The 56,522-nt window shown below is 56.3% G+C and carries 59 protein-coding genes and 3 tRNA genes (2 of these 62 cut by a window edge); 13 read left to right on the forward strand and 49 right to left on the reverse strand.

Annotated elements, in window-relative coordinates; genetic code table 11:
- Positions 1-1,231, reverse strand: the 5' portion of a protein-coding gene (thrS, locus tag ACWWD9_RS10555; protein ID WP_455866993.1) for a threonine--tRNA ligase. It extends 692 nt beyond the left edge of the window; only the first 1,231 of its 1,923 coding nucleotides appear in the window; its start codon is at positions 1,229-1,231; its stop codon lies off the left edge, out of view.
- Positions 1,232-1,561: 330 nt separating this feature from the next.
- On the opposite strand from thrS, the gene ACWWD9_RS10560 reads away from it, so the two are divergent.
- The 3 genes from ACWWD9_RS10560 (at position 1,562) to ACWWD9_RS10570 (ending at position 2,835) form a co-directional block, all read left to right on the forward strand.
- Positions 1,562-2,146 carry a DNA-3-methyladenine glycosylase family protein gene (locus ACWWD9_RS10560; RefSeq protein ID WP_455868154.1) on the forward strand — a complete coding sequence of 195 codons (585 nt, stop codon included), beginning with the start codon at positions 1,562-1,564 and terminating at the stop codon, positions 2,144-2,146.
- Entirely contained in the window at positions 2,143-2,400 is a 258-nt protein-coding gene (locus ACWWD9_RS10565; protein WP_455866994.1) for a hypothetical protein, read from the forward strand. The genes ACWWD9_RS10560 and ACWWD9_RS10565 overlap by 4 nt, the downstream gene beginning before the upstream one ends.
- A 120-nt stretch (positions 2,401-2,520) precedes the next feature.
- Positions 2,521-2,835: a hypothetical protein gene (locus ACWWD9_RS10570; protein ID WP_238525339.1), complete on the forward strand. Its 315-nt coding sequence runs from the start codon at positions 2,521-2,523 to the stop codon at positions 2,833-2,835.
- Between the two features lie 59 nt (positions 2,836-2,894).
- Here ACWWD9_RS10570 and ACWWD9_RS10575 read toward each other — a convergent pair whose 3' ends face one another.
- The 20 genes from ACWWD9_RS10575 to ACWWD9_RS10670 all read right to left on the reverse strand — a co-directional run bounded on the left by ACWWD9_RS10575 (position 2,895) and on the right by ACWWD9_RS10670 (position 24,281).
- On the reverse strand, positions 2,895-3,155 hold the full coding sequence (locus tag ACWWD9_RS10575) for a DUF2789 domain-containing protein (protein ID WP_013441545.1): 261 nt from the start codon (positions 3,153-3,155) through the stop codon (positions 2,895-2,897).
- Between the two features lie 62 nt (positions 3,156-3,217).
- Positions 3,218-5,575, reverse strand: a complete 2,358-nt coding sequence (locus ACWWD9_RS10580) for a protein kinase domain-containing protein (RefSeq protein WP_455866995.1) — start codon at positions 5,573-5,575, stop codon at positions 3,218-3,220.
- Between the two features lie 125 nt (positions 5,576-5,700).
- Positions 5,701-6,645 carry a response regulator transcription factor gene (locus ACWWD9_RS10585; RefSeq protein ID WP_013441543.1) on the reverse strand — a complete coding sequence of 315 codons (945 nt, stop codon included), beginning with the start codon at positions 6,643-6,645 and terminating at the stop codon, positions 5,701-5,703.
- Positions 6,629-10,084, reverse strand: coding sequence for a hybrid sensor histidine kinase/response regulator (locus tag ACWWD9_RS10590; protein WP_015829553.1), 3,456 nt, complete (start codon positions 10,082-10,084; stop codon positions 6,629-6,631). The genes ACWWD9_RS10585 and ACWWD9_RS10590 overlap by 17 nt, the downstream gene beginning before the upstream one ends.
- A gap of 321 nt (positions 10,085-10,405) precedes the next feature.
- On the reverse strand, positions 10,406-10,984 hold the full coding sequence (locus ACWWD9_RS10595) for a HupE/UreJ family protein (protein WP_015829552.1): 579 nt from the start codon (positions 10,982-10,984) through the stop codon (positions 10,406-10,408).
- Positions 10,985-11,023: 39 nt separating this feature from the next.
- Complete coding sequence (gene ureG, locus ACWWD9_RS10600; protein ID WP_015829551.1) at positions 11,024-11,650, reverse strand: urease accessory protein UreG; 627 nt, start codon at positions 11,648-11,650, stop codon at positions 11,024-11,026.
- A 54-nt stretch (positions 11,651-11,704) separates the two neighbouring features.
- Entirely contained in the window at positions 11,705-12,391 is a 687-nt protein-coding gene (locus tag ACWWD9_RS10605; RefSeq protein WP_455866996.1) for an urease accessory protein UreF, read from the reverse strand.
- Positions 12,381-12,878 (reverse strand): urease accessory protein UreE, encoded by a 498-nt coding sequence (gene ureE, locus ACWWD9_RS10610; protein WP_013441538.1) that lies wholly within the window; start codon positions 12,876-12,878, stop codon positions 12,381-12,383. The genes ACWWD9_RS10605 and ureE overlap by 11 nt, the downstream gene beginning before the upstream one ends.
- A gap of 57 nt (positions 12,879-12,935) precedes the next feature.
- On the reverse strand, positions 12,936-14,639 hold the full coding sequence (ureC, locus tag ACWWD9_RS10615) for an urease subunit alpha (protein ID WP_455866997.1): 1,704 nt from the start codon (positions 14,637-14,639) through the stop codon (positions 12,936-12,938).
- Positions 14,636-14,944, reverse strand: a complete 309-nt coding sequence (locus ACWWD9_RS10620) for an urease subunit beta (protein WP_455866998.1) — start codon at positions 14,942-14,944, stop codon at positions 14,636-14,638. The genes ureC and ACWWD9_RS10620 overlap by 4 nt, the downstream gene beginning before the upstream one ends.
- Before the next feature lie 38 nt (positions 14,945-14,982).
- The gene (gene ureA, locus ACWWD9_RS10625) at positions 14,983-15,285 is read right to left on the reverse strand and encodes an urease subunit gamma (protein ID WP_013441535.1); all 303 of its coding nucleotides are present in this window, start codon (positions 15,283-15,285) and stop codon (positions 14,983-14,985) included.
- Positions 15,286-15,423: 138 nt separating this feature from the next.
- Positions 15,424-16,293: an urease accessory protein UreD gene (locus tag ACWWD9_RS10630; RefSeq protein WP_455866999.1), complete on the reverse strand. Its 870-nt coding sequence runs from the start codon at positions 16,291-16,293 to the stop codon at positions 15,424-15,426.
- A 96-nt stretch (positions 16,294-16,389) separates the two neighbouring features.
- Positions 16,390-17,079 carry an urea ABC transporter ATP-binding subunit UrtE gene (gene urtE / locus ACWWD9_RS10635; RefSeq protein ID WP_013441533.1) on the reverse strand — a complete coding sequence of 230 codons (690 nt, stop codon included), beginning with the start codon at positions 17,077-17,079 and terminating at the stop codon, positions 16,390-16,392.
- Positions 17,080-17,111: 32 nt separating this feature from the next.
- The gene (urtD, locus tag ACWWD9_RS10640) at positions 17,112-17,855 is read right to left on the reverse strand and encodes an urea ABC transporter ATP-binding protein UrtD (protein ID WP_013441532.1); all 744 of its coding nucleotides are present in this window, start codon (positions 17,853-17,855) and stop codon (positions 17,112-17,114) included.
- Positions 17,852-19,018 (reverse strand): urea ABC transporter permease subunit UrtC, encoded by a 1,167-nt coding sequence (gene urtC / locus ACWWD9_RS10645; protein ID WP_013441531.1) that lies wholly within the window; start codon positions 19,016-19,018, stop codon positions 17,852-17,854. Before urtC ends, urtD begins: the two co-directional genes overlap by 4 nt.
- A gap of 11 nt (positions 19,019-19,029) precedes the next feature.
- Complete coding sequence (urtB, locus tag ACWWD9_RS10650; RefSeq protein WP_013441530.1) at positions 19,030-19,947, reverse strand: urea ABC transporter permease subunit UrtB; 918 nt, start codon at positions 19,945-19,947, stop codon at positions 19,030-19,032.
- 131 nt (positions 19,948-20,078) lie between these two features.
- A complete protein-coding gene (urtA, locus tag ACWWD9_RS10655) occupies positions 20,079-21,329 on the reverse strand; it encodes an urea ABC transporter substrate-binding protein (RefSeq protein WP_455867000.1) in 1,251 nt (416 codons plus the stop codon).
- A gap of 80 nt (positions 21,330-21,409) precedes the next feature.
- Entirely contained in the window at positions 21,410-21,754 is a 345-nt protein-coding gene (locus ACWWD9_RS10660) for an FmdB family zinc ribbon protein (RefSeq protein WP_455867001.1), read from the reverse strand.
- Between the two features lie 41 nt (positions 21,755-21,795).
- Positions 21,796-23,019, reverse strand: a complete 1,224-nt coding sequence (gene fmdA, locus ACWWD9_RS10665) for a formamidase (RefSeq protein WP_015829545.1) — start codon at positions 23,017-23,019, stop codon at positions 21,796-21,798.
- 116 nt (positions 23,020-23,135) lie between these two features.
- The gene (locus tag ACWWD9_RS10670) at positions 23,136-24,281 is read right to left on the reverse strand and encodes a porin (RefSeq protein WP_455867002.1); all 1,146 of its coding nucleotides are present in this window, start codon (positions 24,279-24,281) and stop codon (positions 23,136-23,138) included.
- Positions 24,282-24,459: 178 nt separating this feature from the next.
- On the opposite strand from ACWWD9_RS10670, the gene ACWWD9_RS10675 reads away from it, so the two are divergent.
- A complete protein-coding gene (locus ACWWD9_RS10675; RefSeq protein ID WP_455867003.1) occupies positions 24,460-25,071 on the forward strand; it encodes a hypothetical protein in 612 nt (203 codons plus the stop codon).
- A 61-nt stretch (positions 25,072-25,132) separates the two neighbouring features.
- On the opposite strand, the gene ACWWD9_RS10680 is transcribed toward ACWWD9_RS10675, so the two are convergent.
- Positions 25,133-25,209 (reverse strand) — tRNA-Val (locus ACWWD9_RS10680).
- 186 nt (positions 25,210-25,395) lie between these two features.
- Between ACWWD9_RS10680 and ACWWD9_RS10685 the strand changes: the two genes are divergently transcribed.
- Genes ACWWD9_RS10685 through ACWWD9_RS10695 form a run of 3 tightly spaced genes read left to right on the forward strand, consistent with a single transcriptional unit; the run spans position 25,396 to position 27,929 of the window.
- Positions 25,396-25,782, forward strand: coding sequence for a hypothetical protein (locus ACWWD9_RS10685; protein ID WP_455867004.1), 387 nt, complete (start codon positions 25,396-25,398; stop codon positions 25,780-25,782).
- A 57-nt stretch (positions 25,783-25,839) separates the two neighbouring features.
- Positions 25,840-26,463, forward strand: coding sequence for a 2OG-Fe(II) oxygenase (locus ACWWD9_RS10690; RefSeq protein WP_455867005.1), 624 nt, complete (start codon positions 25,840-25,842; stop codon positions 26,461-26,463).
- Positions 26,463-27,929, forward strand: coding sequence for a pyridoxal phosphate-dependent decarboxylase family protein (locus ACWWD9_RS10695; RefSeq protein WP_455867006.1), 1,467 nt, complete (start codon positions 26,463-26,465; stop codon positions 27,927-27,929). Before ACWWD9_RS10690 ends, ACWWD9_RS10695 begins: the two co-directional genes overlap by 1 nt.
- Before the next feature lie 159 nt (positions 27,930-28,088).
- Here ACWWD9_RS10695 and ACWWD9_RS10700 read toward each other — a convergent pair whose 3' ends face one another.
- The 25 genes from ACWWD9_RS10700 to ACWWD9_RS10820 form a co-directional block, all read right to left on the reverse strand.
- Complete coding sequence (locus ACWWD9_RS10700; protein WP_455867007.1) at positions 28,089-28,943, reverse strand: SDR family oxidoreductase; 855 nt, start codon at positions 28,941-28,943, stop codon at positions 28,089-28,091.
- 1 nt (position 28,944) lies between these two features.
- Entirely contained in the window at positions 28,945-29,520 is a 576-nt protein-coding gene (locus ACWWD9_RS10705; RefSeq protein WP_015829537.1) for an NUDIX domain-containing protein, read from the reverse strand.
- 152 nt (positions 29,521-29,672) lie between these two features.
- Positions 29,673-29,798, reverse strand: coding sequence for a hypothetical protein (locus ACWWD9_RS10710; RefSeq protein WP_455867008.1), 126 nt, complete (start codon positions 29,796-29,798; stop codon positions 29,673-29,675).
- A 12-nt stretch (positions 29,799-29,810) separates the two neighbouring features.
- Positions 29,811-30,134, reverse strand: a complete 324-nt coding sequence (locus tag ACWWD9_RS10715; protein WP_455867009.1) for a hypothetical protein — start codon at positions 30,132-30,134, stop codon at positions 29,811-29,813.
- Between the two features lie 223 nt (positions 30,135-30,357).
- Positions 30,358-30,434: transfer RNA gene (locus ACWWD9_RS10720), tRNA-Pro, on the reverse strand.
- 108 nt (positions 30,435-30,542) lie between these two features.
- A complete protein-coding gene (locus tag ACWWD9_RS10725) occupies positions 30,543-30,839 on the reverse strand; it encodes a DUF2818 family protein (protein WP_013441519.1) in 297 nt (98 codons plus the stop codon).
- Positions 30,840-30,848: 9 nt separating this feature from the next.
- Complete coding sequence (gene nuoN / locus ACWWD9_RS10730; RefSeq protein WP_015829534.1) at positions 30,849-32,300, reverse strand: NADH-quinone oxidoreductase subunit NuoN; 1,452 nt, start codon at positions 32,298-32,300, stop codon at positions 30,849-30,851.
- A gap of 29 nt (positions 32,301-32,329) precedes the next feature.
- Positions 32,330-33,808 carry an NADH-quinone oxidoreductase subunit M gene (locus ACWWD9_RS10735; RefSeq protein ID WP_015829533.1) on the reverse strand — a complete coding sequence of 493 codons (1,479 nt, stop codon included), beginning with the start codon at positions 33,806-33,808 and terminating at the stop codon, positions 32,330-32,332.
- Positions 33,809-33,811: 3 nt separating this feature from the next.
- Positions 33,812-35,848, reverse strand: a complete 2,037-nt coding sequence (gene nuoL, locus ACWWD9_RS10740) for an NADH-quinone oxidoreductase subunit L (protein WP_013441516.1) — start codon at positions 35,846-35,848, stop codon at positions 33,812-33,814.
- Positions 35,849-35,862: 14 nt separating this feature from the next.
- On the reverse strand, positions 35,863-36,168 hold the full coding sequence (nuoK, locus tag ACWWD9_RS10745; protein WP_013441515.1) for an NADH-quinone oxidoreductase subunit NuoK: 306 nt from the start codon (positions 36,166-36,168) through the stop codon (positions 35,863-35,865).
- Complete coding sequence (locus ACWWD9_RS10750) at positions 36,168-36,809, reverse strand: NADH-quinone oxidoreductase subunit J (protein ID WP_455867010.1); 642 nt, start codon at positions 36,807-36,809, stop codon at positions 36,168-36,170. Before ACWWD9_RS10750 ends, nuoK begins: the two co-directional genes overlap by 1 nt.
- Before the next feature lie 70 nt (positions 36,810-36,879).
- Positions 36,880-37,371 carry an NADH-quinone oxidoreductase subunit NuoI gene (gene nuoI, locus ACWWD9_RS10755; protein ID WP_455867011.1) on the reverse strand — a complete coding sequence of 164 codons (492 nt, stop codon included), beginning with the start codon at positions 37,369-37,371 and terminating at the stop codon, positions 36,880-36,882.
- Between the two features lie 7 nt (positions 37,372-37,378).
- Positions 37,379-38,410 carry an NADH-quinone oxidoreductase subunit NuoH gene (gene nuoH, locus ACWWD9_RS10760; RefSeq protein WP_455867012.1) on the reverse strand — a complete coding sequence of 344 codons (1,032 nt, stop codon included), beginning with the start codon at positions 38,408-38,410 and terminating at the stop codon, positions 37,379-37,381.
- On the reverse strand, positions 38,407-40,791 hold the full coding sequence (gene nuoG / locus ACWWD9_RS10765; protein ID WP_455867013.1) for an NADH-quinone oxidoreductase subunit NuoG: 2,385 nt from the start codon (positions 40,789-40,791) through the stop codon (positions 38,407-38,409). Before nuoG ends, nuoH begins: the two co-directional genes overlap by 4 nt.
- A gap of 118 nt (positions 40,792-40,909) precedes the next feature.
- A complete protein-coding gene (gene nuoF / locus ACWWD9_RS10770) occupies positions 40,910-42,229 on the reverse strand; it encodes an NADH-quinone oxidoreductase subunit NuoF (protein WP_013441509.1) in 1,320 nt (439 codons plus the stop codon).
- Entirely contained in the window at positions 42,229-42,702 is a 474-nt protein-coding gene (nuoE, locus tag ACWWD9_RS10775; RefSeq protein WP_013441508.1) for an NADH-quinone oxidoreductase subunit NuoE, read from the reverse strand. Before nuoE ends, nuoF begins: the two co-directional genes overlap by 1 nt.
- Positions 42,702-43,955 carry an NADH-quinone oxidoreductase subunit D gene (locus tag ACWWD9_RS10780; RefSeq protein ID WP_013441507.1) on the reverse strand — a complete coding sequence of 418 codons (1,254 nt, stop codon included), beginning with the start codon at positions 43,953-43,955 and terminating at the stop codon, positions 42,702-42,704. The genes nuoE and ACWWD9_RS10780 overlap by 1 nt, the downstream gene beginning before the upstream one ends.
- Positions 43,948-44,544 carry an NADH-quinone oxidoreductase subunit C gene (locus tag ACWWD9_RS10785; RefSeq protein ID WP_013441506.1) on the reverse strand — a complete coding sequence of 199 codons (597 nt, stop codon included), beginning with the start codon at positions 44,542-44,544 and terminating at the stop codon, positions 43,948-43,950. The genes ACWWD9_RS10780 and ACWWD9_RS10785 overlap by 8 nt, the downstream gene beginning before the upstream one ends.
- A gap of 4 nt (positions 44,545-44,548) precedes the next feature.
- A complete protein-coding gene (locus tag ACWWD9_RS10790; RefSeq protein ID WP_013441505.1) occupies positions 44,549-45,025 on the reverse strand; it encodes a NuoB/complex I 20 kDa subunit family protein in 477 nt (158 codons plus the stop codon).
- Between the two features lie 133 nt (positions 45,026-45,158).
- Positions 45,159-45,515: an NADH-quinone oxidoreductase subunit A gene (locus ACWWD9_RS10795; RefSeq protein WP_015829529.1), complete on the reverse strand. Its 357-nt coding sequence runs from the start codon at positions 45,513-45,515 to the stop codon at positions 45,159-45,161.
- 55 nt (positions 45,516-45,570) lie between these two features.
- Positions 45,571-45,655: transfer RNA gene (locus ACWWD9_RS10800), tRNA-Leu, on the reverse strand.
- 29 nt (positions 45,656-45,684) lie between these two features.
- Positions 45,685-46,035, reverse strand: a complete 351-nt coding sequence (secG, locus tag ACWWD9_RS10805; RefSeq protein WP_015829528.1) for a preprotein translocase subunit SecG — start codon at positions 46,033-46,035, stop codon at positions 45,685-45,687.
- Between the two features lie 50 nt (positions 46,036-46,085).
- The gene (gene tpiA / locus ACWWD9_RS10810) at positions 46,086-46,841 is read right to left on the reverse strand and encodes a triose-phosphate isomerase (protein ID WP_013441501.1); all 756 of its coding nucleotides are present in this window, start codon (positions 46,839-46,841) and stop codon (positions 46,086-46,088) included.
- Positions 46,842-46,890: 49 nt separating this feature from the next.
- Entirely contained in the window at positions 46,891-48,597 is a 1,707-nt protein-coding gene (recJ, locus tag ACWWD9_RS10815) for a single-stranded-DNA-specific exonuclease RecJ (protein ID WP_455867014.1), read from the reverse strand.
- Positions 48,590-49,555: a hypothetical protein gene (locus ACWWD9_RS10820; protein WP_455867015.1), complete on the reverse strand. Its 966-nt coding sequence runs from the start codon at positions 49,553-49,555 to the stop codon at positions 48,590-48,592. Before ACWWD9_RS10820 ends, recJ begins: the two co-directional genes overlap by 8 nt.
- Before the next feature lie 80 nt (positions 49,556-49,635).
- Between ACWWD9_RS10820 and ACWWD9_RS10825 the strand changes: the two genes are divergently transcribed.
- The 5 genes from ACWWD9_RS10825 (at position 49,636) to ACWWD9_RS10845 (ending at position 54,050) form a co-directional block, all read left to right on the forward strand.
- The gene (locus ACWWD9_RS10825) at positions 49,636-50,088 is read left to right on the forward strand and encodes a SixA phosphatase family protein (RefSeq protein WP_455867016.1); all 453 of its coding nucleotides are present in this window, start codon (positions 49,636-49,638) and stop codon (positions 50,086-50,088) included.
- Positions 50,089-50,256: 168 nt separating this feature from the next.
- Positions 50,257-50,889 carry a nucleotide-binding protein gene (locus tag ACWWD9_RS10830; RefSeq protein WP_455867017.1) on the forward strand — a complete coding sequence of 211 codons (633 nt, stop codon included), beginning with the start codon at positions 50,257-50,259 and terminating at the stop codon, positions 50,887-50,889.
- A complete protein-coding gene (locus ACWWD9_RS10835; RefSeq protein WP_455867018.1) occupies positions 50,882-51,889 on the forward strand; it encodes a CYTH domain-containing protein in 1,008 nt (335 codons plus the stop codon). The genes ACWWD9_RS10830 and ACWWD9_RS10835 overlap by 8 nt, the downstream gene beginning before the upstream one ends.
- A gap of 51 nt (positions 51,890-51,940) precedes the next feature.
- Positions 51,941-52,315: a DUF6394 family protein gene (locus tag ACWWD9_RS10840; protein WP_013441495.1), complete on the forward strand. Its 375-nt coding sequence runs from the start codon at positions 51,941-51,943 to the stop codon at positions 52,313-52,315.
- A 28-nt stretch (positions 52,316-52,343) separates the two neighbouring features.
- Positions 52,344-54,050 carry a potassium channel family protein gene (locus tag ACWWD9_RS10845; protein WP_013441494.1) on the forward strand — a complete coding sequence of 569 codons (1,707 nt, stop codon included), beginning with the start codon at positions 52,344-52,346 and terminating at the stop codon, positions 54,048-54,050.
- A gap of 9 nt (positions 54,051-54,059) precedes the next feature.
- On the opposite strand, the gene ACWWD9_RS10850 is transcribed toward ACWWD9_RS10845, so the two are convergent.
- Positions 54,060-54,731: a Crp/Fnr family transcriptional regulator gene (locus ACWWD9_RS10850; protein WP_015829521.1), complete on the reverse strand. Its 672-nt coding sequence runs from the start codon at positions 54,729-54,731 to the stop codon at positions 54,060-54,062.
- A 40-nt stretch (positions 54,732-54,771) separates the two neighbouring features.
- Positions 54,772-56,235 carry a M17 family metallopeptidase gene (locus tag ACWWD9_RS10855; RefSeq protein ID WP_455867019.1) on the reverse strand — a complete coding sequence of 488 codons (1,464 nt, stop codon included), beginning with the start codon at positions 56,233-56,235 and terminating at the stop codon, positions 54,772-54,774.
- A gap of 244 nt (positions 56,236-56,479) precedes the next feature.
- On the opposite strand from ACWWD9_RS10855, the gene aceE reads away from it, so the two are divergent.
- A protein-coding gene (gene aceE / locus ACWWD9_RS10860; protein ID WP_013441491.1) for a pyruvate dehydrogenase (acetyl-transferring), homodimeric type crosses the window boundary here: on the forward strand, positions 56,480-56,522 show its 5' portion. It continues 2,612 nt past the right edge of the window; only the first 43 of its 2,655 coding nucleotides appear in the window; the start codon lies at positions 56,480-56,482; the stop codon falls past the right edge of the window.

Consider the following 56,522-nt stretch of genomic DNA (forward strand, 5'->3'; position numbering starts at 1 on the left):
CCTGGTACAGCATGACAATAAAGTCCGCAACTTCCTGCTTTACTTGATCTTCAGTACAGAAAATGTGTGCGTCATCCTGGGTAAACCCACGCACGCGCATCAGACCATGCAATGCGCCAGAGGGCTCATTGCGGTGGCAGGAGCCAAACTCGGCCAGTCGCAGGGGCAGGTCACGATAGCTGTGCAAACCACTGTTGAATATCTGGATATGGCCAGGGCAATTCATCGGCTTCACCGCATAATCGCGGTTTTCCGAGGATGTGGTGAACATGTTTTCACGGTAATTTTGCCAGTGACCAGACTTCTCCCACAGGGAGCGGTCCATGATGGTCGGCGTTTTGACTTCCTGATAACCGTACTGACGGAACAGGCCGCGCATATACTGCTCCACTTCCTGCCACAAGTTCCAGCCTCGCGGATGCCAGAACACCATGCCAGGCGCTTCGTCCTGCATGTGAAAATAGTCCAACTGCTTGCCCAGCTTGCGGTGATCGCGCTTTTCCGCTTCTTCCAGCATGTGCAGATAGGCTTCCAGGTCTTCCTTTTTGGCCCAGGCAGTACCGTAAATGCGTTGCAGCATTTCATTGTTGGAATCGCCACGCCAGTAAGCGCCAGCCACCTTCATCAGCTTGAATGCCTTGAGCTTGCCAGTGGAGGGCACATGAGGACCACGACAGAGGTCAGTGAAATTGCCTTCGGTATAGAGCGACACATCCTGATCAGCCGGAATGGAGGCAATGATTTCGGCCTTGTAGGCCTCGCCTATGGACTGGAAATACGCCACGGCTTCATCGCGCGGCAACACCTTGCGGGTGACCTGCTCATCCTTTTTGGCAAGCTCGGCCATTTTCTTTTCAATGGCTTCCAGATCTTCCGGCGTAAATGGGCGCTTGTAGGAAAAGTCATAGTAGAAGCCGTTATCAATGACCGGGCCAATCGTTACCTGGGCTTCCGGGAACAGCTCTTTGACCGCATACGCCAGCAAGTGGGCAGTGGAGTGGCGAATGACTTCAAGGCCGTCCGCATCCTTGTCCGTAATGATGGCGAGGTCCACATCCTCGGCGATCTCGAAAGACGTATCCACCAGGCGAGGCTCCTGCCCCGGCAATGTGACTTTGCCTGCCAGTGCGGCACGAGCAAGGCCTGCGCCTATGCTTTGCGCAACCGCAGCAACGGTTAAGGGGGCGTCGAACTGTCGTTCAGAGCCGTCAGGCAAACGTATTACCGGCATAGTGATCTTTCAAGCTATTAAGGGGACTACAGATGTAAAAGTCGTTGATTTAACGGCTTTCCAGCGTATGGGGGAGGATGCCGCCCAACGGGAAATTATCGCACAAAGCGCAAAAACTGGACAACATCCCTGGCCAACTGAATCATGCTAGGCTATTTATGACCCATTTGCGGCAACGCAGGCGCCCAAACCCCCTCATGTTGAACACGCCTGCATGCCGCACATTCATGACGAGAGCCCATGCAAACAGCCCCACCTGACAATACAGACATCGCAGCCAGCCGCTTTCTGGCGGGATTGGATGCGGACTGGCAACGCCTGGTCACCTTAGTGGGGCCTTGCGCCATCCAGCGCCGCGAGCAGCGCGAACCCTATGAGGCCCTGGTACGCGCCGTCGCCCACCAGCAATTGCATGGCAACGCCGCTGCAGCCATATTGTCCAGACTGATGGCAAGCTTTCCGCATCATGGCTTCCCCAATCCTGAGCAGCTTGCAACCGCGGATGAAACACAGCTCAGAAGCTGCGGTCTATCCATGGCAAAAGTCAACGCCATCCGGGGCATTGCCGCAGCCACGCTGGCGGGCACCGTCCCCAGCGCCAGGCTCGCTGCGGGCATGAGCGAAGAAGAGCTGATTACCCGCCTCACCTCGCTGAAGGGCATAGGCCGGTGGACGGTAGAAATGCTGCTGATATTTAGCCTGGGACGCAATGACGTGCTGCCGGTGGATGATTTTGGCGTACGCGAAGGCTGGCGCCTGCTTAAAAACCTGCCTGAGCAGCCTAAGCCCAAAGCCCTGGCTGTGATTGGCGAACAATGGAAACCCTACCGCAGTATTGCTGCGTGGTATTTATGGCAAGCAGCCAACCTGGGTAAACGTGGCGCGCTGATGCCAGACAAGGAGCCAGTAGAATGAAGCCAGAAACAGCACGTGAAGAATTAACCCGAGCCACTCATCTGGCGATGGCTGGCCAATGGGATGCCGCCCACAACATTGCCCAGGCCTCGGGCCATCCCATCGCGCACTGGATTCACGCCGTGTTGCACAAGATAGAACCCGATGAGGGCAACAGCCGCTACTGGTATGCGAGGACTAGCCATCGCTATGAGGAATACGAGACGCCGGAAGAAGAGTGGCAAGCCATATTGGCTGAGCTTTCTGAGCCCTGAACAAAGCCCTGAAGCTCACCGCTCTGTGGACTTCAAACCCACTGGCAAGGCCACCGCAAGCCAGCCGCTGTTTCAATTGCTTTCATTTATTACATTTTTCTGTAACAAATGTCTGTCACAATGCAATCGTTGGTTTTACCCAAACCAACGATTTCTCAACATCAAAAATCCCAAAAGGACATTATGCTTATCAAGTTTTTCATTCTGTTTGCCATACCCTTTGTCTTTACCGCATTCAGCGCTGGTTTAGGCTGGTTTGCCAATGAAAGCGACGGCGCCATGCTGACCGGCACAACCGGCTTTGTGGTTTCGGCCGCGTGGGCTTTCTACAGCTGGGCGACATCGCCACTTCACCGTCGACAGCCCATCAGCCGCCAGAGCGCAAATCGCTCCCCGGCCGCCACGGTCAAAATAGCCCGTCTTAAGGCGTGCTAATACATAAAAAGGCAGCCTGAGCTGCCTTTTTTGTTAATTCCAACCAGCTTCCATCTTTCTCAAGCCTGGTCGCCACCCGCATCGCGCGCCGCATGCAGACTGGCATTCAATCTGTCCACCACTTCGGCCCAATCGGCATCGGCCTGGATGGCTTCACGCAGGAATGCCGCCTGCGATAGCGTCCAGAATGGGGCCTCGCTCAACGCCAGACCCGTGTGCAAATGGCCATGCGTGCTAATGAACTCCACTATCGATGCTTCATCCGAAGGCAATCCTAGCTGCTCAAACAATTGAGCCATTTCATGCGCAGGGCTTTCCATGCATTACCTCCCATTATTGACCTCACTACCAATGTGACCGCCATCACGCCATGGCGTTCGCGCTACATTTTCTGGCGGATGGCCAGCACGGCCTGATTGCGCAAGGTACGCAACAAGGACAACTGTCGCTGCGATATCTGCATGCTGTTGGCGGTAGGCATATCGGCATAAAACAGGGCTATGGGTTTTTCCTTGATGACGATAGGCAACAGCAGCAAGCTGCCCGTCGTCACCATGGCGCGATACCAGGCGGGAATTTTGTCGGCGATATTCGGTGCGTTGATATCGGCGATGGAAAGATCCGCTGCCTTGCTGAGCGCGATCTGAAACACATCGGGCGCCGTACTGATAGGAAAGCGAAACTTCGGCAGCATGGCTTCGGCATCTTTGCCAAAACCAAAGCGGGCCGCCATCACGTTGTGCTTGGCATCGCGCACGCAGATAATCGTGCGCTGAAACTCCATGCCGCGGTGCATGGTTTCCAGCACCATCTGCATGATGTCATTCAGCTGATGGTCTTCCACCAGCGTATTGGTCACGTCCTGAATGCCCGCCGACAGGATGGCATCGGCATCGTGCCGGTCAGCATCCCCATCCTCCACATCGGCAATATGCCCCATGTCCAGACGCGTGATACCGGCCATGCTATCCACTTCGGGAGGCGGCTGTTTGGCGACTGGCTCTTCCTCGCCGGCCCACTGCCGCATTTTTCTCATCAGGGCGCTTTGAGCGAGATTGATGCTGACGATACCGGCGCGTGCCGACATTTCAGCCAGGCTGGACTCTATCGCCGCACGCAACTGCGGCTCGGTAATCGCCACCGCATCCTTGTAGCGCTTCATGATCTTGCGTATGCCCTGAGTTTGCTGCTCCGCGTTGCCATGCGCGATCACCGCACAGAGCTCGTTGGCGAGATTGACCGTCACCGTCAGGGTTTCCAGCTCGCCATAGGGCTTGATCACCTCACCCACCAGCCTCTGCATGCCGGCCAGCAGACGGGGCGGGAAATTCCAGCTCTTGGCAACGCCCACGCCCAGCTCGCTATACCCTATTCCCAGCACCTTTACCGCTGCCTTTTCCTCGCCGTCGCCCTGTTCCACCAGCCGCGCGACTTCCTGGCTTTCTTCAAAGAAATAAAACGTCGCCAACAGCTTGCCCAGGTTACGAAACATGGAGCAGATCATGGCCTCCTCGGCATCGCGTATATTGCGCCCCGAAGAAAATTGCGCGGCCAGTATCCCGGCAAAATACGATGACAGCACATCATCCTTCAGCTGGGCGGCCTGCGCCTTGTTCTGGAGAAACTCAAACAGAATCAGCGTCATCGCCACATTGCGCACCGTCTCAAAACCCAGGATCACCACCGCCTTGGAAATGGTGTTGATCTTGCCGCCAAACTGCCCGTAGGTGACGGTATTCACCAGTCGCAGCAGCTTGTTGGTCAGGGCAAAGTCCTGCAGGATGGTCTTGGTGAGAATGTTGGTGCTGGCAGACTCGTCATCCACCACGCGATTGATCTCGCTCAGGGTAGACGACAAAATCGGGAAATCACTCTTGCTCTGCATGCGCCGCAGCAAAAACTCCAGCGTACTGTGCTTGCCGTCGTGCCCGGATTTTTCATCCTCGCGCGTCGGGTCAAGGTATTGCTGCAAAGCCTGATTCATGGCGGCAGCATTGGCATAACGGTCATCCGGATTTTTTGCCAGCGCTTTCAGGATAATGGCTTCCAGCTGGGCATCCACATGGATGTTGCGTTCAGACGGCGCGGTGGTGGCATCATGCAGCGTCTTGCGTAGCACCTCCTGCACATCATCGCCCTCCACCGCGGGCTGGCCCGTCACCAGCGCATACAACAGCATGCCTAGCGAATAAAGGTCGGCACGCGGCGTGATTGTTTTGCCGGTGACCATTTCGGGCGCCATGTAATGTGGCGAGCCTTCAATACGGCCCTGAGGTGGCTGGCTGATGCTGCGGGCAATCCCAAAATCCATGATCTGCGGCTGGCCGGTCGCGTTCAGCATGATATTGGCGGGCTTGATATCCAGATGCAGCACGTCCTGCGCATGCGCATAGGCAACGGCATCCAGCAGGCTGCTGACAATCTGCACGGCACGGGTCAGGGGCAGCCCGGGCTCCGCGTGCAGCAGCTGCGCCAGCGTCTGCCCTTGCACATAGGCATACACCAGATAGGGGGCGCCCTCGTGTTCTCCCGCATCAAACAGGGTCACGATATTGGCGTGCTGCAGCTTGCTGACGATACGCGCCTCCTGCAGCAGCGCGCCCATGCCATCTTGCGTGGCATGCAGGGTTTTGATCGCCACATCGCGCCCCAGATGGCTGTCACGCGCAAGGTAAACAATGCCTTGCGCGCCTTTGCCCAGCATGCGCACGATTTCAAAACGGCCGATCTTTGCCGCCATATGCTCTCCACCCATAGATGCGCCTTGCCGCTGACGGCATGCGCTGTGACTGTTATTGAACTGCTGGATTTATTATCCTGTGGTTCAACATAGCATATCCGGTCTTAAAGCCAAACGAGGAAACGCTAAATCTTGAGTTTGCTTCTTGCGAGCGCCGAAGCGGCGGTGCGGGTCTCTACCCCGAGCTTGGTGAACACGTGCTCGAGATGCTTGTTGATGGTACGCGGACTGGTACCCAGGATGTCGCCGATATCGCGATTGGTCTTGCCCTGCATGGCCCAGTACAGCACCTCGGACTCGCGGCGGGTAAGTTTGAATGTGGTCATCAGCGCGTCAATCTTGGCGGCATCCGACTCTTCGTGCAGCAGAATCACCCACTGGTCATCGTTATCGATTTCCACCAGGGTAAAGATCAGGCGGCCACTGCCTTGCGGAATGGTCAGTGTCGGCTTGTTGAGCCCAGCAATGCCGCCCTCGAACAGCTCTTTCAGCCAGCGCACCAGCTCCGGCGGCATGGTAGCGCTATATTCCGGCATGGTTTCTTCACCAAAATAACGCTCCATCCACTGCCGCGCCAATGGTGTCTGCCAGACGATCTTGCCAGTGCCCGGCGTCACTGCAATCGCGGCCTGGCCAAATGCATCAAGCACGCCACGAGTCTGGTGTACCAGACGGGATGTCTTCAAATGTGCGCTGATACGTGCCAGCACCTCTGCCGTGCGTATTGGCTTGGTCACATAATCGGTGCCGCCCGCCTCAAACCCCGCCACAATGTTTTCGGACTCGGTGAGGCCAGTCATGAAAATCACCGGAATATGTCGCGTCACCAGCTCCTGCTTCAGGCGACGGCATACCTCAAAGCCATCCAGCCCCGGCATGATGGCATCCAGCAGAATGACATCAGGCTGCGCCTGTGCCGCTGTCGCCAGGGCCGTTGCGCCATCCTGGGCAATCAGCACCATAAAGCCGGATTCATCCAGGGCATCATGCAATACCGCCAGGTTATCCAGCACATCGTCAACGATCAGAACAACCGTCTGCGCGCTACGGTCATCATTCGCTTTTTTCATGGAGACTCACTTCTTCCAGTATTTTTCGCATGGCATCGAGCTGAAATTCTTTCAGCAGCCGCTGCATCAAGGTCACAAAGGGGCCGTATTGTGGGCCCAGCAAGGCAATGACTTCCAGTTTTTCTGCTACACCACGCACAAAGCCGATTTTCAGGAACGACTGCAACTCATGCAGAAACTCCGGCGGCGGGAATAGCAAGGGCTCCTGCGGTGGTGGAGGTGGCTCCTCGGCAACGCTCTCGGCGCGTGTCACCCACTCCAGGCCCAGGCGGTTACCCATCCAGCCCAGCAGCTCAAACACATTCACCGGCTTGAGGATAATGTCTTCGGTCGGAATTCCGGCCGTGTTTTCCAGTCCCTTGTCGAAAGCATTGGCCGAAACAATCCCAATGCAGACATCGGATTGATGCACCTTGCGTATGATGTAGCTCGCTTCCCAGCCATCCATCACCGGCATCGCCAGATCCATCAAAATCAGATCGGGACGGAAATTGGGATATATCTCCAGACACTCGCGCCCATTGGCCGCCTGCGCCATTTCAAAGCCCAGCGGCTCCAGAATATTGATGATCAGCTCGCGGTCCACATGCTCGTTATCCACCACCAACACCCGGCGACGCGGGCCTTTGTAAGCCACAGGCTGCGCAATGATGACCGACTGCATCTCGTTGCTGCTGTGAATTTGCGGCAAAAAGAGACGTATCTGAAACACGGTGCCACTGCCCACCACACTGCGCACACTCAGCTCGCCGCCCATCAACTGCGTCAGCATCTTGCTGATGGTCAGCCCCAAGCCGGTACCTGCCACCGTGCTGTTATTAGCCGCACTGCCCCGGGCAAAAGGCTCAAAGATTTCATCCAGCTCCTCTTTCAGAATGCCAGGGCCGGTGTCCTCGATCTCGATGACAGCCAGCTCGCGCGCATAGCGCAGCCGGAATACCACGCCGCCCTGCCGGGTGAATTTCACAGCATTGCCCAGGATGTTGATCAGGATCTGGCTCAGGCGCTTCTGGTCGGCGCGCACCATGTCGGGCAGATCGCCAGTGAGTTGGTAGCTGAAGGTCAAGCCCTTGTTGCGGGCCTGCAGCTCAAACATATCGACCACCTGCTGGATAAACTCCGGCAGGCGCAAGGGCTTGATATCGAAGGTCAACTTGCCACTCTCGATACGGGCAATATCCAGCGTCCCTTCAATCAGCGATAGCAAATGCTCACCGCTACGCCGAATCACGCGGATGGCGGGCTGGCGGGCAGCGGGAATGGAAACATCGTTATCCAGCAGCTGGGCATAGCCAAGAATACTGTTGAGCGGCGTGCGCAACTCATGGCTGATGCCGGTGATATAGCGGCTCTTGGCCTGATTGGCTTGCTCGGCCACCTGGCGCGCCTGTTGCAGCTCAGCGTCGGTTTGCCGGTGCAGTTCGATTTCGCGCAGCAGCAATCCAGTCTGGCGATTGGATTCTTCCTGCGCCACACGGCGGCTTTCACTGGTGAGCACCAGCCACCAGGCGATCACCGCACTGGCAAACACCAGCGCTGCAAATACCTTGAGGAAGGCCAGCCGCAAGGGCCCCAGCAAAGCGGCGGCGGCACTTTTCTCCAGTATCAGCGTTTCGTGGAAGTAAATCAGCCCGAGCAGGGCGCCCAGGAAGGTCAGCGTGACCCCCATCAGCAGCAGATAGTTACTGAGACCGCTCTGCAAATAGGACCACAAGGCCTTGGGGAAGACGAACTTGAGCATGTCCTGCCACTGTTCGGAGAAACGCGCCTGCGGTTTGCAGGCATCATTACAGCGGGCGTCCAGGCAGCAGCACAGCGAGCAGATGAAGCCCTGGTAGGCCGGGCAGTTCGCCATGTCGTCAGTTTCGTAATCATTGCCACACACCGAGCATTTGGCGATGCGCATGGGGATGCTGGATTGCGGCAAGGTGAACTTGAACGGCTCACGCGCAATGTAATAACGGCCGCGCGTGGCCCAGGCAATCAGCGGCGATGCCAACAAGGCGGTAAACAAGGCAATAAAGGCCGAGAACGCCTGCGCCTGCTGGCCGAAGGTGCCAGAAAACGCCAGGATGGACAGGACGGATGACAACAGCATCGCGCCCACCCCTACCGGATTGATGTCAAACAGATAGGCGCGGCGGAATTCGATGCCCTTGGGACTCAAGCCCAGCGGTTTGTTGATCACCAGATCGGCCACCACAGCGGCAATCCAGGCAATCGCAATATTGGAGTAGAGCCCCAGCACCTGCTCCAGCGCCTGGAATACATCGAGTTCCATCAGCATGACGGCGATCAGCGCGTTGAACACCATCCACACCACACGTCCGGGGTGACTGTGCGTGAGCCGCGCGAAGAAGTTGGACCAGGCGAGCGAACCGGCATAAGCGTTAGTCATATTGACCTTGACCTGCGAGATCACCACAAACAAGGTCGTGACCCCCAGCACCACTTGCGGTGATGAGAAGACGTAATTGAACCCTGCCATGTACATATGCGTCGGGTTGATCGCCTGCTCATGGCTGACGCCCTGCTCAATCACCAGATACGCCAGCAGCACGCCACCCAGCATTTTGAGGATGCCGAGCAATATCCAGCCTGGCCCCGCCAGCAACACGCCCGCATGCCACTGCCATTTGTTCTTTTCGGTTTTTTCCGGCATGAAACGCAGGAAGTCGACCTGCTCGCCTATCTGCGGAATCAGGGCGATACCCACGGCAATGGCGGCCCCAAACATCAGAAGGTTGAACTCGCCATGCAGGCCGGAACTGCCGCTATAGGCATGCAGGCGATTGAGTATGTCCGGATCTTTATAGATCACAAAAATGAAAGGCAAGGCCAGCAGCACCAGCCATATCGGCTGGGTGATCATCTGGATGCGGCTCACCAGCGTCACCCCGTGCGTCACCAGCGGAATGACCACCAGCGCGCTCACCATATACCCTATCCATAAGGGCAAATGGAAACAGAGCTCCAGCGCATAGGCCATGATGGCGGCCTCCAGCGCAAACAGAATAAAAGTGAACGACGCGTAGATGAAGGAGGAAATGGTTGAGCCGATATAGCCAAAGCCGGCGCCACGGGTCAGCAGATCCATGTCCACGCCATACTTGGCAGCGTAATAACTGATGGGCAGCCCGGTCATGAATATGATGAGACCGACGGCCATGATGGCCCAGAAGGCATTGATAAACCCGTAGTTGACGGCGATGGTGCCGCCTATGGCCTCCAGCACCAGAAAGGAAATGGCGCCGAATGCGGTATTCGCCACGCGCAGCACCGACCATTTGCGGAAAGAGCGGGGAGTGAATCGGAGGGCGTAGTCTTCCAGGGTCTCATTGGCGACCCATGTGTTGTAGTCGCGACGTATCTTCACGATACGCTGCGTCGCCATGGATTCGCCGTTCAATTTCCCCTGATTGACTGTCCCGTCTGCCATTTCATTTCCGCCATATAGCGCAGCAATGCCCCCTGCTGCCTTGTTATTTGTTTGGCACAAACCTGCCCCACTTCATCCTACGCAAGCTCAAAACTTTTCGCACTGCGTCAAATGACGTATTTCAAAGAGATGCACCTTACCTGCCAGCTCTGCGCATAGTCAGTGTTTTATAACACCAAAATCATAAATATCGGGCGATACGCCCTGGTAAAGAAATGTGAATCGCTAAGCTGCCATGCAGAAATGGCAGATGACGGGAGGAAAAAAACAAACGCCCACCCAGTATGGGCAGGCGTTTTTCGAGTGACTGAGTAAAGCGTATCAGGCGAAGAGCATCCAGCCGCCCGCCAGCGCAATGGCACCACCGATGGCTTGCTGCAGGCGTGCGGACAAAGGCAGGCCGCGCGAGGCCAACAGCAAACCCGCCATATGCAGCAAGGCCGTGGCCGCCAGCATGGCAGGCAGCACCATCAGCGCTGAGTGGGTGACCAGCTCAGCACCGTGCGCCACACCGTGCAGCAGGGCAAACAGCGCGACCAGCGCCACCTGCCACAGGGGTTTCAATACCACATGCAAGGCGATCAAGAGGCCAATCGCCATAACGCTGGCAGCAATGCCGGTTTCCATCGCGGGCAGTGTAAGCCCGGCCATGCCGGCCAGTGCGCCCACCAGCATGACCAGTAAAAAGGTCAGCGGCAATTGCCAGCGGGCAGCGCCGCCAAGACGCCCAGCCCACAGTCCCACCGCCAGCATCACCAGCAAGTGATCCCAGCCGGTCAGCGGATGCATGAAGCCAGCCGCGGCGCTGTCGAGGCCATGGCCCGGGTGCGCCAGTGCCAGCGCTGGACTCAGCAGCAAGGCCATGGCTGCCAGGCCTGTGTGTGTATGTCGATTTTGCATAATGGACTCCTGTTGTGTAGCGGGTAACGGACCGTGCAATTACTGCATCAGCCCTTGTTTTTCGATAAAGCGGACAATATCTTCCAGGCCCTGGCCGGTCTTGAGATTGCTGAACAGGAATGGCCGCTCGCCGCGCATGCGTTTGGCGTCACGGTCCATGACCTCCAGCGATGCGCCTACCATGGGGGCGAGATCGATTTTGTTGATGACCAGCAAATCGGATTTGGTAATGCCAGGACCGCCCTTGCGTGGAATCTTCTCGCCCGCCGCCACATCAATCACGTAAATCGTCAGGTCTGACAGCTCGGGGCTGAAGGTGGCGGCGAGGTTATCGCCACCGCTCTCGACGAATACCACATCGAGCGGCGCAAAGCGCTGACTGAGCTGTGCCACCGCCTCAAGATTCATGGACGCATCCTCGCGAATGGCGGTATGCGGGCAGCCGCCGGTTTCCACGCCGATAATGCGCTCCGGGCTCAGGGCCTCGTTGCGCGTCAGGAACTCGGCGTCTTCCTTGGTGTAAATGTCGTTGGTCACCACGGCGATGTTGTAGACGTCGCGCAAACGCTTGCACAAGGCGAGTGTCAGCGCGGTCTTGCCGGAGCCGACCGGGCCGCCTATGCCGACACGCAGGGGTTCAGTCGTATGTTCTGTTGATGTGCTCATATCGTGTTCCTTGGCTTGATCTCACTGTTCATTGCGATGGTCATGGCTACCCCGTCAGGAGCGGAATAGCCGGGTATATTGTGTTTCATGGCGGCAGCCAGCAATGCTGAGACCGGGGCAGAAGTTGCTGATGTCCTCGTCCGGCAATGCCATGGCACTCGCCACCAGCGCGGGCAATCGCCCGCCCAGTTCCAGCAGTATTTTCTGCCCGGCCACCTGCCCCAGTGGCACCGCTTTCATGGCGGCAGAGGCCTGATTTTCCAGCCAGGACCAGGCATAAGCATGCAAGGCCTGCTCAGGTGAAATTTGCCACTGGTCGGCAATGCCAGCATATACCGTGATAAATGCCGGGGTTGGCATCGCTTGCAGGCGCGCCAGCCACTCGGCTGGCAGCGAGTCAAACTCGCTCAGCAAGCGCACCAGTGAATAACCCATCTGACGACTTTCGGCATGCGCCTCGACAGTATCGCGCCCGGCCTGGTAAATCGCATCCCACTCACTCACCGCGGACTGATCACCCGCCGCCCATGCCAGCATCAGGCGATGCAAGAGCGGTAACTCAAACTGTCCCTGATACATCGCCAGCACCGCCCCTATCCAGGCCTCGGCACTGGCTTTATCGGTGACATCGCCACACTCGATAGCCCACTCCAGACCTTGCGAATAACTATAGGCACCTACTGGCAACATCGGGCTTGCCAGCTGCAACAGGCGCGAAAGGGCCAGTGCCTTATCCGGCATGGCGCTTCAACCGCATGGGCGGACGCAGGTTGCCGCCGGTATCTTCATCATGATGATGGCGATGACCACCGCCATAAGCACCGGCTTCAGGTTCAAATGGCGCCTGCAGCTCATGCACCGTCACATTCAGCCCCAGCAGCATGTCTTTCAGCACGTGATCCTGTTCCAGCCGCAACCAGCCGTCGCCAACCTGCAAAGGCACATGCCGGTTACCCAGATGATAAGCAGCGCGGGTGAGTGTCGGCGCATCGGCGGCCGTCACATCCATCACCGGCTGCTCGGCCGCCAGCACTTCAATAATGCGGCCATCTTCCGCGCGCAGACAATCGCCGCCACGCAGAATAGTGCCGCGCTCCAGCAGCAAGGCGGCCTCCTGGCCAGACTGCAAGGTGACGCGCAACCGGCTTTTCTGGCGACGATCAAAAGGCAATGCCACCCGGTCATCAATGTGGTCGTGGCCAACGGCCCGTTCAAATATATTCAGCATTTCGCTCATTGAATCTGCGCTTCCCCCTGACTTGCGCTCGTCATGCAAGGCATGCCATTAAAACAGAAAATAGCGTTGCGCCATGGGTAGCACGGTAGCAGGCTCGCACACCAGCAGCATGCCATCGGCGCGCACGGCATAGGTTTCGGTATCCACATCTATCGTTGGCATCCAGCCGTTGTGGATCATGTCTTTTTTCTTGACATCGCGCGTGCCGCGCACGGCCACCAGCGGTTTTTGCAAGCCCAGTGCCGCCAGCTGCGGATTATGCAGCGCAGCTTGCGAGACAAAGGTCACCGACGTTTTAAGTCCGCCGCCGTAGGCGCCGAACATGGGGCGATAATGCACAGGTTGCGGCGTGGGAATGGACGCATTGGGATCGCCCATGGCCGCCGCGGCGATCATGCCCCCCTTGAGGATGGTGGAGGGTTTGACGCCAAAAAATGCCGGACGCCACAGCACCAGATCCGCCAGCTTGCCGACTTCGATAGAGCCCACTTCGTGCGCTATCCCGTGCGTCAGCGCAGGGTTGATGGTGTACTTGGCGATATAGCGTTTCACGCGGAAATTGTCATTGCGCGCCGTATCTTCGGTGAGGGCGCCGCGCTGCACTTTCATTTTGTGCGCGGTCTGCCAGGTCCGAATGATGACTTCGCCCACGCGGCCCATGGCCTGCGAATCGGACGACATCATGGAAAAAGCACCCAGGTCATGCAGGATATCTTCTGCGGCAATAGTCTCGCGGCGGATGCGGCTCTCGGCAAAGGCGATGTCTTCTGCAATGGCGGGATCAAGGTGATGGCACACCATCAACATATCCAGATGCTCATCGATGGTATTGACGGTGTAGGGCCGGGTCGGATTGGTGGAAGATGGCAGCACATTGGCAAAGCCTGCCGCCTTGATGATGTCCGGCGCATGGCCACCACCGGCGCCTTCGGTATGGAAGGTATGGATGGTGCGATCCTTGAAGGCAGCAATCGTGGTTTCGACAAAGCCCGATTCATTGAGGGTATCGGAGTGGATCGCCACCTGCACATCCATGTCCTCCGCCACGCTCAGGCAATTATCAATGGCGGCGGGCGTGGTGCCCCAGTCTTCGTGCAGCTTGAGGCCAATGGCGCCGGCTTCCACCTGCTCCACCAGCGGCTGCGGCACGCTGACATTGCCTTTGCCCAGGAAACCCAGGTTCATGGGGAAGGCATCGGCCGCCTGCAACATGCGATGAATATGCCAGGGGCCCGGGGTACAGGTGGTGGCAAAAGTCCCCGTTGCCGGGCCGGTACCGCCGCCTATCATGGTGGTGACGCCCGACATCAGCGCTTCTTCAATCTGTTGCGGGCAAATGAAATGGATATGGGTATCAATGCCGCCAGCGGTCACGATCATGCCTTCGCCGGCAATGACTTCGGTCGCGGCGCCAATGGCAATGGTGACACCAGGCTGGATATCAGGATTACCCGCCTTGCCAATCGCGGCGATACGGCCGGCCTTGATGGCAATATCGGCCTTGATGATGCCGGTGTAGTCCACAATCAGGGCATTGGTGATCACTGTGTCGGCTACCTCGGCCGCGACCCGCTGGCCCTGGCCCATGCCATCGCGTATCACCTTGCCGCCACCGAACTTCACCTCTTCGCCATACAGCGTGTAGTCTTTTTCCACCTCGATCCAGAGATCGGTATCGGCCAGTCGCAGGCGGTCGCCCACCGTGGGGCCAAACATTTCAGCATAGGCTTGCCGTGTAATCTTGACGCTCATTTCAGTGCTCCCATGACCTTGCCGGCAAATCCATACACCTGCCGGTCACCCGCCAGTGCTACCAGCTGCACGGTGCGTGTCTGCCCCGGCTCAAAACGGACTGCAGTGCCCGCGGCGATATCCAGCCGGAAGCCATAGGCAAGCTGGCGATCAAAATTCAAGGCTTCATTGGTCTCGTAAAAATGGTAATGCGAGCCTACCTGTATCGGCCGGTCGCCAGTGTTGGCAACAGCCAGCGTCACCGTGGCACGGCCATCGTTAAGGAGTATCTCGCCTGCTTCTACCTGCATTTCACCAGGAATCATGACATGTCTCTTTTCGTTAACTTTTGCGTGACAGACAATCAGGGTATGGGGTGATGGACGGTGACCAGCTTGGTGCCATCGGGGAATGTCGCTTCAATCTGGATTTCAGGAATCATTTCGGGCACGCCCTCCATCACATCGTCACGTGTCAGCAGCGTGGCGCCATAACCCATCAGCTCGGCCACAGTCTTGCCGTCGCGTGCGCCTTCCATGATGGCGGCTGAAATAAACGCCACCGATTCCGGGTAGTTCAGCTTGAGCCCGCGCGCCTTGCGACGCTCAGCCAGCAGCGCGGCTGTAAAAATCAGCAATTTGTCTTTTTCTCTTGGGCTTAATTCCATCGTTTGCCTCGTTTCATCCTCTTGGCATTTCGCCAACTCATCCTGTTATAGCAAGCCGTTTTCTACCACTTCACCGCCATGATCGCCAAGCCACGCAGACACAGTGAACAGCTGGTTACCCCGCTGCGGTGTCCCCTATCAGGTGTTCCAGATACGTGGCCGCACAGCCTGACGCGCACCGTACCAAGGGCGCAAGTGCTGCCACAAGGCCTCAAAATACTGCCGGGCTTCCGGGGCAGAATCCCCCAGATAGCGGGCCACCACGATCTCCGGCAAGGCGGTCACGCCGACGCGCGCGGCCGATGTCACCGTCATTGCCTGACAATCCGCCAGAATATCCTTGGGCACACTGCCCGCTGCCACCACAAAACTGCCATGGACCAGCGCGTGATGCAGACCGACGGGCGAACGCATGACCAGGGATTCTGGATGCCAGTGACCACGCTCCAGCCAGATATAGCGCCCATCACGACGGATGGTAAAGCGCTGGCGCACAGCTCCGTGCTGCCATTGCTCGCCGCGCGCCTGACGCCCAAAGCACTGAATATCCCATCCGGCAAAAACAGCCTGGCCGGTCAGGTGAATGTCGGCTTCGAAGTGCACATCAGCACCATCAAACAATATATTTTCCTGCGGCAGCCATTCCAGTTGCGCCTGGTCAGCCAGATGAAACTGCAGTGCCTGACTGGCGCGACGGCCACCGGATTTATACCACTTGCCCGCACCGGGCGTCGTCAGCAAGGCCTGCGATTGCGGCCCCAGCGTGGCTTGCAAGGTCAGCTGATCACCACCAGCCACTCCGCCGGGTGGATGCACGATAATGCCGTGGCAGACTTCAGGTCCTTCCGGATGCAGGCTTTTCTGTATGACCAGCGGCCCCTGATGGGCGCGGCGAACCAGCGTGCTGCGCTGGTGACTGACGGCAAACTCCAGCTCCAGCCTGGCTTGCCAGCCTGCGGCATATGCGCCGGATAATGCGGTAAGCGCCTCATGGGAAATCTGGTTCATACCGCATCATGACATAAAAAAATGGAAAAACGGACTGCGAAAAGGGCCGACTGGCAGTCTGAAAGGGCCTGCCAGTCGGGGGAAACTCCCGGTCGCTCACACCGAGAGGTAACTCTTGATCTTGGCCGCATCCACTTCTTCACGCTTGTTTTCGTGGATGAATTTACCCTTGTCGATCACGATGATGCGATCGGCAATTTCCATGGTAAAGCTGAGCACCTGCTCGGACACGATGATGGTGATCTCACGCATTTTGCGGATTTCATTCAACACCTTGGCAATGTCTTTGATGATGGAAGGCTGTATGCCTTCGGTGGGCTCATCCAGCAGCAATACCTTGGGGTTGGTCACCAGTGCGCGGGCAATCGCCAGCTGCTGCTGCTGACCACCGGAGAGATTGCCGCCCTTGCGGTTACGCATCTCAAACAGCACCGGGAACAAGGCATAGATATCCTCAGGGATTTCCCGCGTTTTGGATTTCTCCATGCCGGTCATGATGTTTTCCTGCACCGTCATGGTGGGGAATATCATCCGGCCCTGTGGCACATACGCCAGGCCCTTGGCCACGCGCTCGTGGCTTTCATTGCCATTGAGGTCTACGCCATCCACCGTTGCCTTGGCGGCCTTGCTGGGCAGTATGCCCATCAGCGATTTGAACAGCGTGGTCTTGCCCATGCCATTGCGGCCCATGATGGCCAGGGTTTCGTTGCGCTCAGCCTTGAAGCTGAGACCATGGATTACCTGGCTCTGGCCATAACTCACATTCAGGTCTTGAATTTCAAACATCGTCTGTCTCCCGTGACGTAATGGCTCAACTGCTAGTGGCCCAAATACACTTCAATGACCTTTTCATCGGCCTGCACCTTGTCCATGCTGCCTTCGGCCAGAATCTTGCCCTGATGCAGCACAGTCACCTTGTGCGCGATCTTCTTCACGAACTCCATGTCGTGCTCGATCACGATCACCGAACGGTTCTGGCAGATGCGATTCAACAAGTCGGCTGTCTGGTCTCGCTCCTTGGCGCTCATACCCGCCACTGGCTCGTCCAGCATCAAGAGTTCAGGCTCCTGCATCAACAGCATGCCGATCTCCAGCCATTGCTTCTGGCCGTGGCTCAGCAAAGCGGCTTCCATATCCAGCAGGTCTTTCAGCAGAATTTCTTCCGCCACCTTGTATACCCGTGTCATTACATCGTCCGAGCGCTTGAACAGCAGGCTGCCCCAGACGCTGCGGCCACGTGGATACGACACTTCCAGATTCTGGTACACGGTCAGGTTTTCATAGATGGAAGGCGTCTGGAACTTGCGCCCCACCCCGGCCCGCACGATTTCATGCTCGGCCAGTTTGGTCAGCTCCTTGTTCTTGAACTTGATCGAGCCCGAGGTGGATTTGGTTTTGCCGCAGATCAGATCGAGCACGGTGGTCTTGCCGGCGCCGTTAGGGCCAATCACCACGCGCAGCTCGTTCTTGTCGACGTACAGGTTCAGCTTGTCCACCGCCTTGAAACCGTCAAACGATACGGTCAGGTCTTCAATTGCCAGGATAAAGTCAGTATTACTCATGCTTCTGCTCCCAGTTTGGTGCCTACCTTGCCATGACTGGCATGGGCGTCAGTCTGCTTTTGTTTCTCCTCCGCCACCCAGCGCTTGAGGAAAGGAATCTTGCGGGCATGTTTCTGGTAAATGCCAGCCAGGCCATCCGGGAAGAACATCACCACGGCGATGAACAGGCCACCCATCAGGAACAGCCAGAGTTCCGGGTAGGTTTCCGAGAACACGGTCTTGCCATAGTTAACCAGCAAGGTGCCGTATACCGCGCCTATCAGCGACATGCGCCCACCCACAGCGGCGAAGATCACCATTTCAATCGACGGTACGATGCCGACAAACGAAGGTGACATGAAGCCCACTTGCAGGGTGAACATGGCGCCGCCGATGGCCGAGATCATCGCAGCCACACAGAAGGTGAAGATTTTGAAGTCAGACACATCGTAACCAGAGAAGCGCACGCGCTCTTCTTTATCGCGCATGGCCAGCAGCAGCATGCCGAATTTGCTGGTCAGGATGTAACGCGACAGGAAGATGCAGCCGAACAGCAGAATCGCATTCACATAGTAAAGAATGTACTTGGCGCTATCGGTACGGATATCCCAGCCCAGCATGGTCTTGAGGTCGGTAATGCCGTTCACACCACCGGTATAGCCTTGCTGACCCACAATCAGGATGCTCAGGATCAGCGCAATCGCCTGCGTGATGATGGCGAAGTACACACCCCCCACACGACGCTTGAACATGGCAAAGCCGATGATGTAGGCAAAGATGGTGGGTACGATCAGGATCGCCAGGATGGTGAATGGCAAGCTCTTGAACGGCTCCCAGAACCATGGCAAGGCCGTCAGCTGGTTCCAGTCCATGAAGTCAGGAATGCCTGGCGTGGTCTGGATCTTTGTGCTGATCGGGTCAGAGGCTTCCAGTTTCAGGAACATCGCCATGCAGTAACCGCCCAGGCCGAAGAACATGCCCTGCCCCAGACTAAGGATGCCGCCATTGCCCCACAGCAGCACCAGACTCAGTGCCACAAAGGCGTAAGTGAGGTATTTGCCCACCAGATTGAGCCGGAAGATATCCAGGCCCAGCGGCAGGATAACCAGGATCAGCAGCGCCAGCAGGGCAAGGCCCAAGACCCCCTGCTTGCCGCCCAATAACTTATCGGAGAGTGTTTTCATGAATGTTTCCTTTACTTACGCACTTTGGAAGCGAACAGACCTTCAGGACGCATCATCAGAATGCCGACGATGGTGAGCAGGGTGGCCACCTTACCCATGGAACTGGTCATGAAAAACTGCAGTATCGATTGCGCCTGGGCTATGCCGAAGGCAGAAGCAATGGTACCGAACAGACTTGCCGCACCGCCAAACACCACCACCATGAAGCTGTCGACGATGTAGAGCGTACCGGTGGTAGGACCGGTGGAGGCAATAGTGGTAAATGCAGCACCGGCAACCCCGGCAATGCCACAGCCCAGTGCGAACGTTACGCGGTCAACCTTTTTGGTATTGATACCAACAGCCCCTGCCATGACACGGTTTTGCACGGTAGCGCGGACACGCAGGCCCCATTGCGAACGGAACATGAAGAGGAACACACCGAAGGTGACGACGGCAGCAAGGCCCATCACGAATACCCCGTTAATCGGGATATCAATATCAGGTGTAGGCTGGAAAGAACCCAGCAGCCATTCTGGCAATTCAGCGCTCACTTCCTTGGCGCCGAAGCTGGAACGGAAAATCTGCTGCATGACCAGGCTTAAGCCCCAGGTCGCCAGCAAGGTATCCAGCGGTCGCTTGTAGAGATGCCGGATCAAAGTGAACTCAACCAGGTAGCCGATGGCGAAAGCCAGCACAAAGGCCACGATAATGGCGAAGATAAAGTAGTAATTAACAAAGCCGTAGGCGACGGCCAGTTTTGAGAGCATCACGGTGGTATATGCGCCTATGGTCATGAACTCGCCATGCGCCATGTTGATCACCCCCATTTGCCCGAAAATGATCGCGAGACCTAGCGCCATCAGTAACAGGACGCTGAACATGCTGAGGCCGGCGAAGCCCTGCATCACCATGATGTTTCCTATTTCCGCCATTGAATATCCGAACATGATTAGGCCTCCACTTGTATGACTTGCCTGAAAAATTCACTGCACAATTTCACAAAACTTCCCATTGCTTGAACTGTTTTTGTTACCGCTCACCAATACGGCCCCTAAGGGCCGTATGGTTTACGTGATGCTTATTGGTAACCCTTTGGGAACGGATCAGGTTTGATCAGCTCAGATTCGTACACCACATCAGCCTGGCCATCAGCGCGCCATTTACCGATGCGCAGCTTGCTCCAGAGGTGATGGTTAGGATCAACCTTGACGTAGCCTTCTGGCGCTGTCTTCAGCTCGTAGCCTGGCAATGCAACCACTGCCTTGTCCACATCGAAGCTGCCAGCACGTTCAACTGCAGCCTTCCACAGCCATGGGCCGAGGTAAGCAGCCTGGGTCACGTCACCGATAACGGCTTTCGGGCCCCACAATTTCTTGAAGTCAGCCACGAATTTTTCGTTGTTCGGGTTCTTCAAGGTTTGGAAGTACTTCATGGCAGAGTAGAAGCCAGCCAGGTTTTCACCACCGATACCCAGTACTTCATCTTCGGTTACCGAGATAGTCAGCATGGTTTGCTTGCTGGAGTTAAGACCAGCAGCGTTCAATTGCTTGAACCAGGCCACGTTACTGCCACCTACAACCGCTGCGTAGATCACATCAGGTTTCTTCAGCTTGATCTTGTTGATCACGGAACCAAACTGAGTATCGCCCAGCGCGATGTACTCTTCACCTACCACCTTGCCACCCAGATGCTGCTCAATGTGCTTGCGGGCAATCTTCATGGAAGTACGTGGCCAGATGTAGTCAGAGCCAATCAGGTAGAAGGTTTTTGCCTTCTTTTCCTTGGCGATCCAGTCCAGACCAGCAAGAATCTGCTGAGTCGCTTCCTGACCGGTGTAGAACACGTTCTTGGATTGCTCCAGGCCTTCGTAGAAGGTGGGGTAGAACAAGAGACCGTTGTCTTTTTCAAACACAGGCAAGGCGGCCTTGCGGGAAGCGGAAGTCCAGCAACCGAATACAGCGGCTACCTTGTCGTTTTCCAGCAGTTTCTTGGATTTTTCAGCAAAGGTCGGCCAGTCGCTGGCGCCGTCTTCCTGAATGATTTCAATCTTGCGGCCGAGCACGCCACCCATTTCATTGATCTGGGCAATCGCCAGCTTTTCAGCCTGGATGGAACCTGTTTCACTGATGGCCATGGTGCCGGTAGCCGAGTGCAGAATACCGACCTTGACGGTCTTGTCGGTCACGGCCAGCTTGGTGGTGTTCACCTTGGCAGTAGGAAAGTCCTCGGCAAAAGCGCTGCCCATGCCGGAAACCATGCTGACCGCCAGCAGTGCGCCGGTCAGGGCGCCCACTTTAGTCATGAATCGACGTCTATCATTGGTACTCATAAATTTCTCCTAGTTGAAAGTGAAGCTAACCTTATCTGCCCTACGAAAAACTGCTTGCAGCAAAGGCGGGGATAAAAGGGCTAGTGCCCCAGCATCCACGGCCTTGCCGTTTTTTTGGTTTGCATCTGCAAACCGTTGTTACCACCTGCTGATTTCTCTTTGGTGGCGCCGGATGGCTTGCAGGTATGAGAACCCGTGCACCCGCAACTGGAGCGACGGCGTACGCCTGGCTCGTGTGCGGACTTTTCATTGCGCTCGTGTGCGCTGCGCTGTGCCTTGCCAAGAATGGCCAGGTTGGGTGCTGACAGAATCCGCTCGCCCATGCCGCCACAGCTTTCGCAGACGGCTGGCTGGCTGGACTCGGACATCTTGCGCAGTGCAGAAAACACGCCACAACTTTCACAGTGATACTCATATACAGGCATACCGGCTTCCCCTTTATTTACGCTAGTCGACGACGTTCTGATCAGCTGGCTTTGGCCAGGTCAGGACCGCTGGCGACCATGATTTTCGGTCCATCGGCATTAGGCTTCAGGTCGAAGTCAAAGATCTCGGTCGGCAACCACAAGGTGGCGCACGCATTCGGGATATCCACCACGCCACTGATATGGCCTTCTACCGGCGCTGTGCCCAGAATCGACAAGGCCTGCGCACCGCTGTAACCAAACTTCTTGAGGTACTCGATGGCATTGAGGCAGGCCTGACGGTAAGCCACATGCACATCCAGGTAATGCTGCTTGCCCTGCTCATCCACCGAAATACCTTCAAAAATCAGGTAATCGCGATAGTTGGGGGTCAATGGGCTAGGCTGGAACACCGGATTCTTGATGCCGTATTTCTTGACGCCATCCTTGATCAGGCTGACCTTGATATCGAGGTAACCGGCCATTTCAATCGCGCCGCAGAAAGTGATTTCGCCGTCGCCCTGAGAGAAGTGCAGGTCGCCCATGGAGAGACCGCCATCCTTGACGTAGACCGGGAAAAACACCTTGGAACCCTTGGTCAGGTTCTTGATGTCACAGTTACCGCCGTGGTCGCGTGGCGGCACGGTACGCGCACCTTCCATCGCAGCCGCCTTGGCAGCTTCACCGGTCATCTTGCCCATCACGGCAGCTTGCGCATTTGGTGGCAGGCCCAGTGGTGGCACGCGCTCAGGATCAGTCGCAATCAGCTCGCCTTCGCGCTTGTTCCAGGTATCCAGCAACTCGCGGGATGGCAGGCAACCGATCAGACCAGGGTGCATGATGCCGGCGAACTTTACGTTGGGCACATGGCGCGAAGTGGTGTAAATGCCGTGGAAGTCCCAGATCGACTTGCGTGCTTCAGGATAATGATCGGTTAGGAAACCGCCGCCATTTTCCTTGGCAAACAAACCATTGAAACCCCACTGCGAATCTTCCAGCGTGCCAACATCCAGAATCTCCACCACCATCAAATCGCCCGGCTCGGCACCTTCGACGCCAATCGGGCCACTCAGGTAATGCACTTGCAACAGATCCACATCACGAATGTCGTTTGCACTGTCGTCGTTCTTGATCTGACCGCCAGTCCAATCCATGCACTCCACCCGGAATTCATCACCAGGCTTCACCATGGCAATCATCGGCAGATCGGGATGCCAGCGATTGTGAATCTGGCCGTCCTGTTCCCATGGCTTTTTATCAAGATCGAGTTTTACAAGGGTTTTCATAGCTATCCTCATGTTTTATTAATGCCCCTGCGGGGGCTCTTCCCGGTACGATCAGAGCAGCACTCGCATCGGTCCGTTGCGCACCGGTTTACCGGTGCGCATCCCCTTTAAACTGCCTAGAATTGCAATTGCAGACCGACAGTGAACTTGTTCACGGTGTCGAATGTTTCAGTCTTGTTGTTGGTGTAAACAGCGCTCAGACGAGCGTTATGAGCATCAATGATGTAGTTCAGGCCCAGGTCGTATTCCTTCACGTCCAGGCTGGCAGAGCCGTCACCATTGAATTTCTGATAGCGAACATACGGCTGGAACTTGCCCCAGCCCACAACGTCAGGGAACATCCAGGCAGCCAGGCCAAGGTAGGCTTTACCAGCCTTAACCAGAGATCCTCTAGAATCAGTTCCGGCAATCACAGCATCATTGCTGAAGTCATAGCGGTATGCCGCCCCTTCAAGATTCAGCACCCCTGCGGTGAATACTTTCTCGAGTACGCCATCGATGTTGTAGGCAACGTAGTCATCCTTGGTGGTGGCAGAGCCCACAGCATCTTTCTGATACATACCAACCAGCGCAACCGAAAGGACGTCTTTGCCGTAATAGGTGCTGCTGGTGTAGTAGGCAGGATCGAGGCCAGCGTCCCAGAAATCATATTGCACACGACCGGCATACATCAGGGAATCACTGCGGTTTGGATCAGTTGAATTGGTACCAGCTTGCCTGGATGCGTTGTTGCCCTCATATGCACCCACCGAGTACACCAGATGCTTGTCAAGCAACTTACCCCAGGCGGTCACACCGACGTCACGGCCGGTGTTCTTGTTCTGGTATTGCGAAACGACGCCTGGATAGCTCCAGGCAGTCAGGTAGTAAGGACCATCCAGATTGGCACGGTCGCTTGGTGGCAGCATCTGACCCGCCCACAGATTGAATTCAGGCATGAATTCGAACTGGGCAATGGCATCGATCATCTTGACCGTGTCATCGGCGTTCTTTTCCGTGTTGAAGGTACCTTTGATGTACTTGTTCAGCGAAGCGCTGGTGTAAAGACGGATGCTGTCCAGATTGAAGTCCTTGCTGCGGGAAGTACCGTTAGGTGCCGCATCTTCTTCACTGGTAAAACTGGTACGCAAACCCAGGCCGACGGTAATGGACTTGTCATCACCAAAATTGATAGTGCCACCTGCTTGCGCCTGCATGGCAGGAACAGAAATAGCCGTTGCCGCAGCCACTGCCAGCAAACACTTGTTAAGCTTGAATTTCATCGCGTAATCCCCTTTATGTTGATGAGCCGCACACTGTAAAAAAACCTGCACCCTGAAACGGGTTTCACGTCATCCATCGCAACAGCCGACTGACGTGCAACGTGGTGCTAGATTAGCGAGTGCAAAGGGGGGCTTAAATACGTCATATTGCGTAGTTGTTTTTACAGACGAGAGCGGTATGCTGTGTGAGCATTTGTCCTACAAGGAATTTGACGACGTGAATAAAGGCGAGGACATCCCGATGAAAAAAGTGCTACTACTGCCTTTGCTGGCCTGCCTGCTGTTAAGTGCCTGCGGCGAGTTTTCTTATAAGCGCGGGGCGACTGCCGCCGATCTTGAAAAGTCCCGAGACGCCTGCAAAGCCAACGGCATGAGCGACGCCGCAGTGAAAAAATGCCTGGAAGATCAAGGCTGGTTCGTACATGACTTGAGCGATATAGACCCGGTAGCGGTACTGATGCCAAATGAAGATAACCGCAGTAGTGGCAGCCAGGGGGATGTGGCGGCAGCAGCCGCAGCCACCATGGTGGAGTCCGGCACACCGGCTTCAACTGCCAGCACAACGCCAGCTGGCGCGCCAGCCGCGCCCGTTAAAAGCATGACAGACAAATTCAAGGTGACGTCATGGTGGAAACGCGGAGCAGGACGTACTGAGCTGGCAGACGCCACCAACCAGTGCGTTGCTGAACTCGGCGAAGAGCATCGTCCGGACCCGGTCACGCAATACACCACGCGCGGCTTGCTTATCTGCATGCGCAAGAGCGGCTGGTATGGATTGGCATCCAAGTAATCTTTGAACTGAATCTGACAATAAAAAAAGCCGCTCAACTGAGCGGCTTTTTTTATTTGTTTGGTAGTCGCGAATGGACTCGAACCATCGACCCCCACCATGTCAAGGTGGTGCTCTAACCAGCTGAGCTACGCGACTGCAGGCTTGAATTGATGCCTCAAGCTTCAAGAGGCACGCATTATAGCCGAACTCCCGGCGTGGAACAATCACCGTTACACACTCCAGATGACGCTTGATCTTCATGCGGGAGGGAATGATTTCAGCCGCTGGCGGTCTTTTGATCAGGTAAGCGGTTATTCAAGGGTCATTATTCAAAGGAAGATCATGCTCTGGTCTACATTATTCAAATTGATCCCGTGGGGGCAAGTGATTGATCACGCCCCCCAAGTGCTGGATGGCGCAAAAAGGCTGTATCAGCGCCTGAGAGCCGAAGGCCAGGCGGAAACCGACACGTATGGAACCGAGATTACGGTACTTCCTCCCGAACCGGAAGCCTTGGCGCAGGCCGTGCGTGAGCAGCGTCAGGCACTGGCGCGCTTGCATGATGAACTGGAGGAGTCGGGTCAGCTGATCAAGCGGCTGGCTGAACAGAATGCCGGGATGGTGGCGCAGATGGAATCTCTGCGGCGGCGTTTGCGTTTGCTGGGTTGGCTGGGGGTATTGCTTGCAGGAGGCCTGGCATACGCCTTGTATCATCTGCCCGCTGCATAAGCCCGGCCTGGGCGGGCTATAATGGGCGACTGCTCTTAGTCCGGGTTCTGCCCTCACATGAATTCACGTTCCAATGATTTACTGGTGGATGCTATTGCCAATGATGGCTATGCCATTACTCCTGACTTTCTGCCACCTGCCCTGATCAAGGCGTTGGCAGATGAGGCAAAGGCCCTGCATGCGCAAGGCGCACTGCAGGCGGCCACCACGGGGCTTTCCAGTCGCCGGTCGGCAGACAATATCGGGCTGCGGGGTGACTTCATTCACTGGCTTGAGGATGACCTCGCCAGCCCGGCACAGCAGGATTATCTGGCCGCCATGCGGCAGTTGCAGCAGGACTTCAACCAGGCCCTGTTCATGGGATTGTTTGAGCTGGAAACGCATCTGGCCGTTTATCCGCCCGGGGCCGTATATCGCAAACATCTGGATCAGTTTCAGGGGCGTGCTGAGCGTCAGGTCAGCTGCATTCTGTACCTGAATGAAGACTGGCAGCCGGAAGACGGCGGCACCTTGCGCATCTACCTGAATGGCAACGCCAGCGAACCCTATATTGACATCAGCCCGACCGGCGGTACGCTGGTCACCTTTCTCTCTGGCCGCTTCATGCATGAAGTCATGCCTTCACGCCGCGAACGCATCAGCCTGACTGGCTGGTTCAGAACACGCAGCACTGCCATTTGATGAACACACCACCAACCCCTTCGGCGGACATCGCCGCCATGTTTGCCCCGGAAAATTTCCGTGAACTAGGGCATAAGCTGATCGATTTGCTGGCGGATTACCTGGCTGGCAATCTGGCAGGGCAAGACCCGGTGATGCACTGGCAAGCCCCCGAGAAAGCCGACGCGCAATGGCAAATGCCCTTGCCGCAGGAGCCGCTGCTGGATGCTGGTGCGTTCCTCTCTCGGCTGAAACACGACATCCTCCCTGCCAGTCTGGCGATTCATCACCCTCACAACATGGGGCATCAGGTGGCCACGCCATTGCCTGTGGCCGCCCTTTGCGATCTGGTCGCCGCCCTCACCAACCAGGCCATGGCCGTCTATGAAACAGGCCCCAGCGCCACCATGCTGGAGCGGCAAGTCCTGCGCTGGCTGGGCGAGCTGATCGGCTGGCAGGATGCAGGTGGCATACTGACCTCGGGTGGCGCGCAAGCCAATCTCACCGCCCTGCTCGCTGCGCGCCAGCATGCGGCCGATGTATGGAAGCATGGGGTGGCCGACGTCAAACCGTTGCGCATTCTGGTATCCGAGCATGCGCATTACTCCATCAGTCGCGCGGCGGGCATCATGGGGCTGGGCACCGATGCCGTCGTTAGCATTCCCACCGATACCGAAGGCCGCATGCTGGTCAACGCGCTGGCTGTTGCGCATGCCGAAGCCCTGGCGAATGACACCACGGTGATGGCCGTGGTGGCTACCGCCGGCTGCACACCAACAGGCAGCATAGACCCGTTGCTGGAGATAGGCCGCTATTGCCAGGACCATGGACTGTGGCTGCATGTAGATGGCGCGCATGGCGCCTCAGCCTTGCTTTCCGAACAGCATCGCCCTGCGCTGCAAGGCATTGCCCTCGCCGACTCTGTAGTGTGGGATGGTCACAAACTGCTGTATATGCCCGCCGCTGTTTCCGCCGTGCTGTTTCGCAACACGGCCAGCAGCTTTGAAGCATTCAGCCAGGATGCGTCCTACCTTTTTCAGGGCGGCGAGCATATTGAGGAAATGTATAACGTCAGCTACCGCACGCTGGAATGCACCAAGCGCATGATGGGCTTGAAGCTGTGGGTGGCGTTTTCACTGTATGGCGTGCGCGGTATGGCGCAACTGCTGGACAGCGCCTTTGCCAAGGCGCGCTTGCTGGCTCAAAAACTGGATGCGCATGCGGACTTTGAGCTGCTCATGCAGCCGCAAACCAATATCGTGTGTTTCCGCCATCGGCCAACTGCGATGGAAGGCCCGGCGCTGGATGCGCATCAGAGCCGCCTGCGCGAGCAACTGGTGCAGAGCGGCCGCTTTCATTTAACGCGCGTGACGCTGGAAGGCCGCGTCTGGCTACGCACCACACTGATGAATCCCTACACACATGCAGAAGATATGGATGAACTGTTGCTCGCGCTGAATCAGCTGGCCCAGCAAGCCCAGGCCTGACGGCCAGGGATAGGCACTTTCTGTTTGATCGGCTCTATATTATCGAACCTGTATTGCCGGAATCGCCCGCCCATTCATATCCGCAAGGGTTGCGTGGGGATAAGGCCCCGATAGGAGTATGCCCGACAAACGGCGTTGCTGACTATCCTGGCAGAATAATCAAGATTCCAGGTTTTCCTGTTCCAAGAGCGCCGCATAACCTGCTTGATAATCCGGATAGCGCAACTGAAACCCCGTATGCCGCAGGCGCTGATTGCTCAGGCGCTTGTTGCCACTAATCGCAGGCGCATCCTGCGGAGCATCCGGCACGCCCATCTGCTGCGCCAGCCATTGCAGCACCTCGTATTGCGAGGCGGGCCGGTCATCCGTCACCACATACAGCGGCTCCACCGGCTTGCCTGCAAACAGCTGCTTGACCAGGTAAGCAATCGCGGCCGCCCCATCATCCCGGTGGATGCGGTTGGTCCAGCCATTTTGCGCGGGCCAGCGCGCAGGCTCACGCGCCAGGTCCAGCATACGGCGGCGGCCAGGGCCGTAGATGCCCGAGAAACGCAGAATCGTATGCGCGGCAGGATACTCACGCGCCAATAACTGCTCTGCCTGCAACATGCGTTCACCACTGAAACCATCCGGCACCGGTATCGTGGCTTCATCCAGCAGATCATCGCTCACCTGCCCGTACACGCCCGTGCTGGAAACAAAAAACACATGCTCAGGTGGCGCTTGCCGCAGGGCCGCCAGGGTATTGCGCAAACCATCCACATAATGCGCACGGTAACTGTCATCGCGATGCGCATCCGCCGCCACACAATAAATCACGATACGAGGCTTCAAGGCCGCCAACCCCTGCAAGGTTTCAGGCTGCGTCACGTCCGCCTGCAGCAGATGCACGCCAGCCGGCAAGTCCGTGGCGCTGCGCTTCAGCCCATACACCTCCAGCCCGGTATCCTGCAGCAGGCTTGCCACCGCCTGCCCCAGATCACCGCAGCCCACTACCAGTGCGCGATCTGTCATCTCAAGCCTGCGCTGGCATCGGCTGCCATTGGCCAGACAAATACTTCTCCGCCCACATCAACGCCACGATGGTTTTGCCATCGGTAATCTCGCCGCGCTGCACCATCGCCAGGCAATCCTGCAAGCTGGCATCGATAATATGCAAAGCCTCATCTTCATCGCGCTTGTGCTCACCGGCAGTAAGGCCACGTGCCAGATAGATATGAATCACCTCATTTGAGTAGCCGATGCAGGGGTGCTGCAAGCCCAGATACACCCACTCCTTGGCGGTGTAGCCAGTTTCCTCCAGCAACTCGCGCTGCCCGGTCAGCAGCGGCGCCTCACCCTGATCAATCTTGCCCGCAGGCAACTCAATAAACACCCGACGCAAAGGGTAGCGGAACTGCCGCTCCAGTATCAGATGGCCGTTATCCAGCAGTGCCACCATCACCACAGCCCCGGGGTGCAATACATACTCGCGCTGACTTTGCCCGCCATTAGGCAAGCGCACCTGGTCACGGCGTGCCGTCAGCATGCCGCCCGAGGCGATTACTTCAGAAGAGATGGGGGTTTCGATGAGGTCGTTGTCGTTGTGCATGGGGGGTAATCAATTGGTAGATGGCTAGACTTGAGTTTAAGCGATAGCGCGGCATTCGGCTATGCGCATGCGCTGGATTACTGCTTAGTATCGGCAAGCAGGCGCGTCCTCCACTACCGCCGTCATTCCTGACATCCCCTACCCGTTAGCCGTTACCGCGTGACCTTGTTGGCGACACTGCCGGGATTAAAGGCGGCGCTGTTGTAGCGGTAGTTGGGGCGCTCGATGCTGCCGGTGATTTCGTCACGGACCAGGATAGTGCCTTGCGCGTCGGTCACATGTTGAGCGGGTTATTTTCTACCCGCTAATCTAATACTTCTGAAGAGCTCCTTTGCATCTGCTAAAGCCATGATCCCTGCTCGCTCCTCGTTGGCTTCCAACGCAGCCCTTGCTTCATGAAGTTTTGCAATCACCTGTTCTATGATTTCCAATTTTTCAGGTACTTTAGTTTTAGCCTTTACACCTTCAACTCCATACAAAATATCCCCAAAAATCTCATCGTAAGTTAAATTTCTGCCGATAGGGCTACAGTAAAAATCCGGGGCTGTAAGGAATGCTGAAACGATTGTACCCAAAGTATCTCGATAACTTTGAGGAGCGAACTTAGTCACCATTTTTATTTACCTTGCTTAATAAGGTTCAAATACATATCTCTTGTTATCGCTTGCATAGGCATATCAGGTGTTTGAATTACAACATGGCTACCACCAAATTTAAAGAAATCTTGTAGCTGATTTCCGCAAAGCCAAATACAGTCTTTTTAAAAAAGTGCTTCCATAGAAGTTGTGAGCCAATGTTCGATATTACGAACATTGATAGACGATTTTTATGAGTGTTTGGTCGGGGTGAGAGGATTCGAACCTCCGGCCTCCGCGTCCCGAACGCGGCGCTCTACCAGGCTAAGCTACACCCCGGAAGCCATGCGGGTGATGGCGAAAGGAGGCTTTATTATCCAGTTGCTGAAAGCAAAATTCAACTGACAGGCCGCCCTCACTGAGTGCTGGCGGCTTGATAATGCAGGCTCAGGCGCGGTTGAGCCAGAAGTAGCGGTAGACGAAGCCGGGGAAGGCGAAGACGAGGAACAGGCTGCCGGTGGTGGCATAGAATTCCCAGCCTTGGGGGAATGCCTGACCCATGGTGGAGAGTTCGGCGTAGTGGGCGATGCCACCGGTGACGAAGTACATCACGATGAGTTCGAGCAAGCACCAGCCAGTGTGCTTGGTGCCGCCTTTAAGCGGGATCACGAAAAACAGGCGTTCGGAAAACCAGGGCATATTCGCCAGCACCAGGGCCAGCAACAGCAAAATCGTTTGTGTCATGTCAGCTACTTATTGAAAACTGTGGGTGATGGCGTAAGCGCAAATATCCATCAATCGTTGCGGGAACATGCCGAGCGCAAGCAACAGCAGCGCATTCAGGCTGAGCAGCACTTTCATGTCGATCGGGGCTTTGATCGGCGTGTTATCCAGTGGTTCATCAAAGTACATGAGTTTGACCACGCGCAGGTAGTAGAAACCACCAATCGCGGCCATGACCACGGCGAAGATGACGAGGCCAACAAAGCCAGCCTGTAGCGCGGCCTGCAGCACGGCAAACTTGGCGTAGAAGCCCAGCGTAGGTGGCACACCGGCCATGGAGAACATGATGATGAGCATGAGGAAGGCATACCATGGGCTGCGCTGGTTGAGGCCTTTCAGGTCTTCCAGGTTATCGGCCTCAAAGCCTTTCCGTGAGAGCAAGAGCATGATGCCGAAGCCGCCCAGGGTCATCAGCACATAGGCCATGATGTAAAACATGGCGGACACATAACCATTGGTGCCCGCACTCATAAAGCCATATAGCAGGTAGCCCACATGCGAGATGGTGGAATAGGCCAGCATGCGCTTGAGATTGGTTTGCGCTATGGCGGTGATATTGCCGATGAGGATGGACAACACAGCCATGATCGCCAGCATGCCCTGCCAATCGATGGCGAGCACATAGAGCCCTTGAATCAGCAGACGGATCATGAAGGCAAACGCGGCCAGCTTGGTTACCGAGCCAATGAATAGCGTGACGGCCGTGGGCGCGCCATGGTAGACATCCGGCACCCACATCTGGAAAGGCACGGCACCGAGCTTGAAGCCCAGGCCTGCAATCAGGAATACCACGCCCAATACCAGCACGGCATGGTCAGGCGCGCCTTGCAGCAAGGCGTTGGCGACTTCGGCAACATCCAGCGTGCCCGTCACGCCGTACAGCATGGACATGCCGTACAGCAGCATGCCGGAAGACAGCGCACCCAGCACAAAATACTTCATGGCGGCTTCGGTGGCGCGCGGGTTGTCCCTGTCCATCGCAACCAGTGCATACAGACACAGCGACAGCAGTTCCAGGCCCATGTAGAGCGTGAGGAAGTGCTGGCCGGAGACCATGATCATCATGCCCAGCAAGGCAAACAGCGTGAGGGCAAAATACTCGCCACGGAACATGTCACGCAACGAGACATATTGGCGGGTGTAGACCAGCATCACCGATGTTGTCAGGTACATCATCAGCTTGAGCACATCGGACAAGGGGTCATCGACAAACATGCCATTGAAGGCATAGCTCACTACCGAGACATTATGCGTGCACGCCGTGACGACTGCCGCCGCTGCGAGGCCCAGCTGGGTAAAGATGTATATCAGGGAGCGATTGTGTGACTTGAGGAATAGGTCCAGAAGCAGCACGAACATCGCCATACAGAGAATGATGATCTCCGGCAAGGCGGCATACAGGTCGGATTGAATCGCGTTCATTGGCTGGTTCGCTTGTTATCTAGGCATTATCAAAGCAGCTTGCTCTGCGCCATGTGCGCGAGCAGGTTGTTCACAGTGGCGTGTGTCATTTCGGTAATCGGGTGCGGATACACGCCAAACCCGATTACCAGCACAGCCAGCACCGACAGGATGAAAAACTCGCGGCGATTCAGGTCTTTCAGCGCGGCCACATGGGCATTGCCGATCTCACCATAGAACACGCGCTTCACCATCCACAGGGTATAGGCTGCGCCCAGGATCAACGTGGTGGAGGCAAGGAAGGCAAACCAGAAGTTGGCTTGCAAGGCGCCCAGAATCACCATGAATTCCCCCACAAAGCCGGAGGTGCCTGGCAGACCGGCATTGGCCATGCCAAACAGCACAGCAAAGGCGGCAAATGTTGGCATGGTGTTGACCACACCGCCGTAATCGGCGATCTGGCGGCTATGCATGCGGTCATACAGCACGCCCACCGACAGGAACATGGCACTGGATACAAAGCCGTGCGAAATCATCTGCACAATCGCGCCTTCCATACCCAGCGGATTGAAAATGAAGAAGCCCAGGGTGACAAAACCCATGTGCGAAATCGACGAATAGGCGATCAACTTTTTCATGTCCTTTTGCACCAGCGCCACCAAGGCGATATACACCACGGCAATCAGGGACAGCGTGATCATGAAACCGGAGAGGTAATGCGCAGCATCTGGAGCTATCGGCATGGCAAAGCGCAGGAAGCTGTAGCCGCCAAGCTTAAGGGCAATGGCCGCCAGCACCACGGAACCACCCGTTGGCGCCTCCACGTGGGCATCCGGCAGCCAGGTATGCACAGGCCACATCGGCACCTTGACGGCAAACGCCATGAAGAAGGCCAGGAAGATCAGGATCTGCGCCTTGAAGCTGAGCGGCAGCTGGTAGTAATCCACCAGTTCAAAGCTGTTGCTCTGGTGATAGAGATAGATGAAAGCTACCAGCATCAGCAGAGAGCCGATAAAGGTATACAGGAAGAACTTGATGGTGGCATAGACGCGGTTAGGCCCACCCCAGATACCGATCACCAGGAACATCGGGATCAGCATCGCTTCCCAGAACATGTAGTAAAGAATGGCATCCAGCGCGGCAAACACGCCGATCATCAATCCAGACATGATCAGGAATGCCGCCATGTATTGCGCCACGCGCTTCTCGATCACTTCCCAGCCGGCAATCACCACTATCACCGTGGTAAAGCTGGTGAGGATGATCAGCGGTACGGCCAGGCCATCAACACCCAGGTGGTAATTGATATTGAAGGAGGTGATCCAGCGGTGGCCTTCCTGAAACTGAAAGCCGCCATCCATCATGTTGAAATGGGTATACAAAGGCAGCGTGACGAGGAAAGCCGCGATACTGCCGAACAAGGCCAGCCAGCGCGCCAGACGTGCGTTTTGATCACCGCCCGTGCACAGCACCAGCACCCCGGCGAAAATAGGTACCCAGATACTTAGACTAAGAATAGGCCAATCCACCGCTTATACTTTCATGAACAAGGACAGTAACAGGAACACGCCGATGATCATGGCAAAGGCGTAGTGATAGATCAGGCCGGACTGCAAGTGCCGGATAATGCCGGAAATGCGACCAATCAGGCGTGCGGTGCCGTTGACCAGATAACCATCGATCCACTTGACGTCGCCTATGCCCCAAAGCTTGCCGCCCAAGAAGCGCGAGCCACCGGCGAATACCTTCTCGTTAAAGGTATCAAACCCATATTTGTTTTCCATCAGGCGATACAGCCAGCCGCAACGCTTCTGGATGGCGGCAGGGATGTCCGGCCGCTTCATGTAGAAAAACCACGACAGCACCACACCGGCCAGGGCAAAAATGAAAGGCAGGCTGGTCAGGGCATGCAGCGCCATGGCACCTGCGCCATGGAAATGATGCGCCAGCTCATGCATGACGGGGTGTGCCTCGGTATCCACAAAGATCACGCCATCAAAGAAATGTCCGAACAGCATGGGGCCAATGGCGATATAGCCGATAACCAGCGATGGGATCGCCAGTGCGATCAGCGGCAGGGTCACCACCCAGGGCGACTCGTGCGGCTTGTCGTGCGGGCCCAGGCCGTGGTGATGCTCGTCGTGATCATGATCATCATCGGCATGGGCATCATGGTGGTCATGCGCGTGCGCCGTTTTTTCCATCCAGCGCTCCTTGCCATGGAATACCAGGAAATACATGCGGAAGGAGTAAAACGCCGTCACAAACACGCCAGCAAGCACGGCAAAGTAGGCAAAGCCACTGCCGGGGATATGCGACAGCTTGACGGCTTCGATAATCGAATCCTTGGAATAGAAGCCGGACAGCAATGGCGTGCCGATCAGCGCCAGGGAGCCAATCAGCGAGGTGATCCAGGTGATCTTCATGTATTTGCGCAGGCCACCCATATTGCGGATGTCCTGATCGTGGTGCATGCCCATGATCACAGAACCGGCGGCCAGGAACAGCAAGGCCTTGAAGAAGGCATGGGTCATGAGGTGGAAGATGGCCACGGAGTAGGCCGATGCGCCCAGTGCCACTGTCATGTATCCCAGCTGCGATAGCGTGGAATATGCCACCACGCGCTTGATGTCGTTCTGGATAATGCCGAGAAAGCCCATGAACAGGGCAGTAATTGCGCCGATGACCATCACGGTGGACAAGGCGGTAGTCGACATTTCAAACAGCGGCGACATACGCGCCACCATGAAAATACCGGCGGTCACCATGGTGGCCGCGTGGATCAGCGCGGAGATAGGGGTTGGGCCTTCCATGGAATCTGGCAGCCACACATGCAAAGGCACTTGCGCCGATTTACCCATGGCGCCGATGAACAGCAGGATGCAAATCACCGTCAGCAGCGACCATTCGGTATTGGGGATGATGCTGACCGTGGCATCGGCAAACTGCGGTGCGATGGAGAACACGGCGGCGTAATCCAGGCTGCCAAAGAAATACAGCACCATGGCAATGCCGAGCAGGAAGCCGAAATCGCCCACGCGGTTAACCAGGAAAGCCTTGAGATTGGCGTAGATGGCGGTTGGACGTGTGTACCAGAAACCAATCAGCAGATAGGACACCAGGCCCACCGCTTCCCAGCCGAAGAAGAGCTGCATGAAGTTGTTGCTCATCACCAGCATCAGCATGGAGAAGGTAAACAGCGAGATGTAGCTGAAGAAGCGGCTATAGCCAGGATCTTCGGCCATGTAGCCTATGGTGTAGACGTGCACCATCAGCGAAACAAAGGTCACCACCAGCATCATGACAGCTGTCAGCCGGTCGATCAGGAAACCGACTTCAAAGCTGGTATCGCCACTGGTCAGCCAGGTGTAGACCGTGCCGTTGAACACCCTGCCCTGCAACACATCATTGAACACCACCACCGACAGCGCAAAGGCACCTGCCACACCAGCAATGGTGAGCCAGTGTGCAGCAGCGCGCGGCAGCATGCGGCCAAACAGGCCCACAATGGTCGCTGCCACCAGTGGCAAGAGCGGAATCAGCAGATAGATGGTTTGCATGTCAGTCATTTGTTATTTTCCGCTTAACCCTTGAGACTGTTGATGTCATCGACGTTAATGGTTTTCAGGTTTCTGAACAGCACCACCAGAATGGCGAGGCCAATGGCAGACTCTGCCGCCGCCACCGTCAGAATGAAGAACACGAACACCTGGCCAGCCGTATCCTGCAGATAATGCGAGAAGGCAATAAAGTTGAGGTTAACCGCCAGCAGCATGAGCTCAATTGCCATCAGCAGCACGATGACGTTTTTGCGGTTAAGGAAAATGCCAACCACGCTGATGGCAAACAGCAATGAACCCAGTATGAGGTAATGCGAGAGTCCAACCATTACGCCTTGTCCTTTCCTTCGGTCTCGGCAGCTGCCGGGATTTCCACATCGGCAGGCATGCTCACCATGCGAATACGATCTGCACGCTTGACCTTGACCTGCTCGGCCGGGTCAATGAATTTCGAATCCTTGCGGTCACGAAGGGTCAGCGCAATGGCCGCCACAATCGCCACCAGCAGCACCACGGATGCTAGCTCAAACGGCAGCAGGTAATCGGTATACAGCTGACGCCCAAGCTCGGCAGTATTGCTGTAGCCAGCGGGATGCGGCGCTGGGGTCGCAACACGGTCTACACCAAAGTGCTTGGAGCCCAGAATCATGACCATTTCCAGTGTCATCAGAATGCCCACAGGCAAGGCAATCGGCAGTGCTTCCCAGAAACCTTCACGCAGCTTGTCGAGATTGATATCCAGCATCATCACCACAAACAGGAACAGCACCATCACTGCGCCCACGTAAACCAGCACCAGCGCAATCGCCAGAAACTCGGCTTCCAACAGCAGCCAGATACCGGCGGCGGTAAAAAAGGCCAGCACCAGATGCAAGGCGGCATGCACCGGATTGCGTGAAGTAATGACGCGCAAGCCAGCAAACAGCAGGATAGCCGCCAGGACATAGAATACGTAGTCGTTGAAATTCATCTAGTCAGCTCGGTTGATGTAGGGCGCATGGTTATTCGTATCCGTCGCTCGTGTTTATTGGCACGCTAAATTAGCGGTATTTGGCGTCCGCACTGCGATCCGCCGCAATCTGGGTTTCATATTTATCGCCCACCTCCAGCAGCATGGGCTTGGTATAAAGCAAATCGCCGCGCTTCTCGCCGTGGTAATCAAAAATCCGCGTTTCCACAATGGAGTCGACCGGGCATGATTCTTCGCAGAAGCCGCAGAAAATGCATTTGGTCAGATCGATATCGTAGCGTGTGGTGCGGCGCGTATTGTCTTCGCGCTGCTCAGATTCGATAGTGATCGCCATGGCCGGGCAAACAGCTTCGCACAGCTTGCAGGCAATGCAGCGCTCCTCGCCATTGGGGTAGCGGCGCAAGGCATGCAGACCACGGAAGCGTGGGCTCATGGGAGTGCGCTCTTCCGGAAACTGAATGGTGATCTTGCGCGCGAAAAAATAACGTCCGGTCAGCGCCATGCCTTTCAGCAACTCGACCAGCATCAGGCTTGATAATACGGTTTTGATCTTGGCTAGCATAATGGTCTCAGTGGAACAGATAGGCCAGCGGGGTCTGCATCAGACCGCCAACCACGATGATCCAAACAAGCGTGATAGGAATAAACACCTTCCAGCCCAGTCGCATGATCTGGTCATAGCGATAACGCGGGAAAGTAGCCCGAAACCAAAGGAAGAAGAACAACAGCAGCGCCACCTTGATGATCAGCCACAGTAAGCCCGGGATCATGTTGAAAGGCGCTACGTCAAGCAGAGGCTGCCAGCCACCAAGGAACATGATGGCCGCCAGCATGCAGACCAGTATCATGTTGGCGTATTCAGCCAGGAAGAACACGGCAAACGCCATGCCCGAGTATTCCACATGGAAACCCGCGACAATTTCTGATTCGCCTTCGGCCACGTCAAATGGGGCGCGATTGGTTTCCGCAACTGCACTGATAAAGTAAACAATAAACAAGGGGAACAAGGGCAACCAGTACCATTGCCAGAACCCGCCCGCCTGCGCGACCACGATCTTGCCCAGATTCAGGCTGCCGGCACACATCAGCACACCTACCAGTGCAAAGCCCATGGCGATTTCGTAGGAAACAATCTGGGCCGCCGAGCGAAGCGAGCCAAGGAAGGCATACTTGGAGTTGGATGCCCAACCGGCGATGATCACGCCATATACGGCCACCGAAGTCATGGCGAGGATATACAGCAAGCCAGCGTCAATATCGGCCAGGATCATGTCCACATCAAACGGCACCACGGCCCAGGCCGCCAGCGCAGGCGCAATCGCCAGCACGGGTCCCAGCAGGAACAAGGTTTTATTGGCCGCGGAAGGGATGATGATTTCCTTCATCAGCAGCTTCAGGCCATCGGCAATCGGCTGCAACAGGCCAAAATAGCCCACACGGTTAGGGCCCATGCGCACCTGCATGAAGCCAATCACCTTGCGTTCAGCCAGGGTCAGGTAAGCCACCGCGCCCATGATGGGGGCCACGATGGCAATGATCTTGACCAGGGTCCAGACCACGGGCCACGCGGGACCCAACAGATTTTGCATAAAGGCGATCATGCGCGTGTCACCTCGATTTCACCCATGAGATCACCCAGCAGGCTGGTTACAGGCAGAGCGGTCGGTACGCGCACCACGCCATGTGGCAGGCCATCATCACGCTTGGCTTTAAGCAGCACACTTGCCACCCCCTGCTTCACGGTGACCATTTCACCATCGTCCAGGCCCAGCTCTGTAAGCAGCTGACTATGCATGGCAGCTACCGGAGCCTGCACGGCACGGGTTTTCTGCAATGGCGGTGAGCGACGCACGATGGCATCGGACTGGAACTGCGGTACTTCGCCCAGGCGCTGCAAGACATTGGATTTGATCTTGACCTGAATTTCGATCAGCTCGCGCAGATTGTTATTGAGCGAATTCCAGACCACAGTAGAAGGTTTCTGACCGCCAAAAATCGCGTTTTTAACCTGCTCACTGCTATCAAAATCAAAACCGGACAAGCCCAGGGTATTGCCCAACACGCGTAATACCTTCCAGCCCGGACGGCATTCGCCCAAGGGCTTGGTCACCGCGGTAAAACTCTGCACGCGCCCTTCCATGCTCATGTAGGTGCCGGAGGTCTCGGTAAATGGGGCAATTGGCAGCAGCACATCGGCATGCTCCAGCGCCTCGGATTTGTATGCTGTCAATGCGATCACGCATTCGGCTTCCGCAATGGCCTGGCGGGCCTGCGCAGCATGATGGCAATCCAGCTCGGGCTCCACATTCACCAGCAGGTAAGCCTTGCGAGGTGACTCCAGCATGGCTTTGGCATTCAGGCCGTGCTCGCCTGGCAGGGCGCCCACCAGATGGGCACCGGTGCTATTGGCTGCTGGCGACAGGATGCCAAAGGTAGCGCCGCAGAGCGATGCAATGGCTTCAGCCAGACTATAAAGCTCGGTAAAGCGAGGATGACTTTGGGCAATATTGCCCAGGAAAATACCGGTGCGCGGGCTGACGAGGTCGACTTCCTTGCCCAAACCGGCGAGGCTTTCTGCCATGGCTTGCGAGTTATCCCACACGCGGACGGTTTCCAGCAGATCATTAAGTGACTTTGGCAAACACAGCGACAGGCGTTGCAAGCCTGACATGGCTTTCAGTATCTGCGCCAGCACGTTGACCATATCGTTCGGGGTGCAGATCGCCTTGTGCTTGACGGCCATCAACTGATCATCATCCATCGGGTTGACCAGCGACAGCTCGGCGCCCTGGGCCACTGCCTTACGAATACGATTTGCCAGCAGCGGGTGCTCATTGCGCAGATTGCTACCGATAACCAGGATGCGATCCATCTCTTGCAGGTCAGGGATATTGCAGCCCATCCACGGCGTCCCCATGCGCTTGCCATCCAGGCGGAAGTCGGTCTGGCGCAGGCGATAATCAATATTGATGGAGCCCAGGCCATGCGCAATCTGCTTGGCAAGGTAGGCCTCTTCCATGGTGCTGTTGGGTGAAACCAGCACGCCCAGCTGCTCGCCGCCATCGGCATTGGTAATGTCCTTGAGCTGGCCTGCTGCAAATTCCAGTGCTGTCTTCCAATCGGTTTCGTGCCACTCACCATGATGCTTGATCATAGGCACGGTCAGACGGTCGGGGCTGTTCAGGCCTTCATAGGAAAAACGGTCACGGTCAGACAGCCAGCATTCATTGATGCTTTCTTTTTCGCGCGGCAGTACGCGCAGCACTTTGCCATCCTTGATATGCACTTCGATCTGCGAACCCAGACCATCATGCGGTGCAATGGAAGGACGGCGCGTCAGTTCCCAGGTACGGGCTTTGTAGCGGAATGGCTTGCTGGTGAGTGCGCCCACGGGGCACAAATCAATGATGTTGCCGGATAGTTCAGAGTCGACACTCTTGTCGACATAAGCAGTAATCTCGGCATGCTCGCCACGGCCGACCATGCCCAGTTCCATCATGCCGCCGACTTCCTTGAGGAAGCGAACGCAGCGCGTGCACTGAATGCAGCGGGTCATGTCGGTAGAGACCAATGGGCCGATATTCTTGTTCAGTACCACCCGCTTTTCTTCGGCATAGCGCGAAGCGGGGGCGCCGTAAGCAACGGCGATATCCTGCAGGTCACACTCGCCGCCCTGATCGCAAATCGGGCAATCCAGCGGGTGATTGATCAGCAGGAACTCCATGACGCTTTTCTGTGCTTCCACGGCGGCTTTGGAGCGGGTGAAAATTTTCATGCCATCAGCAACCGGGGTTGCGCAGGCAGGCAAAGGCTTTGCAAACTTCTCGACCTGCACCAGGCACATGCGGCAATTGGCGGCTACGGAGAGTTTTTTGTGATAGCAGAAACGCGGAATGGCAATGCCAAGCTTGTCCGCTGCATCGATGATCGTGGTGCCGTGATCGACTTCTACGGCTTTGCCGTCTATCTCTATATTCAGCATGGTACTAACCTTGAAAAGCCTAACACTGAAAAGCCATGTTCAACCCCGGGCACACGCAAGAACGCCAGCTGGCTGGCTTTATCACGACTGAAATTACATGTGTACGTGGTCATGACCATCACTCCGCCTTGCCCGTCACCATGGACTTGCCATGCTGAATGTAATATTCGAATTCGGGACGGAAATGCTTGATGAAACTGAGCACCGGCGTAGCAGCGGCATCGCCCAGCGCGCAAATCGTGCGGCCGGAGATATTGCTGCTCACATCGGTCAGGAGATCAAGATCGCCCATGCGACCTTCACCCTCGACAATACGTTTCACCACGCGGTAAAGCCAGCCTGTACCTTCACGGCACGGCGTGCATTGACCGCAGGATTCTTCATAGAAGAAATACGAGAGACGTTTCAGGGTTTTCACCATGCAGGTGGTTTCATCCATCACGATCATGGATCCTGCACCCAGGCTTGAACCTGCCTTGGACAAGCCATCGTAATCCATGGTCGCACCCATGATGGCGGCAGCGGGCATGACGGCCGTCGATGGGCCTCCAGGAATCACGGCCTTCAGCTGGCGACCTTTCCAGACGCCACCGGCGATATCGAGCAGTTCGGTAAATGGCATGCCCATACGCACTTCGTAATTGCCTGGGCGCTCAACATGGCCGGACACCGAGAACAGCTTGGTGCCGCCTGAGTTTGGCACACCCAGCGCCTGGAAGGCATCGCCGCCATGCTCAAGTATCCAGGGTATCGATGTGTAGGACTCGGTATTGTTGACATTGGTCGGCTTGCCGAACACGCCGTAACTGGCGGGGAATGGCGGCTTGAAACGCGGCTGGCCCTTCTTGCCTTCGATCGATTCGATCAGTGCGGTTTCTTCACCGCAGATGTAAGCGCCATAGCCATGCACGGCAAACAGATCAAAACTGAAGGTGGTGCCGAACAGGTTTTCGCCTATGAAGCCAGCAGCACGCGCTTCATCCAGCGCACGCTCGAATATCTCGTAGTCCTGCCAGATTTCACCGTGTATGTAGTTGTAGCCGACGCGCGCACCCAGCGTATAGGCAGCGATGGCCATGCCTTCGATCAGCTGATGCGGGTTGTAGCGGATGATGTCGCGGTCCTTGAAGGTACCGGGCTCGCCTTCATCGGTATTGCATACCAGATACTTGGTGCCATCGTAATAACGCGGCATGAAGCTCCACTTGAGACCGGTAGGAAAACCAGCGCCACCGCGGCCGCGCAGACCGGAAAGCTTGACCTGAGTGATGACGTCGGTGGCTTTCACCTTATCCTGCACCAGGCGTTGCAATTGCTTGTAGCCGCCCACATTCAGATAGGCTTGCAGCGATGCGGGATCAGGCTGCCCCAGCGTGCGCAGGCAGACCAGAGTTTCCTTGTCGGAGCGATGTTGAACAGGCGTATCAAAAGCAGCCATTACTTCAACTCCTCCAGAATCGCATCCACTTTTTCCTTGGTCAGGAATTCACACATGCGCTTGTTGTTGATATGGAACAAAGGCGCACCGCCGCAACAGCCCATGCACTCGCCTTCTTTGAGTGTGAATTTGCCATCAGGCGTGGTTTCGTTGAAGCCGATACCGAGGCGCTCCTGCAAATGGTCCACAATGACATCGGAGTCACGCAGCATGCAGGAGATATTGGTACAGACGGTGATCTTGTACTGCCCTACCGGTTCCAGTTCATACATATTGTAGAAACTGGCGACTTCCAGAGCGGCAATCGGCGGGATACCCAGATACTCAGCCACAAAGGCCACTGTATCTTTGGACAACCAGCCTTTTTCATCCTGGGCAATACGCAAGGCGGACATGACGGCTGCCTGACGACGGTCAGCCGGGTATTTGGTCAATTCGCGATCTATCTTGGCGAGGGATTCCTGAGACAACATTAGCGATCAATCTCCCCGAAAACGATATCCTGTGTACCGATAATGGCCACCAGGTCGGCAATCATGTGGCCGCGCGTCATTTCATCCAGCGCTGCCAGATGCGGAAAACCAGGCGCACGAATTTTCAAACGATAAGGCTTGTTGGCTCCATCCGAAATCAGGTAAATGCCAAACTCCCCCTTAGGGTGTTCCACCGCAGCATAGGCTTCTCCGGCGGGCACATGAAAGCCTTCGGTAAACAGCTTGAAGTGGTGGATTAGCGATTCCATGTCCTGCTTCATGCCTTCACGGGCGGGCGGTGCCACCTTGTGGTTGTCGGTAATCACCGGGCCAGGATTTTTGCGCAGCCAGTCTATGCATTGCTTGATGATGCGGTTGGACTGGCGCATTTCTTCGATACGCACCAGGTAACGGTCATAGCAGTCACCATTCACTCCCACCGGGATATCGAAATCCATCTTGTCATAGACTTCGTAAGGCTGTTTCTTGCGCAAATCCCAGGCGAAACCCGAGCCACGCAACATCGGACCAGACAAGCCCAGTGCCAGTGCACGCTCAGGCGTTACCACGCCGATACCGACGGTGCGCTGCTTCCAGATACGGTTATCGGTCAGCAGGGTTTCGTATTCGTCCACATACCCAGGGAAGCGGTTGGTAAAGTCTTCAATGAAATCGAGCAAGGAGCCCTGGCGATTTTCATTGAGGCGCTTGATTTCATCCTTGGCGCGTACCGTCGAGCTTTCGTATTGCGGCATACGGGCTGGCAAATCACGATAGACACCGCCAGGCCGGTAGTAAGCAGCGTGCATGCGAGCGCCAGAGACGGCTTCATAGCAGTCAAACAGGTCTTCACGCTCGCGGAATGCGTACAGGAACACCGTCATCGCCCCCACGTCCAGCGCATGCGCACCCAGCCACAGCAGGTGATTCAGCACACGGGTAATTTCATCGAACATCACGCGGATGTATTGCGCGCGGATGGGGACTTCGAGTCCAAGCAGCTTTTCAATCGCCATGACATAGGCATGCTCGTTCGCCATCATCGACACATAGTCGAGGCGATCCATATAAGGCACGGACTGCAGATAGGTGCGATTCTCGGCCAGTTTTTCCGTCGCACGGTGCAACAGGCCAATGTGCGGATCCGCCCGCTGGATAACTTCGCCATCCAGCTCCAGCACCAGTCGCAGCACGCCGTGCGCAGCCGGGTGCTGGGGACCGAAGTTCATGGTGTAGTTACGAATTTCAGCCATGATGGAAGCCCTCGTCACGGATAACACGTGGCACGTTGTTGCGGGGATCAATCGTCACTGGCTGATAAATGACGCGCTGTTGCTCAGGGTCATAGCGCATTTCCACATTGCCTATCATCGGGAAATCCTTGCGGAAAGGGTGGCCTACAAAACCATAGTCGGTGAGCAGGCGGCGCAAATCAGGATGGCCTTCATACATGATGCCGTAGAGGTCGAAGGACTCGCGTTCAAACCAGTTGGCAACCGGCCACATATCCACCAGCGTAGGAAGTACGGGAAAATCATCATCTGCTGCGAATACCCGCAAACGTACACGCTGATTCAAGCTGATGGAAAGAAAATGGTAGACCGTGGCGAAACGCAGCCCGCTCCAGCTGCCCTCCCCATACTCGGCATAGTCGACGCCACAGAGATCAATCAGCTGTTCAAACTTGAGCGAAGGATGGTCTCGCAGGATAAGACAGACGTCCAGCATATTGGCAACCGAGCATTCAATCGTCAATTCGCCGACATGGCTCACCAGACGGCCCAGCTTGTCTCCAAGCGCCGACTCGATATTGGCGGTAAGTTGTTGCAGACGGGAGCTCATGTGATCACCTGGCGATAGTATTGGTACGCTTGATTTTGTTTTGCAACTGGATGATGCCATAGAGCAGCGCCTCGGCTGTCGGTGGACAACCTGGCACATATACATCGACAGGAACGATACGGTCACAGCCGCGAACAACAGCATACGAGTAATGGTAGTAACCGCCGCCATTGGCACAGGAGCCCATGGAAATGACCCAGCGCGGCTCGGCCATCTGGTCATACACCTTGCGTAGCGCAGGCGCCATTTTATTGACCAGAGTGCCTGCCACGATCATCACATCGGATTGGCGGGGGCTTGGGCGGAATACAATGCCAAACCGGTCCAGATCATAACGGGATGCGCCCGCATGCATCATCTCCACCGCACAGCACGCCAGACCAAACGTCATCGGCCACAGCGAACCCGTGCGCGTGTAATTGATGACCGTATCCAGCGTGGTCGTGACAAACCCTTTTTCCAGTACACCTTCAATACTCATGCAGAGACCCCGTAGTCGGCATCTACTTGCCATAAAGCAGGTAGCAGAGCGATAACAATATGCGTAATGGATAGCAAGGCAGCGGACTGAACATGCGCCGCCAATGGCACATTATCAGGACAGCGATTGAGGTTTATTCCCACTCGAGCGCCCCCTTCATCCATTCGTAGACGAAACCCACCACCAGAATTCCCAGGAAAACCAGCATGGCAATAAAACCGAAAAGACCAATCTCCTGCAGCACAACGGCCCAGGGGAAGAGGAAAGCGATTTCAAGATCGAACAGGATAAAGAGGATAGCGACGAGGTAATAACGTACGTCGAATTTCATGCGAGCGTCTTCGAAAGCTTCGAAGCCGCATTCATAGGGAGAATTTTTTTCGGCGTCAGGGCGGCTGGGGGCCACCACTTTGCCAAGGACAATAGGGGCTATACCGACGGCTAAACCGACGATGATGAACAGTAATATAGGAAAGTAGTTTTCCAGCATGTTCACGCCCCAATTTAACTCAATGCACCTAATTGTGATTGAGTATTTTAATTATTGGTGCCGTCGATGAGACTCGAACTCATACGTCTTTCGACACTACCCCCTCAAGATAGCGTGTCTACCAATTCCACCACGACGGCAAGTCTGGCTGCTAAAGCCAATACAACTATTACTGCGGCACATCCTTTGCTGGTGAGGATTCAGCAGGTTTGGCTGGCGCGCTTTCGCTTGCCTTGCCAGGTGCAACAACAGAATTCGTTGGGAGCTTGACGACGCTTGAACCTTGGGTGCGGTGGCTAGACATGTAAGCCAGGGTCAAGCTGGTAGCAAAGAAGATGGCCACAAAAACAGCGGTGGCACGACTCATGAAGTTGGAGGATCCGCTAACACCGAACAGGCTGCCTGAAGCACCACTACCAAAAGCAGCGCCCATATCAGCACCCTTGCCGTGCTGAAGCAATACCAATCCGATAACACCGAGTGCAGCCAATACGTGCACAATTGATACTAAAGTTTCCATGTTCTCTCAAATCCACTGCTTAAGTCAGCTTTAGTTTGATTTTATCAAATCTACTGACAAGCAGCGCGACAAATTTCCTCAAAATCGTTGGCATTCAATGAACATCTGCCAATCAAACCGCCGTCTATATCCGGCATAACGAATAATTGTGACGCATTTAGGGGATTTACGCTACCCCCATACAGAATTCTTACGGTTTCTGCCGCATGCACATCCAGCGCGGCGATTCTATCACGGATAAACGCATGTACCTGCTGCGCCTGTTCCGGTGTTGCAGATAAACCCGTGCCGATAGCCCATACCGGTTCATAGGAAACAACCGCATGTGCAAACACGCCAGCCCCCACCGTCTTCAGCACGGCATCAATCTGGCTGGCAATCACTTGATGACACAGGCCGGACTCGCGCTCGGCCAGGGTTTCTCCCAGGCAAAGCACAGGCGTGATGCCCGATTTGCGCGCCACCACAAATTTGGCGGCAATATTCTCGTCGCTTTCGCAATAGGCGGTACTGCGCTCGGAGTGCCCCACAATCACATAACTGGCACCAAAGTCCTTGAGCATGCGCGCACTGACTTCTCCGGTGTATGCTCCGACTTCATGCTTGGCAACATTCTGTGCGCCCCAGGCAATATGGCTGCCCTGCAGCTCCTGCTGCGCCTGAAACAGATAAGGGTATGGCACGCAGACGGCAAAATCGGCCGAGGTCAAATGATCAAGCCGCTGCCTGAATGCATCAAACAGCACCTTGTTTTGCGCAAGGTCGCCATGCATTTTCCAATTAGCGACCACCAGCTTACGACGCATATGAATACCTAAAAATTTTCCGAATGGTACCGTGCAGCCTGCTCGGCAGTCAATTTGACTGCGCCGCCACAGGCTGCCAGTGCTTGATCAGCAACTGTACGTTGCGGGCGCCGTTAAAGGCATTGGTCTGCAATTCATACACCGCCGTGACATACTGCGGCAAAAACTCCTCCTGCCGGAAAAATATCGCATCCACGGCGCGTCCACGGGTCGATAAAGTAAGCTTGAGATGTTTGCCACCGACAATCCGTTGCGCCACCACCTCAAAATCGTCGCAAAACATGGGTGGAGGAAATCCCTGCCCCCACACCTGGCGCTGCAGTGCCACCGCTACATCCCAGTGCATGTCATCCAGCGCCAGCGCGCCGTCGACTTCAATAATCGACTCCAGATCCGCCGGGGTCAGCAACCCTGTCACCACCGACTCGAACCCCAGCCGGAAACGCTCCATATCCTCTTCGCGAATACTCAACCCGGCCGCCATGGCATGTCCGCCAAACTTGAGTATCAGATCAGGCTCACGCTTGGACAGCAGATCCAGCGCGTCGCGCAGATGCAACCCGGGTATGGAGCGCCCCGAACCTTTGAGCACCCCATCGCCTGCCTGGGCAAATGCAATCACCGGACGGTGGTAACGCTCCTTGATGCGCGATGCCAGAATGCCTATCACCCCCTGGTGCCAGTCCGGCTGATACAAACTCAGGCTGTAGCGGCCTTCCGCATCCAGGCCATCCAGCTCAGCCAGCGCACTTTCCTGCATATCCGCCTCTATGCTGCGACGTTCATGGTTGAGGGCATGCAGCTGCTGGGCCATGGCATGGGCTGACTGATCGTCCTCAGCCAGAAGACAGCTGATGCCCAGCGTCATGTCATCCAGGCGACCTGCCGCATTCAGCCTTGGCCCCACGCTGAAACCAAGATCCTGCGCGCAACTTGAGGCGGGCTCACGGCCCGCCAGACGCATCAGCCATAAAATACCCGGGCTGCACTGACCGGCACGAATACGGCGCAGCCCCTGCTCAACCAGAATGCGGTTGTTGTCATCCAGTTTGACCAAGTCAGCCACCGTGCCCAAGGCCACCAAGTCGAGCAGACTAGTCAAATTCGGCTCAGCCTTGCCCTCAAACAAGCTTCTCGCCCGCATCTCGGCACGCAAAGCCAACATCACATAAAACGCCACGCCCACGCCAGCGAGATGCTTGCTGGGGAAATCGCAGCCATGCTGATTGGGATTCACAATGCAGGCGGCTGCCGGCACATGGTCGCCGGGCAAATGGTGATCCGTCACCAGTACGGACATGCCCAGGGCATTAGCACGCGCCACCCCATCGACGCTGGCAATGCCATTATCCACGGTGATGATGAAATCCGGTTTCGACTGGGCAGCAAGCTCCACAATTTCCGGCGTCAGGCCGTAGCCATACTCAAAGCGATTAGGTACCAGAAAATCCACTACCGCGCCCAGCATGCGCAAGCCGCGCACCATCACGGCGGTGGCGGTTGCCCCATCCGCATCATAATCGCCGACAACCAGCAGAGAGCGCTTTGCGACAATCGCATCTGCCAGCAAAGCCGCCATGCGAGTGTTATTGGTCAGACGATCTGGAGGAATCAGCCCGGCGAGCGAGGCTTCAAGCTGCACTGGCGTTTTGACTCCGCGCGCCGCAAGCAGCTGCGCCAGCAATGGCGACAAGCCACTGGCTACCAGCGTGGAAGCAGCAGCCTCGTCAGGCTCGCGTCTCACAATATTAACCACCAAGCACCTCCGTCCACGGTCTGGATTTACGCCAGAATTGATAGGTATCCCATTTATTCACGCGACACTGCAATACCCGATCTCCCAAAGCAATATTCAATTCCAGCTGACTTAGCCCCCCGCGACGTAGCGCCTGCCATAGCATGGGCAATCCATTCACCACCGCGGCTGCCGATTCAACCGGAACCAGCCAGGCCTGCGTCGCTTCATGTCGTAGCAATTCGCGCATATCCTGCGGCACCGCATGGCATTCGCCTGCCTGCAGGGTAGCCAGACCACGCGCCACGGCATCCTCAGCAAAGAGCAGGGGCAAGACGCCGGTTGCTTTCGATGGCAAGACGCCGCCGCCATAGACCCACACGCCGCTTACCGGCAATGCGCCCTGCGCCTCGCGCGCCTGATTAAGCGGATGCTCGAACAGCAACATCTGCACTTCATTCAAAAAAGCATTCCAGAAAGCCGCATCCTGCCCATGCGGCAACAGGCTGCGAATATCGCGCCCCACTGCCACATCGACCGGGGTTGTTTGAATATGCGGCGGCGTTTGCACCTGCAAATACCAGCGATCAGCGCAATGCGGGCTCTGCACAAACTTAAGTTCCTGCTCCGCAAAATGCTCATTCAATAAAGTCAGCAAGCTATCCGCCTCTGCTTTTTGCAGCGACAAGGCCTCAGGCCCGGCAATCGTAAAAGAGTCGCGCTGCAGTTGCAGATGCACAGGCTGGGCAAAAAACACATACTCGGTCGGCAATGAAAGGCCGTCAGCCAGCGCCGCCAATGAGGCTAGCGGCCAGTCTTGCTGGCTGGCAAGACCCGCGCTGCTGCACAATATCTCATCAATGGTCGTCGTCAGGAATTCACGTCGACCCACCGCCAGCAAACGCTCAAAGGTCGCCACCACGGCGGGACTCATGGTCATTAATGTGTGCGGTGTTTTCAGGAAAATCTGGAGATTCACTTCAGGTTCACTTAGATGTCACTTTGTTATACGCCGTGCAGGCGCTAAGATATATTCAACTTAACAGAATGATACGCTATATGGATCTCATTTTATGGCGTCATGCCGAAGCAGACGACACCTCACCAGACATCACACGCGCCCTCACGGCCAATGGTAAAAAACAGGCCGCTGTCATGGGCGAATGGTTACGCCAGCACCTGCCCCCCGCTACCCGCATTATCGTGAGCCCAGCGACGCGCACCCAGCAAACTGCGCTGGCATTGGGGATGGATTTCACGACAATCGACGCCCTCGCCCCTGGCGCCGCTCCGCATGATGTATTGCAAGCCGCCGGCTGGCCCAAGGCTCAGGGGGCCGTGCTGGTCGTCGGGCATCAACCCTCGCTGGGCATGGCGGCTGCGCTGGCCATGAGCGGAAAAATTCAGTACTGGTGCGTCAAGAAAGGCAATATCTGGTGGCTGAGCAATCGCCAGCGCGCCCATGAGGACCAGACGATTTTGCGTGCGGTTATTTCGCCGGATCATCTATAAAACGCGTTACCTTGAGAGATATCTCTAGCCTGTTGGTTGCATCCCATAACGCTCAGCATGCAAAATCAAGCGCTCAAGCATAAACAGACACAAGAAGAAATGCCGCGCAGAATAATGTGGTCAGCCACTGGCTGGCACAACAGACCGGCAAACAAGGAAGACTGAAATTTGAGAACAGTACTGATCGCCAACCCCAAGGGAGGCAGCGGTAAAACCACACTGGCCACCAATCTTGCCGGGTACTTTGCCAGCCGTGGACGCCATGTCGTGCTGTCGGACATGGACAGGCAGCAATCTTCCCTGCAATGGCTGGAGCGCAGACCGAGTCAACTCCCCTTGATTCATGGCATGGATGGTCGCGGCAGACACGCAGACAGCCTGAGTGCAGACTGGACCATCATCGACTCTCCCGCTGGCCTGCGCGGCGACAAGCTCACCGACGCTGTAAAAACAGCCGACTGGGTGATTGTACCCATCCAGCCCTCGGCATTTGATATTGGCGCCAGCCAGGAATTTCTGGAAACCCTGCGCGAAGAAAAAGCCGTGCGCAAGGAGCGTACCTTTGTCGCTGTCGTCGGCATGCGCATCGACAGCCGTACTCGTTCGGCGGCAAATTTGCAGCGCTATCTGGATAAAAGCGGCTTCCCCGTCATGGGCAACCTGCGGGATGCGCAGATTTATGCACTGGTCGCCGAACAAGGCGCCAGCCTGTTTGACATTCGCCCATCGCAGGTCACCCGTGATTTGCAGCAATGGGCGCCGTTGCTGCACTGGCTGGTGAACGCAGACCGCAATGCCTAATGAAATAGAACTGAAGCTGCGCATAGACGCGGCTGATACAACGCGCCTGTTCAATCACCCAGCGCTGGCAAATGGACTGGAGCATGGCCCGCTTACGCGCCAGCTCATCAGCACGTACTTCGACACCCCCGACCTGCGTTTGCTGGATACCGAAATCAGCCTGCGCGTGCGCAGCATGTCCGGCGGCTGGTTTCAGGCGGTAAAAGCCGCGGGCTCCTCCGTCGCCGGCCTCCATCAGCGCATGGAATGGGAAGACATTATCAGCGGCAGCGAGCCTGATTTCAGCAAAATCACCGAACCCGCGCTGGCTGCCATATTTGCCGACCGGCAATTGCGCGATGCCTTGCAGCCCCTGTTCGTGACGGATGTGGAACGCACCGAATGGCAACTGCGCATGCCTGACGGCACGGCGCTGGAAGTGGCTTTTGATCTGGGCGAGCTGCAAGTGGGCAGCCATATTCGCGAAACCATCAGCGAAGTCGAGATCGAACTGAAAAGTGGCGATGCCGCACAGGTATTTTCGCTGGCGCTGGCTTTGCAGGCAGATATTCCGCTCACCATCGAAAACATCAGCAAGGCACAGCGCGGTTATGGACACTACCGCACGCTGCCGCCATCGTTTTCCACCCTGGCGCTGGAATTGCCGCAAGCTCTGGATAAAGCGGCGCTGACCAAACTGGTGTGGGCATGCTTGCATCAAGTACAAAGCAAGCAAGCCTTGCTGGAAGCAGACGACACTCAACTCCAGCAGCATGCCATCGCCGAGATCCGTAGCACCTTGCAATACCTGCTCAGCGTATTGCAGCTCTTCAAACCCACGCCTGCTGCATTGCTGACCGAATACCACTGGCTGCAGGATACGGCCCATGCCACGCAGCCGGATGACCAAGCAGCAGCGCATCACATCCACACGCTGTTGCATAGCCAGCGATGCCAGCGCCTGCTGCTGCAAACCGGCGCCTGGCTGCTGGCCCAGGCAACGCTTGTCCAGCCCCGGTAAGCTCTGCATAATGGGCAACCGCTTTTAGCCTCATCAGCACAAGGGAACACCATGAATCTCGAGAAAGTCATTTTCGGTTTTTTTATCCTGTTGGCATTGACGCTGAATTTCGGCTTTTTTATCGGCGACATTGATAACCCGCACCATCACCACGCCTATGAGCTGTATGTCGCGATTGTGGTGAATCTGATTGCCACCGTGCTCAAGTTCGGCGACCGCACGCATATTGGGGCCATTCACCTGGCCACCAGCCTGGTCGCGGATCTGCAACTGATTGCCGCGGCTATCCTTTGGGCAGCAGCAGGCACGCAGGGTGATGACCCCAGCGTTATCGTCAGTGTGGTCTCGCTCTCGGGCGGCGCACTGCTTGCCAACATCACCTCCGTGGTTCTGCTGATTGCAGAAACCATCCAGATCAAGCGCTAGGCCAAGGCAAGCACAAAGCCGCCACGCCGTGAACAACATCCTGTTTCTGATTCTCAGGCGCATGCGCCTGCCTATCATCGCGGTTATTGTCAGCTACACCATCGCGGTCGCCGGCATGTCGCTCATGCCAGGCGTTGACCCGGATGGTCACCCATGGCGGCTCAGCATTTTTGAAGCGTTTTACGTCATCAGTTATACCGCCACCACCATAGGCTTTGGTGAAGTACCATTCCCTTACTCCACTGCACAACGCATGTGGATGTCGTTTTCGATTTACCTCACGGTGATCCCCTGGTTTTACGCCATCGGTAAGATCATTACCCTGTTTCAGGACCCAGGCTTGCGCCAGGCCTTTACCACCTCGCGCTTTGCGCGTGAGGTCAACCATCTGATGGAACCGTTTTATATCGTCTGCGGCTATGGCGAAACCGGCAGCCTGCTGGTGCGGGCACTGGATAAAAATGAAGTGCGCGTGGTGGTGATCGAGCTGGAGCAGGAGCGCATCAATGAGCTGGAGCTGGAAGATTACCAGTTTGATATCCCCAACCTGTGTGCGGATGCCAAGCTGCCCGAAACCCTGCTGCGTGCCGGGCTGAAAAACCCGATGTGCCAGGGAGTGGCCGCGCTCACCAATGACGATCATGCCAATCTCGCCATTGCCGTGGCAGTGAAGCTGATCAGCCCGGAGTTACGCGTGCTGGGGCGCGCCGAAACCGAACAGACGGCGTCCAACATGGCCTCGTTTGGCACCGACCACATCATCAATCCCTACACGATTTTTGGCGATCATCTGGCGATGGAAGTGCATGCCATTGGCACTTACCTGCTGCATGAATGGTTGACCGGCGTGCCTGGGGAAAGCCTGAAATCGCCGATCTGCCCGCCCATCGGCAAATGGATCGTTTGCGGCTATGGCCGCTTTGGCCGTTCGGTCGTGCAGAATCTGGAGCTTGAGCACATCGTCACCACCATCATCGAGGCTGACCCGGAGCGTACTGGCTGCAAGGAATGTATCGTGGGCAATGGCACCGAGAAGGAGACACTGCAACAGGCAGGGGTGCATGAAGCGGTGGGTATCGTGGCGGGCACCAATGACGACATCAACAACCTGTCTATCGTGATGACCGCGCGCGAGATGAACCCGGATCTGTTTGTGGTATTGCGCAAGAACAAGCGCTTTAACGCCGCGCTGTTTGAGCACTTCAAGGCCGACATCACCATGGAACCCAGCGACATCATTGCGCATGAATGCCTGGCCAACATGATTTCACCGCTGCTGGCGCAATTCCTCAGCCTAGTCCGGCTGCAAACCAATGTCTGGGCCAACAGCCTGATACAGCGCCTGGTGGAAACCGTGGGCGAAAATGTGCCGGAAACCTGGGCCATCAGCATTACGCAGGAAAACACGCCCGCCCTGTTCCACATGCTGGCGCATGAACCGATTACGCTGGCGGACATCCTGCGCAATCCGCATCATCGGGAAACCAGTCTGCCGATTGTGCCGTTGATGATATTACGCAACCATCAGCCGCTACTGCTGCCAGAAGCCACTACCCCACTTGAACGCGGAGACCGCATCCTGTTTTGCGGCCATGACAACGCCAAGAGCACCACGACTTACGCGCTGGGAGATTTCAAAACCATGCGCTACATGCTGCATGACCAGCAGCTGGCGGATAGCTGGCTGTGGCGGCAGATCAAACGCCGCAAATCCGCGCACAACGCTTCCGTATAAAAACACGGCTTAATGAATCATGCGCTCCAGCGCAGCCCGATCCAGCAATTCCAGTTTGCCACGCCCCAGCGCCAGCCAGCCTTTTTGCTCGAAGCGCTTGAGCTGGCGGCTCACCACTTCACGTGCCGTGCCCAGTTCATCCGCAAGCTGCTGATGGGTACGACGCACCTGGTCACCCGGCTCCTCCAGCAGCAGTTTGGCAAGCCTGGCGTCCAGGCTATGAAAAGCCACTTCATCCAGCAGCACAATCAGGTCACTGATCAGGGCGCCATAGTTTTCCATGACAAAGCGGCGGAACACGCGTGACTCCAGCATCATTTCGTGAAAGGCAGCGGCCGGCACCAGGATGTCGCGTATCGGCTCCTCCACGATGGTCGATGCCGGATAGTCGCTGGAACCCAACAGACAGGTGGTAGTCAGCACGCAGGTTTCGCCACCCGTCACGCGGTACAGCAAAATCTCCCGGCCGCTGCTGGAAAGTTTGAACACGCGCGATTGACCCGCCAATCTCAGCACATAAGCGTGGCAAGGGGTACCCTCTTCATAGCCTATGGTGCCGACCGGGGCTTCGACCACGCGCGCATGCTTCAGCAGCAAGCTCCGCGCCTCGGGCTCCAGTGCCATCAGCGCGGGGAATTGCACCAACCAGTCCAGATCCGTAATGGGTTTGATGTGTGCCATGGCTGCCCGCGTCCTATCTAGTGATGCCTGCAGCCGGCGCTCATGCCTTGGTCGCCATAAACGCCGCTATCACATTCAGTGCAAACCCGACCCCGAAACCGGTGGTATCGGTAGCCACGGCACCCAGCCCGCCCTTGCGATTCACGGCAGCGAGGTCTACATGCATCCAGGGAATATCGCCCTCGATAAAACGCGAGAGGAAACGCGCCGCAATAATATGATCGGCATCCGAATCCAGCGTGCATTGCTTGATATCGGCAATATCGCTATCCAGCTCTTCTTCGTAATCCGCATCGAACGGGAATGCACACACGCGCTCGCCCGCCTCGTTACCCGCCGCCACCGCGTGGCACAGCATATCGGGGCGATTGCCCAGCACACCGCTGTAGCGATTGCCCACCGCTGTTACCATGCTGCCGGTCAGCGTGGCAAAGTCGATCATCAAGTCCGGCTTCTGGCGTGAAGCCAACGTAAGCGTATCCGCCAGCACCATGCGGCCCTCGGCATCGGTGTGCACAATCTCGATGGTGGTACCGTTGAGCGCGGTAATGACGTCATTCTGCTTATACGCTCGCGGACCGATGTGGTTCTGCGCAATGGCAAGCCAGGCATCAATTTCCACAGGCAAGCCCGCCTCGGTAGCGGCAAGCAGGGTCCCCAGCACCACGGCGGAGCCGTTCATATCCTCATGCATGCCATTCATGTAGCGTGCAGGCTTGAGGTTATGGCCGCCGGTATCAAAACAGATGCCCTTGCCCACCAGTGAGATGCGCTTTTTGGCATGCTTGGGTTTATAGCGCAGATGCACAATCGCGGCGTCTTGCGGGTCTGAACCCTGGCCCACAGCCACAAATGCCCCGGCACCCATTTTGCCGAGCTTCTTCATGTCAAAGCTCTCATGGTCCCAGCCATGCTTGGCTGCCAACTCGGCGATACGGTCCCGATAGAGGGCGGGCGTCAGTTCATTCGGTGGCAACACGGTGAGCTGGCGCACCAGAATATTGCCCTGGGCACGCGCACGCACCGCCGCAAAGCTGTCGGCACGCTTGTGTCCATAGAGATGAATCGTCTTGAGCGCATGTTTTTTTGATTTGGATTTGCGGGTGGGCAGCACGGCCGCATTCACTTCGGTGACATATAAAGCCTCTGCAGCTGCCTGCGCGGCCTCTTCCGCGTCACCATATACCGCAATCACCAATTGCGCTGGCGACTCATCCAGCAGCGGCTTGACCGCTTTGCGCAACAGGGTGTGCCGCTGGAACACAGATTGCTTTTGCTCAAGCACGACCCAACTTGCCCTGGCGCCTTCAGGCAAGTCGGCGATCAAGGGGGACTTGGCAAGCTCAGCATATAGACTGCGCTGCCGCTTCATTCTGGCATCCAGCACCGATGCATGAGGGAGATCCTGCGGCCGCTTGGCGGGGAGTACAAACAGGATATGCGTCGCGTTGTTAAGCTGGCTGGCATCAGCATATGCCGCATTTTGCTTTAATTGGATGGCCATAAACCCTCTTGGAATGTATACAGTTTGTTACAAATTTTTCAGATTTTGCGGGCACTTAGCAGCAGAAGTTTTAAATCTACTGGAGATGCTTAACTTGACCAAAATAGTCAAAAAAGCCAATATATCGCCTTAAGTCAGTCAGTCAAAAACTGCCTCGGCACTCAAGCTTCAGTTCAAGCACAACAATAAGTCCTTGGCTGATTATACCTACAGCATAGACAAAAGTTTCCCGGAGACTTCTCACATGGCATTAACCCCCGATATTGACCCTCAAGAAACCCACGAGT

The organism is Methylovorus sp. SPW-M1 (genome assembly GCF_053848825.1).

What these genes read in the sequence shown, in the direction of transcription:
- ACWWD9_RS10565 (WP_455866994.1), top strand. Translation starts at nt 2,143, where the DNA reads ATGAAGCCAGAAACAGCACGTGAAGAATTAACCCGAGCCACTCATCTG.
- ACWWD9_RS10570 (WP_238525339.1), top strand. Translation starts at nt 2,521, where the DNA reads ATGCAATCGTTGGTTTTACCCAAACCAACGATTTCTCAACATCAAAAA.
- ACWWD9_RS10575 (WP_013441545.1), bottom strand. Translation starts at nt 3,155, where the DNA reads ATGGAAAGCCCTGCGCATGAAATGGCTCAATTGTTTGAGCAGCTAGGA.
- ACWWD9_RS10580 (WP_455866995.1), bottom strand. Translation starts at nt 5,575, where the DNA reads ATGGCGGCAAAGATCGGCCGTTTTGAAATCGTGCGCATGCTGGGCAAA.
- ACWWD9_RS10585 (WP_013441543.1), bottom strand. Translation starts at nt 6,645, where the DNA reads ATGAAAAAAGCGAATGATGACCGTAGCGCGCAGACGGTTGTTCTGATC.
- ACWWD9_RS10590 (WP_015829553.1), bottom strand. Translation starts at nt 10,084, where the DNA reads ATGGCAGACGGGACAGTCAATCAGGGGAAATTGAACGGCGAATCCATG.
- ACWWD9_RS10595 (WP_015829552.1), bottom strand. Translation starts at nt 10,984, where the DNA reads ATGCAAAATCGACATACACACACAGGCCTGGCAGCCATGGCCTTGCTG.
- ureG (WP_015829551.1), bottom strand. Translation starts at nt 11,650, where the DNA reads ATGAGCACATCAACAGAACATACGACTGAACCCCTGCGTGTCGGCATA.
- ACWWD9_RS10605 (WP_455866996.1), bottom strand. Translation starts at nt 12,391, where the DNA reads ATGCCGGATAAGGCACTGGCCCTTTCGCGCCTGTTGCAGCTGGCAAGC.
- ureE (WP_013441538.1), bottom strand. Translation starts at nt 12,878, where the DNA reads ATGCTGAATATATTTGAACGGGCCGTTGGCCACGACCACATTGATGAC.
- ureC (WP_455866997.1), bottom strand. Translation starts at nt 14,639, where the DNA reads ATGAGCGTCAAGATTACACGGCAAGCCTATGCTGAAATGTTTGGCCCC.
- ACWWD9_RS10620 (WP_455866998.1), bottom strand. Translation starts at nt 14,944, where the DNA reads ATGATTCCTGGTGAAATGCAGGTAGAAGCAGGCGAGATACTCCTTAAC.
- ureA (WP_013441535.1), bottom strand. Translation starts at nt 15,285, where the DNA reads ATGGAATTAAGCCCAAGAGAAAAAGACAAATTGCTGATTTTTACAGCC.
- ACWWD9_RS10630 (WP_455866999.1), bottom strand. Translation starts at nt 16,293, where the DNA reads ATGAACCAGATTTCCCATGAGGCGCTTACCGCATTATCCGGCGCATAT.
- urtE (WP_013441533.1), bottom strand. Translation starts at nt 17,079, where the DNA reads ATGTTTGAAATTCAAGACCTGAATGTGAGTTATGGCCAGAGCCAGGTA.
- urtD (WP_013441532.1), bottom strand. Translation starts at nt 17,855, where the DNA reads ATGAGTAATACTGACTTTATCCTGGCAATTGAAGACCTGACCGTATCG.
- urtC (WP_013441531.1), bottom strand. Translation starts at nt 19,018, where the DNA reads ATGAAAACACTCTCCGATAAGTTATTGGGCGGCAAGCAGGGGGTCTTG.
- urtB (WP_013441530.1), bottom strand. Translation starts at nt 19,947, where the DNA reads ATGTTCGGATATTCAATGGCGGAAATAGGAAACATCATGGTGATGCAG.
- urtA (WP_455867000.1), bottom strand. Translation starts at nt 21,329, where the DNA reads ATGAGTACCAATGATAGACGTCGATTCATGACTAAAGTGGGCGCCCTG.
- ACWWD9_RS10660 (WP_455867001.1), bottom strand. Translation starts at nt 21,754, where the DNA reads ATGCCTGTATATGAGTATCACTGTGAAAGTTGTGGCGTGTTTTCTGCA.
- fmdA (WP_015829545.1), bottom strand. Translation starts at nt 23,019, where the DNA reads ATGAAAACCCTTGTAAAACTCGATCTTGATAAAAAGCCATGGGAACAG.
- ACWWD9_RS10670 (WP_455867002.1), bottom strand. Translation starts at nt 24,281, where the DNA reads ATGAAATTCAAGCTTAACAAGTGTTTGCTGGCAGTGGCTGCGGCAACG.
- ACWWD9_RS10675 (WP_455867003.1), top strand. Translation starts at nt 24,460, where the DNA reads ATGCTGTGTGAGCATTTGTCCTACAAGGAATTTGACGACGTGAATAAA.
- ACWWD9_RS10685 (WP_455867004.1), top strand. Translation starts at nt 25,396, where the DNA reads ATGCTCTGGTCTACATTATTCAAATTGATCCCGTGGGGGCAAGTGATT.
- ACWWD9_RS10690 (WP_455867005.1), top strand. Translation starts at nt 25,840, where the DNA reads ATGAATTCACGTTCCAATGATTTACTGGTGGATGCTATTGCCAATGAT.
- ACWWD9_RS10695 (WP_455867006.1), top strand. Translation starts at nt 26,463, where the DNA reads ATGAACACACCACCAACCCCTTCGGCGGACATCGCCGCCATGTTTGCC.
- ACWWD9_RS10700 (WP_455867007.1), bottom strand. Translation starts at nt 28,943, where the DNA reads ATGACAGATCGCGCACTGGTAGTGGGCTGCGGTGATCTGGGGCAGGCG.
- ACWWD9_RS10705 (WP_015829537.1), bottom strand. Translation starts at nt 29,520, where the DNA reads ATGCACAACGACAACGACCTCATCGAAACCCCCATCTCTTCTGAAGTA.
- ACWWD9_RS10715 (WP_455867009.1), bottom strand. Translation starts at nt 30,134, where the DNA reads ATGGTGACTAAGTTCGCTCCTCAAAGTTATCGAGATACTTTGGGTACA.
- ACWWD9_RS10725 (WP_013441519.1), bottom strand. Translation starts at nt 30,839, where the DNA reads ATGACACAAACGATTTTGCTGTTGCTGGCCCTGGTGCTGGCGAATATG.
- nuoN (WP_015829534.1), bottom strand. Translation starts at nt 32,300, where the DNA reads ATGAACGCGATTCAATCCGACCTGTATGCCGCCTTGCCGGAGATCATC.
- nuoL (WP_013441516.1), bottom strand. Translation starts at nt 35,848, where the DNA reads ATGACTGACATGCAAACCATCTATCTGCTGATTCCGCTCTTGCCACTG.
- nuoK (WP_013441515.1), bottom strand. Translation starts at nt 36,168, where the DNA reads ATGGTTGGACTCTCGCATTACCTCATACTGGGTTCATTGCTGTTTGCC.
- ACWWD9_RS10750 (WP_455867010.1), bottom strand. Translation starts at nt 36,809, where the DNA reads ATGAATTTCAACGACTACGTATTCTATGTCCTGGCGGCTATCCTGCTG.
- nuoI (WP_455867011.1), bottom strand. Translation starts at nt 37,371, where the DNA reads ATGCTAGCCAAGATCAAAACCGTATTATCAAGCCTGATGCTGGTCGAG.
- nuoH (WP_455867012.1), bottom strand. Translation starts at nt 38,410, where the DNA reads ATGATCGCCTTTATGCAAAATCTGTTGGGTCCCGCGTGGCCCGTGGTC.
- nuoG (WP_455867013.1), bottom strand. Translation starts at nt 40,791, where the DNA reads ATGCTGAATATAGAGATAGACGGCAAAGCCGTAGAAGTCGATCACGGC.
- nuoF (WP_013441509.1), bottom strand. Translation starts at nt 42,229, where the DNA reads ATGGCTGCTTTTGATACGCCTGTTCAACATCGCTCCGACAAGGAAACT.
- nuoE (WP_013441508.1), bottom strand. Translation starts at nt 42,702, where the DNA reads ATGTTGTCTCAGGAATCCCTCGCCAAGATAGATCGCGAATTGACCAAA.
- ACWWD9_RS10780 (WP_013441507.1), bottom strand. Translation starts at nt 43,955, where the DNA reads ATGGCTGAAATTCGTAACTACACCATGAACTTCGGTCCCCAGCACCCG.
- ACWWD9_RS10785 (WP_013441506.1), bottom strand. Translation starts at nt 44,544, where the DNA reads ATGAGCTCCCGTCTGCAACAACTTACCGCCAATATCGAGTCGGCGCTT.
- ACWWD9_RS10790 (WP_013441505.1), bottom strand. Translation starts at nt 45,025, where the DNA reads ATGAGTATTGAAGGTGTACTGGAAAAAGGGTTTGTCACGACCACGCTG.
- ACWWD9_RS10795 (WP_015829529.1), bottom strand. Translation starts at nt 45,515, where the DNA reads ATGCTGGAAAACTACTTTCCTATATTACTGTTCATCATCGTCGGTTTA.
- secG (WP_015829528.1), bottom strand. Translation starts at nt 46,035, where the DNA reads ATGGAAACTTTAGTATCAATTGTGCACGTATTGGCTGCACTCGGTGTT.
- tpiA (WP_013441501.1), bottom strand. Translation starts at nt 46,841, where the DNA reads ATGCGTCGTAAGCTGGTGGTCGCTAATTGGAAAATGCATGGCGACCTT.
- ACWWD9_RS10825 (WP_455867016.1), top strand. Translation starts at nt 49,636, where the DNA reads ATGGATCTCATTTTATGGCGTCATGCCGAAGCAGACGACACCTCACCA.
- ACWWD9_RS10835 (WP_455867018.1), top strand. Translation starts at nt 50,882, where the DNA reads ATGCCTAATGAAATAGAACTGAAGCTGCGCATAGACGCGGCTGATACA.
- ACWWD9_RS10840 (WP_013441495.1), top strand. Translation starts at nt 51,941, where the DNA reads ATGAATCTCGAGAAAGTCATTTTCGGTTTTTTTATCCTGTTGGCATTG.
- ACWWD9_RS10850 (WP_015829521.1), bottom strand. Translation starts at nt 54,731, where the DNA reads ATGGCACACATCAAACCCATTACGGATCTGGACTGGTTGGTGCAATTC.
- ACWWD9_RS10855 (WP_455867019.1), bottom strand. Translation starts at nt 56,235, where the DNA reads ATGGCCATCCAATTAAAGCAAAATGCGGCATATGCTGATGCCAGCCAG.